The sequence below is a fragment of the Bradyrhizobium guangdongense genome, from assembly GCF_006483445.1.
Classification (GTDB): Bacteria; Pseudomonadota; Alphaproteobacteria; order Rhizobiales; family Xanthobacteraceae; genus Bradyrhizobium; species Bradyrhizobium guangdongense_A.
Genome location: NZ_PPPT01000102.1, coordinates 1 through 57102, shown reverse-complemented (window position 1 = coordinate 57102; position 57102 = coordinate 1). Strand labels below are relative to the sequence as shown.

Annotated in this window: 49 protein-coding genes and 1 pseudogene (1 of these 50 only partly in view); 20 read left to right on the top strand and 30 right to left on the bottom strand. The window is 64.8% G+C overall.

Annotated features, from left to right (window positions below):
* The 6 genes from C2U70_RS14980 to C2U70_RS14955 form a co-directional block, all read left to right on the top strand.
* On the top strand, positions 1-1509 hold the 3' portion of the coding sequence (locus C2U70_RS14980; RefSeq protein WP_140979066.1) for a GMC family oxidoreductase. Its footprint begins 111 nt before the window's first position; only the last 1509 of its 1620 coding nucleotides appear in the window; its start codon lies beyond the left edge, outside the window; it ends in the stop codon at positions 1507-1509.
* Positions 1510-1909: 400 nt separating this feature from the next.
* Positions 1910-2854, top strand: coding sequence for a metallophosphoesterase family protein (locus C2U70_RS14975; RefSeq protein WP_140979064.1), 945 nt, complete (start codon positions 1910-1912; stop codon positions 2852-2854).
* Positions 2855-2868: 14 nt separating this feature from the next.
* Positions 2869-3195, top strand: coding sequence for a cupredoxin domain-containing protein (locus tag C2U70_RS14970; RefSeq protein WP_140979062.1), 327 nt, complete (start codon positions 2869-2871; stop codon positions 3193-3195).
* Between the two features lie 100 nt (positions 3196-3295).
* On the top strand, positions 3296-3847 hold the full coding sequence (locus tag C2U70_RS14965) for a sigma-70 family RNA polymerase sigma factor (protein WP_140979060.1): 552 nt from the start codon (positions 3296-3298) through the stop codon (positions 3845-3847).
* Positions 3844-4605, top strand: coding sequence for an anti-sigma factor family protein (locus C2U70_RS14960; RefSeq protein ID WP_140979058.1), 762 nt, complete (start codon positions 3844-3846; stop codon positions 4603-4605). The genes C2U70_RS14965 and C2U70_RS14960 overlap by 4 nt, the downstream gene beginning before the upstream one ends.
* A 158-nt stretch (positions 4606-4763) precedes the next feature.
* The gene (locus C2U70_RS14955; protein WP_140979056.1) at positions 4764-5135 is read left to right on the top strand and encodes a VOC family protein; all 372 of its coding nucleotides are present in this window, start codon (positions 4764-4766) and stop codon (positions 5133-5135) included.
* 105 nt (positions 5136-5240) lie between these two features.
* On the opposite strand, the gene hpnO is transcribed toward C2U70_RS14955, so the two are convergent.
* Positions 5241-6632: an aminobacteriohopanetriol synthase HpnO gene (hpnO, locus tag C2U70_RS14950; protein WP_140979054.1), complete on the bottom strand. Its 1392-nt coding sequence runs from the start codon at positions 6630-6632 to the stop codon at positions 5241-5243.
* Positions 6633-6756: 124 nt separating this feature from the next.
* Here hpnO and C2U70_RS14945 point away from each other — a divergent pair, with 124 nt between their 5' ends.
* Positions 6757-7404, top strand: coding sequence for a DUF2147 domain-containing protein (locus C2U70_RS14945; protein ID WP_186294268.1), 648 nt, complete (start codon positions 6757-6759; stop codon positions 7402-7404).
* On the opposite strand, the gene C2U70_RS14940 is transcribed toward C2U70_RS14945, so the two are convergent.
* The gene (locus C2U70_RS14940; RefSeq protein ID WP_140979050.1) at positions 7354-9942 is read right to left on the bottom strand and encodes an MMPL family transporter; all 2589 of its coding nucleotides are present in this window, start codon (positions 9940-9942) and stop codon (positions 7354-7356) included. The genes C2U70_RS14945 and C2U70_RS14940 overlap by 51 nt on opposite strands.
* A 452-nt stretch (positions 9943-10394) precedes the next feature.
* Between C2U70_RS14940 and ispH the strand changes: the two genes are divergently transcribed.
* Positions 10395-11321, top strand: a complete 927-nt coding sequence (gene ispH, locus C2U70_RS14935) for a 4-hydroxy-3-methylbut-2-enyl diphosphate reductase (protein WP_140979076.1) — start codon at positions 10395-10397, stop codon at positions 11319-11321.
* Positions 11322-11357: 36 nt separating this feature from the next.
* A complete protein-coding gene (gene hpnH, locus C2U70_RS14930) occupies positions 11358-12518 on the top strand; it encodes an adenosyl-hopene transferase HpnH (RefSeq protein ID WP_140979048.1) in 1161 nt (386 codons plus the stop codon).
* Positions 12519-12686: 168 nt separating this feature from the next.
* Here the strand turns inward: hpnH and C2U70_RS14925 are convergent, their stop codons facing one another.
* The 6 genes from C2U70_RS14925 to C2U70_RS14900 form a co-directional block, all read right to left on the bottom strand.
* The gene (locus tag C2U70_RS14925; RefSeq protein ID WP_140979047.1) at positions 12687-13421 is read right to left on the bottom strand and encodes a phosphorylase; all 735 of its coding nucleotides are present in this window, start codon (positions 13419-13421) and stop codon (positions 12687-12689) included.
* The gene (gene shc / locus C2U70_RS14920) at positions 13418-15376 is read right to left on the bottom strand and encodes a squalene--hopene cyclase (protein WP_140979045.1); all 1959 of its coding nucleotides are present in this window, start codon (positions 15374-15376) and stop codon (positions 13418-13420) included. The genes C2U70_RS14925 and shc overlap by 4 nt, the downstream gene beginning before the upstream one ends.
* A gap of 71 nt (positions 15377-15447) precedes the next feature.
* Entirely contained in the window at positions 15448-16698 is a 1251-nt protein-coding gene (gene hpnE, locus C2U70_RS14915) for a hydroxysqualene dehydroxylase HpnE (RefSeq protein WP_140979043.1), read from the bottom strand.
* On the bottom strand, positions 16698-17537 hold the full coding sequence (hpnD, locus tag C2U70_RS14910; RefSeq protein WP_140979041.1) for a presqualene diphosphate synthase HpnD: 840 nt from the start codon (positions 17535-17537) through the stop codon (positions 16698-16700). The genes hpnE and hpnD overlap by 1 nt, the downstream gene beginning before the upstream one ends.
* A complete protein-coding gene (hpnC, locus tag C2U70_RS14905; protein ID WP_140979039.1) occupies positions 17527-18411 on the bottom strand; it encodes a squalene synthase HpnC in 885 nt (294 codons plus the stop codon). Before hpnC ends, hpnD begins: the two co-directional genes overlap by 11 nt.
* 216 nt (positions 18412-18627) lie before the next feature.
* Positions 18628-18858: a hypothetical protein gene (locus C2U70_RS14900; protein ID WP_140979037.1), complete on the bottom strand. Its 231-nt coding sequence runs from the start codon at positions 18856-18858 to the stop codon at positions 18628-18630.
* 447 nt (positions 18859-19305) lie between these two features.
* On the opposite strand from C2U70_RS14900, the gene C2U70_RS14895 reads away from it, so the two are divergent.
* The gene (locus C2U70_RS14895; RefSeq protein WP_140979035.1) at positions 19306-19797 is read left to right on the top strand and encodes a hypothetical protein; all 492 of its coding nucleotides are present in this window, start codon (positions 19306-19308) and stop codon (positions 19795-19797) included.
* A 292-nt stretch (positions 19798-20089) separates the two neighbouring features.
* Here the strand turns inward: C2U70_RS14895 and C2U70_RS14885 are convergent, their stop codons facing one another.
* The 6 genes from C2U70_RS14885 to C2U70_RS14860 form a co-directional block, all read right to left on the bottom strand.
* A complete protein-coding gene (locus tag C2U70_RS14885) occupies positions 20090-22456 on the bottom strand; it encodes an efflux RND transporter permease subunit (RefSeq protein WP_140979031.1) in 2367 nt (788 codons plus the stop codon).
* A 199-nt stretch (positions 22457-22655) separates the two neighbouring features.
* Entirely contained in the window at positions 22656-23459 is an 804-nt protein-coding gene (eutC, locus tag C2U70_RS14880) for an ethanolamine ammonia-lyase subunit EutC (protein WP_140979029.1), read from the bottom strand.
* A gap of 6 nt (positions 23460-23465) precedes the next feature.
* The gene (locus tag C2U70_RS14875) at positions 23466-25055 is read right to left on the bottom strand and encodes a B12-binding domain-containing radical SAM protein (protein ID WP_140979027.1); all 1590 of its coding nucleotides are present in this window, start codon (positions 25053-25055) and stop codon (positions 23466-23468) included.
* Positions 25056-25229: 174 nt separating this feature from the next.
* Positions 25230-26612, bottom strand: a complete 1383-nt coding sequence (locus tag C2U70_RS14870; RefSeq protein WP_140979025.1) for an ethanolamine ammonia-lyase subunit EutB — start codon at positions 26610-26612, stop codon at positions 25230-25232.
* A 66-nt stretch (positions 26613-26678) separates the two neighbouring features.
* Positions 26679-28373: a methyl-accepting chemotaxis protein gene (locus C2U70_RS14865; protein ID WP_140979023.1), complete on the bottom strand. Its 1695-nt coding sequence runs from the start codon at positions 28371-28373 to the stop codon at positions 26679-26681.
* Between the two features lie 49 nt (positions 28374-28422).
* The gene (locus C2U70_RS14860) at positions 28423-28884 is read right to left on the bottom strand and encodes a cache domain-containing protein (RefSeq protein ID WP_140979021.1); all 462 of its coding nucleotides are present in this window, start codon (positions 28882-28884) and stop codon (positions 28423-28425) included.
* 767 nt (positions 28885-29651) lie between these two features.
* On the opposite strand from C2U70_RS14860, the gene C2U70_RS14855 reads away from it, so the two are divergent.
* Positions 29652-30410 carry a sulfite exporter TauE/SafE family protein gene (locus tag C2U70_RS14855; protein WP_140979019.1) on the top strand — a complete coding sequence of 253 codons (759 nt, stop codon included), beginning with the start codon at positions 29652-29654 and terminating at the stop codon, positions 30408-30410.
* 98 nt (positions 30411-30508) lie between these two features.
* On the opposite strand, the gene C2U70_RS14850 is transcribed toward C2U70_RS14855, so the two are convergent.
* A complete protein-coding gene (locus C2U70_RS14850) occupies positions 30509-31087 on the bottom strand; it encodes a TetR/AcrR family transcriptional regulator (protein ID WP_246666757.1) in 579 nt (192 codons plus the stop codon).
* Between the two features lie 216 nt (positions 31088-31303).
* Here C2U70_RS14850 and C2U70_RS14845 point away from each other — a divergent pair, with 216 nt between their 5' ends.
* Together C2U70_RS14845 and C2U70_RS14840 are read left to right on the top strand one after the other, a co-directional pair.
* On the top strand, positions 31304-32530 hold the full coding sequence (locus C2U70_RS14845) for an HlyD family secretion protein (RefSeq protein WP_140979015.1): 1227 nt from the start codon (positions 31304-31306) through the stop codon (positions 32528-32530).
* Between the two features lie 16 nt (positions 32531-32546).
* On the top strand, positions 32547-34169 hold the full coding sequence (locus tag C2U70_RS14840) for an MDR family MFS transporter (protein WP_283810376.1): 1623 nt from the start codon (positions 32547-32549) through the stop codon (positions 34167-34169).
* A gap of 73 nt (positions 34170-34242) precedes the next feature.
* Here C2U70_RS14840 and C2U70_RS14835 read toward each other — a convergent pair whose 3' ends face one another.
* The 7 genes and pseudogenes from C2U70_RS14835 to C2U70_RS14805 all read right to left on the bottom strand — a co-directional run bounded on the left by C2U70_RS14835 (position 34243) and on the right by C2U70_RS14805 (position 40008).
* Positions 34243-34476, bottom strand: a complete 234-nt coding sequence (locus C2U70_RS14835) for a hypothetical protein (RefSeq protein WP_140979013.1) — start codon at positions 34474-34476, stop codon at positions 34243-34245.
* An 11-nt stretch (positions 34477-34487) separates the two neighbouring features.
* Positions 34488-35828: a Na+/H+ antiporter NhaA gene (gene nhaA, locus C2U70_RS14830; protein ID WP_140979011.1), complete on the bottom strand. Its 1341-nt coding sequence runs from the start codon at positions 35826-35828 to the stop codon at positions 34488-34490.
* A 201-nt stretch (positions 35829-36029) separates the two neighbouring features.
* The gene (locus C2U70_RS33010) at positions 36030-38153 is read right to left on the bottom strand and encodes a methyl-accepting chemotaxis protein (RefSeq protein WP_186294267.1); all 2124 of its coding nucleotides are present in this window, start codon (positions 38151-38153) and stop codon (positions 36030-36032) included.
* Between the two features lie 383 nt (positions 38154-38536).
* A pseudogene (locus tag C2U70_RS33685) lies at positions 38537-38671 on the bottom strand (acyl-CoA dehydrogenase family protein); the annotation flags it as partial.
* 9 nt (positions 38672-38680) lie between these two features.
* Positions 38681-39241: a cytochrome b/b6 domain-containing protein gene (locus C2U70_RS14815; protein ID WP_140979009.1), complete on the bottom strand. Its 561-nt coding sequence runs from the start codon at positions 39239-39241 to the stop codon at positions 38681-38683.
* A 12-nt stretch (positions 39242-39253) separates the two neighbouring features.
* Entirely contained in the window at positions 39254-39529 is a 276-nt protein-coding gene (locus C2U70_RS14810; RefSeq protein ID WP_140979007.1) for a PepSY domain-containing protein, read from the bottom strand.
* Between the two features lie 215 nt (positions 39530-39744).
* Positions 39745-40008, bottom strand: coding sequence for a hypothetical protein (locus C2U70_RS14805; RefSeq protein ID WP_140979005.1), 264 nt, complete (start codon positions 40006-40008; stop codon positions 39745-39747).
* A 181-nt stretch (positions 40009-40189) separates the two neighbouring features.
* On the opposite strand from C2U70_RS14805, the gene C2U70_RS14800 reads away from it, so the two are divergent.
* The 3 genes from C2U70_RS14800 to C2U70_RS14790 are packed head-to-tail and all read left to right on the top strand — an operon-like array spanning position 40190 to position 42494.
* On the top strand, positions 40190-40477 hold the full coding sequence (locus C2U70_RS14800) for a PepSY domain-containing protein (protein ID WP_246666756.1): 288 nt from the start codon (positions 40190-40192) through the stop codon (positions 40475-40477).
* On the top strand, positions 40477-41142 hold the full coding sequence (locus C2U70_RS14795) for a response regulator transcription factor (protein WP_140979001.1): 666 nt from the start codon (positions 40477-40479) through the stop codon (positions 41140-41142). Before C2U70_RS14800 ends, C2U70_RS14795 begins: the two co-directional genes overlap by 1 nt.
* The gene (locus C2U70_RS14790; RefSeq protein ID WP_140978999.1) at positions 41139-42494 is read left to right on the top strand and encodes an ATP-binding protein; all 1356 of its coding nucleotides are present in this window, start codon (positions 41139-41141) and stop codon (positions 42492-42494) included. Before C2U70_RS14795 ends, C2U70_RS14790 begins: the two co-directional genes overlap by 4 nt.
* Before the next feature lie 47 nt (positions 42495-42541).
* On the opposite strand, the gene C2U70_RS14785 is transcribed toward C2U70_RS14790, so the two are convergent.
* The 3 genes from C2U70_RS14785 to C2U70_RS14775 all read right to left on the bottom strand — a co-directional run bounded on the left by C2U70_RS14785 (position 42542) and on the right by C2U70_RS14775 (position 44390).
* The gene (locus C2U70_RS14785) at positions 42542-42763 is read right to left on the bottom strand and encodes a hypothetical protein (protein ID WP_140978997.1); all 222 of its coding nucleotides are present in this window, start codon (positions 42761-42763) and stop codon (positions 42542-42544) included.
* 51 nt (positions 42764-42814) lie between these two features.
* Positions 42815-43390 carry an HdeD family acid-resistance protein gene (locus C2U70_RS14780; protein ID WP_140978995.1) on the bottom strand — a complete coding sequence of 192 codons (576 nt, stop codon included), beginning with the start codon at positions 43388-43390 and terminating at the stop codon, positions 42815-42817.
* Positions 43391-43496: 106 nt separating this feature from the next.
* Positions 43497-44390 (bottom strand): alpha/beta fold hydrolase, encoded by an 894-nt coding sequence (locus C2U70_RS14775; RefSeq protein ID WP_140978993.1) that lies wholly within the window; start codon positions 44388-44390, stop codon positions 43497-43499.
* Between the two features lie 312 nt (positions 44391-44702).
* Between C2U70_RS14775 and C2U70_RS14770 the strand changes: the two genes are divergently transcribed.
* The 3 genes from C2U70_RS14770 (at position 44703) to C2U70_RS14760 (ending at position 46557) form a co-directional block, all read left to right on the top strand.
* On the top strand, positions 44703-45248 hold the full coding sequence (locus C2U70_RS14770) for a sigma-70 family RNA polymerase sigma factor (RefSeq protein WP_140979070.1): 546 nt from the start codon (positions 44703-44705) through the stop codon (positions 45246-45248).
* A complete protein-coding gene (locus tag C2U70_RS14765; RefSeq protein WP_140978991.1) occupies positions 45245-45889 on the top strand; it encodes a ChrR family anti-sigma-E factor in 645 nt (214 codons plus the stop codon). The genes C2U70_RS14770 and C2U70_RS14765 overlap by 4 nt, the downstream gene beginning before the upstream one ends.
* A gap of 77 nt (positions 45890-45966) precedes the next feature.
* The gene (locus C2U70_RS14760) at positions 45967-46557 is read left to right on the top strand and encodes an RNA polymerase sigma factor (protein ID WP_140978989.1); all 591 of its coding nucleotides are present in this window, start codon (positions 45967-45969) and stop codon (positions 46555-46557) included.
* Positions 46558-46560: 3 nt separating this feature from the next.
* Here the strand turns inward: C2U70_RS14760 and C2U70_RS14755 are convergent, their stop codons facing one another.
* Positions 46561-47388 (bottom strand): metal-dependent phosphohydrolase, encoded by an 828-nt coding sequence (locus tag C2U70_RS14755; RefSeq protein WP_140978987.1) that lies wholly within the window; start codon positions 47386-47388, stop codon positions 46561-46563.
* 498 nt (positions 47389-47886) lie between these two features.
* Between C2U70_RS14755 and C2U70_RS14750 the strand changes: the two genes are divergently transcribed.
* A complete protein-coding gene (locus C2U70_RS14750) occupies positions 47887-49302 on the top strand; it encodes a hypothetical protein (RefSeq protein ID WP_140978985.1) in 1416 nt (471 codons plus the stop codon).
* Positions 49303-49395: 93 nt separating this feature from the next.
* Here C2U70_RS14750 and C2U70_RS14745 read toward each other — a convergent pair whose 3' ends face one another.
* From C2U70_RS14745 to C2U70_RS14730, 4 genes are all read right to left on the bottom strand, one after another.
* Positions 49396-50274, bottom strand: coding sequence for a transglutaminase family protein (locus C2U70_RS14745; RefSeq protein ID WP_140978983.1), 879 nt, complete (start codon positions 50272-50274; stop codon positions 49396-49398).
* Entirely contained in the window at positions 50271-52787 is a 2517-nt protein-coding gene (locus C2U70_RS14740; protein ID WP_140978981.1) for a circularly permuted type 2 ATP-grasp protein, read from the bottom strand. Before C2U70_RS14740 ends, C2U70_RS14745 begins: the two co-directional genes overlap by 4 nt.
* A 27-nt stretch (positions 52788-52814) precedes the next feature.
* The gene (locus tag C2U70_RS14735; protein WP_140978979.1) at positions 52815-56084 is read right to left on the bottom strand and encodes a DUF2126 domain-containing protein; all 3270 of its coding nucleotides are present in this window, start codon (positions 56082-56084) and stop codon (positions 52815-52817) included.
* 177 nt (positions 56085-56261) lie between these two features.
* A partial coding sequence (locus C2U70_RS14730) for a methyl-accepting chemotaxis protein (protein WP_246666754.1) occupies positions 56262-57102 on the bottom strand: 841 nt, incomplete at its 5' end.

The window sequence follows — 57102 nt, the reverse complement described above, 5'->3', positions numbered from 1 at the left end:
CTGGAGGCCGGCGGCGACGACAACTGGATCTGGTTCCATATCCCCGTCGGCTACCTCTTCGCGATCGGCAATCCGCGCTCGGACTGGATGTTCAAGACCGAGGCCGAGCCCGGCTTGAACGGCCGTTCACTCGCCTATCCCCGCGGCAAGGTGATCGGCGGCTGTTCAGCGATCAATGCCATGATCTCGATGCGCGGCCAGGCCGCCGACTACGACCATTGGCGCCAGCTCGGCATGACCGGCTGGGGCTATGACGATGTGCTGCCGGTGTTCAAGCGGTTGGAGGATCATTTCCTCGGGGCCACCGAGCATCACGGCGTCGGCGGCGGCTGGCGCATCGAGGCGCCGCGGCTGTCCTGGACCGTGCTCGACGCCGTCGGCGATGCCGCCGAGGAGATGGGCATCAAGCGCATTCCCGATTTCAACACCGGCGACAATGAAGGCACGAGCTATTTTCACGTCAACCAGAAGCGCGGCCGGCGCTGGTCGTCGGCGCGCGGTTTTCTCAAGCCTGTGCTCAACCGGCAAAACCTGCGGCTCGAAAAGAACGTGCTGGTCGATCGCCTCATCATCGAGCAGGGCCGCGCCGTCGGCGTGCGCTTCAAGCAGGGCGGCGAAACCATCGAGGCCCGCACCAAGGGCGAGGTGATCCTGTCGGCGGGTGCGATCGGCTCGATCCAGGTGCTGCATCGCTCCGGCATCGGCCCCGCCGAATGGCTCACCCAGCTCGGCATCGACCTCGTGATGGACAAACCCGGCATCGGGCGAAACTTGCAGGACCATCTCCAGCAACGCGCGATCTACAAGGTCGAGGGCGTGCGCACGCTGAACGAGACCTATTACAATCTGTTCCGCCGCGGGTTGATGGGTCTCGACTACGCCTTCCGCCGCCGCGGTCCCCTCACCATGGCGCCGTCGCAGCTCGGCATCTTCACCCGCTCCGACACGACGCGGGCGCGCGCCAACATCCAGTTCCACGTGCAGCCGCTGTCGCTCGATAAGTTCGGCGATCCCCTGCATCGCTTCCCCGCGATCACGGTCAGCGCCTGCAATTTGCAGCCGACCTCGCGTGGCACGGTGCGCCTGCGCTCGACAACGCCTGACGAGAAGCCGATCATCGCACCGAACTATCTCTCCACCGATGATGACCGCCAAGTCGCCGCCGACGCGATCCGCACCACGCGCCGCCTGATGCAGCAGCAGGCACTGGCAAAATATCGCCCCAGCGAATATCTGCCCGGCCCCTCCGTCGGCGACGATGATGCCTCGCTCGCAAAAGCCGCCGGCGATATCGGCACCACCATCTTCCATCCCGTCGGCACCGCGAAGATGGGCGCCGTGAATGACCCCATGGCCGTCGTCGACGAGCGCCTGCGCTTCTACGGCCTCGGCGGCCTGCGCATCGTCGACGCCTCGATCATGCCGACCATCACGTCGGGCAATACCAATACGCCGACCGCGATGATCGCCGAGAAGGGCGCGACGATGATCTTGCAGGACGCGAAGTAGAAGGCGTAGCCCGGAAGGAGCGAAGCGCAATCCGGGGACGGAGCTGATCCCGCATTCCACACCGCACGTTGACTATCGCGCCTAACCGCAGCTCAACCGTCATCCTGAGGTGCGAGCCTTGCGATGCACTTTGCATCGCAAGGTGAAGCCTCGAAGGATGGGCCACGGGCGCCTGCGGCCCATCCTTCGAGGCGCGCAAGAGCGCTCACCTCAGGATGACGTTGAGCTTGTGGAAACAGAAGGTCGTGGACTGCACCTCGAAACGAGGAACCTGTCCCGGATTTCGCTTCGCTCCATCCGGGCTACGATTCTCACGAAATCGTCATCCCAGCCGGGAATAAGACCGCCCCTCCCCCGATCACCTCCTCCGAAGCCCAATCAGGGCCAGAGGAGAAGCGGTATGAGCGGACATGATCACGATCACGGCGAAGACGGCCTGAGCCGCCGCAAGGTGCTGGAATGCATGACCTGGGCCGGCACCGGCGTGCTCTGGACCATCACAGGCGGCGTGCCGCGCTCGCTCGGCATCATCGATTCCGCGCAGGCCGCGACCGCGCCCGGCATGACCTTCCTCCAGATCAGCGACAGCCATGTCGGTTTTGACAAGCCGGCCAATCCGAACGCGCTCGGCACGCTGGAAGAAGCGGTCAACAAGATCAACGCGATGCCGGAAAAGCCGTCCTTCATGATCCACACCGGCGACATCACCCATCTGTCGAAAGCCGCCGAGTTCGACAATGCCGAGCGCATCATCTCGCAGACCAAGCTCGACGTGCATTACGTGCCCGGCGAGCATGATTTCATCGACGAGGACGTGAAGCTCTATCGCGAACGCTATGGCCGCGGCACCAAGGGCCATGGCTGGTATTCGTTCGATGCCGGCGGCGTGCATTTCGTCGGCCTCGTCAACGTCGTCGACCTCAAGGGCGGCGGCCTCGGCAATCTCGGCGCCGAACAGCTCGCCTGGCTGGAAGACGATCTCCGCGGCAAGTCGAAGTCGACGCCGGTCGTGCTGTTCGCGCACATCCCGCTCTGGACCGTCTATCCGCAATGGGGCTGGGGCACCGAGGACGGCGCACGTGCGCTCGAATTCGTCAAAGGCTTTGGCTCGGTTACCGTGCTGAACGGCCACATCCACCAGGTGATGCAGAAGGTCGAGGGCAACGTGACCTTCCACACCGCGCGCTCGACCGCATTCCCGCAGCCGGCACCGGGATCGGCCCCCTCACCCGGCCCGATGAAGGTCGAGGACACAAGACTCCGCGCCATGCTCGGCGTCGCCAGCATCAATTTCAAGCAGGGCGACCAGCGGCTCGCGATCATCGACACGCCGCTGCAGGGCTGAACGGGAATTTGCACATGACAAAGATCAATCGCCGCGACTTCGGTCTCGTTGTGGCTGCGGCCATGCTGCTCCCGGTCACCACTTCCCGTGCCGACAACGACACGGAGGTGCATATCGACAATTTTGTCTTCGCCCCCGCCGAGCTCAAGGTGAAGGTCGGCACGACAGTGACCTGGACCAACCGGGACGACATCCCCCATACCATCGTCTCGGCAGGCAAGTTCCGCTCCAAGACGCTCGACACCGACGACAAGTTCTCGTTCACCTTCACGACGGCCGGCGACTACAAATATTTTTGTTCGCTGCACCCGCACATGACGGGGATGATCAAGGTTGAGTAGCGGCTCGAACCAAGGCATCACAACCCTGCCCGGCCGGTGGCTCGCCCCCGGCCGGGCACGCACGTCTTCAACGGTTGGCACCACGACAAAGCGAGCGGCGATGTCCCCGACGAGCGACGATCCGGACAAGGCACGTCGCTTCCGCGAGGCGGCGCTGCCGTATCTCGACGACGTCTATACGCTGGCGCGCTATCTGCTCCGCGACGCCTCCGATGCCGAGGACGCCGTGCAGGAATGCTATCTGCGCGCGCTCAGGCACTTTGACACGTTTCGCGGCGACGCGATCAAGCCGTGGCTGTTCGCGATCCTCCGCAATGTCTGCAACGCCGAATACGCGCGTCGCGCCAACAGGCCGTCGGCAATCGACGACGCGCCTGAGGCCGCCGAGCAAACTCCGTTATGGCGCGAGAGCGAGGCCGGCCCTGAAACGGAGATGCTGCGTCGCCGCGATGCGACGGCGATCCGAAAACTCATCGACGCGCTGGCCGAGCCATTCAAGGAAACCTTTGTGCTGCGGGAAATCAACAATCTGTCCTATCGCGAAATCGCCGATGCCGTCGGTGCACCCGTCGGCACCGTGATGTCCCGCCTCGCCCGGGCCCGCGCCATGCTGCGCGCGGCCTGGACGGCGGAAGAGGAGCAATCGAAATGACCTGCGACGAAGCAAAGATCCTGCTTCACGCGCTGATCGACGGCGAGCTCGATGCCGGCCACGCGCGCGAGGTCGAGGCCCATGTCGCGACCTGCGTGGCTTGCGCAGCCGATCTTGCCGCCTACCGCGACATGAAGCGCGTGTTGGCCGACACCAATCTGCGCTACACCGCGCCCTCGCAGCTGCGCGCGCGCATCGAGGCCTCGCTGCCGCGGGCCGAGCGTCCAAACCGCCGCGCCGTGCTGCGCGGTTTCGCCATGGGATCGGCGGTTTCGGCACTTGCCGCTACCGGCCTGCTTGCCGTCGTGCTGCGCCAGGACGACCAGCAGCGCATCCTGTCGGAAATGGTCTCGGCGCATCTGCGCTCGCTCCAGGCCGGCCACCTCACCGACGTGATCTCGACCGATCAGCACACCGTAAAACCGTGGTTCAACGGCAGGCTCGATGTCGCCCCGCCCGTCATTGACCTCACCGCGCAGGGCTTTACGCTGGTCGGCGGCCGGCTCGACTACATCGATGCCCGCGCGCTCGGCGCCGTGGTCTACCGGCGCCGGCAGCACGTGATCAATCTGTTCGTGGCGCAGACCGCCAACACCGCACTTCGTCCGCCGAAGACGGAAACGATGCAGGGTTTCAACTGCCGGCACTGGACCAATCGCGGCCTGAATTTCTGGGCCGTCAGCGATCTCGGCGCCGACGAGCTCGCAGAGTTCACGGACAAGTTCGAGACGGCGATGAAGGCGAATTTGGAGGGGTGACGGGCTCGTAGCCCGGATGGAGCGCAGCGCAATCCGGGGCCGATCTCGCCCGCTTTGAGAATCCCGGATTGCGCTGCGCTCCATCCGGGCTACAAAAGCTGACCGCTGCTCCGCGATATGTCATCCTCGGCTCGAACAAAATGCATGAGGAGCCGGACATGCTTGACCACGTGACGCTTGGCGTCAGCGACGTGGAGCGATCAAAAACCTTCTACGACCGGGCGCTGCGTCCGCTCGGCATCGCGCGGCTCTATGCCGAAGGCGCGACGTTTGCGGGCTATGGCGTCGGCAGAAAAGCGTTCTTCTGGATCGGGACGCGAGACAAGTCGCAGACCGGCGCTCACGTCGCCTTTGCCTGCCCGGACCGGGCGACGGTGGACGCGTTCCATGCGGCCGCACTGGCGGCTGGCGGAACGGATCACGGGCAGCCGGGTCTGCGCCCGCACTACCATGCCAACTATTACGGTGCGTTCGTGCTGGATCCCGATGGCCATAACATCGAGGCTGTGTGCCACCTGCCGAGCGGATGACAGTCTCGTAGCCCGGATGGAGCGCAGCGCAATCCGGGATTGGCATCGCCGGTTTCAAGAATCCCGGATTTCGCTTCGCTCATCCGGGCTACGGCATCGGCTCGCTTACGCCGACCGCCGCACCGCGTTGTCGACCAAGGTCTTGCCGAGCGACCAGATCGCACCGGGGACCTTGTGACTGCCGGCGATGACGTCGTCGAACGCCTTCTCGATCCAGTTGCAGTCTTCCTCGGTGATGGTGAGCGGCGGCAACAGCTTGATGGTATGGCTGCCGTGGCCCGCGACCTGGGTCAGGATCTTGTGGTCCTTGAACAGTGGCACCGTGATGAGCTGGCAGAACAGGCCTTTGTTGGCGGTCTCGAGCACGTTCCAAGACGCCTTGAGCCGCAACGACTTTGGCGGGCCGAACTCGACGCCGATCATCAGGCCCTTGCCGCGGACTTCCTTCATCAGCTCGTAGCCCGGCACCATGCGCGTCAGCGCAAGCCGCAGCTCGGCGCCGCGCTTGGCGGCGGACTCGATCAGCTTCTCGGATTCCATCACGTCGAGCGTCGCGATGCCGGCGGCCATCGCGAGATCGTTCTTGGAGAAGGTCGAGCCGTGCACGACGGCGCGATCCATCTGGTTGAAGATCTTGTCGAAGATCGCCTTGCGGGTCAGCAGCGCGCCGACCGGGACATGGCCGCCCGAGAGAGACTTCGACAGCAGCACCATGTCGGGTTCGACATTCCAGTGCTCGACCGCGAGGAAGCGGCCGGTGCGGCCCATGCCGGTCTGGATCTCGTCGGCGACGAACAGCGTGCCGTACTTCTTGCAGAGCGCGGCCGCGCCCGGCAGGAATTCGTCGGTGGGCATGTTGACGCCCTTGCCCTGGATCGGCTCGACGACGAACGCCGCAACCTCGCGCGAGGACAGCGCCTTCTCCAGCGCGGCAAGATCGTTGAACGGGATCGAGGTGCAGCCCGGCAGCAGCGGCTCGAAGCCGGTGCGGAAATTCGAATCGCCGGTCAGCGACAGCGCGCCATAGGTCAGGCCGTGATAGCCATGCGCGCAATAGACGATGCCGGGACGACCGGTGGCGCCGCGTGCAAACTTGATGGCGGCCTCAACCGTCTCCGCGCCGGAGTTCGCAAAGAACACCTTGTCGAGATACGGCACATATTTCAGCAGCCGCTCGGCGAGCACGCCGGCGAGCGTGGAGACGTCGAACTGGACGAGATTTGGCAGATCGGCATCGAGCACGCTCTTGAGCGCCTCGCGCATGACCGGATGATTGCGCCCGATCGCGAACACGCCGAAGCCGGAGAGCAGGTCGAGATAGCGCGCGCCGTCGCGGTCATAGAGGTACTGCCCCTGACCCTTCTGGAAGCCGACGTCATATCCGATGGTCTTGAGAACCCGAACGAACTGCTCGTTCAGGTAGCGGTTATGCAGGGAGCTACGCTGCGCCTGGCGGTCAGCAAAGAGCTGTGCCATGTCTGGATTTAGATCGTGCATCCGCTACATACTTCGATTGATGGCTGTTTCGTCAACAGAAAACGATGGTTGCGGCCTTTTGCCCTTTTTCGGACCATCTTCGCAAGCACAGCTTTAGCCCATGTTGCACTGCCGAGGAACTATCATGCGTTTATCCCTTTTCTCCGGAATAGTACTAGCTTGTGGTTACACCAGCCTGACACCGGTTCTCGCCGCCGATCCCACCGGCGACTGGCGGGTCGCCGACGGCGTCGCCAACATTCGCGTGGCGCAATGCTACGGCAGCATGTGGGGCGCGGTGTCCTGGGAAAAGACGCCCGGTGGCCGCGACGAGCACAATCCGGATGTCTCGAAACGGAGCAGGCCAAGCCTGGGCATGGCGATCCTGATCGACATGAAGAAGAAGGCCGGCGTCGATCAATGGGAAGGCCAAGTCTATAACGCCCAGGACGGACAGCTCTACTCCTCGACCATCACGCCCGTCGGCACCGATCAGATGGAGATCAAGGGCTGCGTGCTCGGCTTCCTCTGCGGCGGCGAGACCTGGACCCGGGTCGCCCCGCCGATCCCCTCGAGCCCCGCCAACAGCATGGCCAAGGGCGCGCCGAAGACAACCGGCGCTGCGCCCAAGACGGCTGCGCCCGCAACGCCACCCGCTGCCGGCGCTCCAAAGAGCACCGGCGCAGTCGCCGCGAAGCCGGGCCAGAAGAGCGCTGCCGCCGACACCGTCGGCGACATCTGCCTACTCCCGGAGATTGCGGGGTTTGCCCATGAGGGCCGGCTGAAACAGTAGCACCGCCGCAAGCGTGGTCACGAGCGACAGCGCAAGCAGCTTGCCCATGCTCGACGTGCCGGGATGGCTCGACAGCCACAGGCTGCCGAACGCGGTCGCCGTCGTCAGCGCACTGAAAAAGATCGCCCGTGTCAGGCTGGTTTGCAGCAGGTTCGTCCTGCCGGAACGCCAGGCCACGACATAGTAGATCTTGAAGGCGACGCCGACGCCGAGCAGCAGCGGGAACGCGACGATGTTGGCGAAGTTGAGCGGCAGCCCGATCAGCACGCAGATCTCGAGCGTGACCGCGCCTGCAACCAGAAGCGGCACCAGCGTCATCAGCACGTCGACGATCCGCCGCAGCGTGATCCACAGCAAGAGGCCGATCACCAGCAGCGCGTAGATGCCGGCATGGATGAACGCCTTCACCACGGTGTCGCCGGACTTCAGGATCGACACCGGCCCGCCGATCGCGGTCGGCTCGGCGGCAAGCACGGCAGCGGCAAATTTGCGCAAGGTGTCGTTGTCGTTGGGGTCGCCGCGCGGCAGTGCCTCGACGCGGATGATGCCGTCCTTGCTCTTCCAGCCCGCAACGAGGTCGGGCGGCAGCGTGTCCAGCGTCACCGGCCCGGCCTGCATCGCATTCCGCAACTGGTCGAACACGACCTTCATCGGCGCGACGAACACGGCCTGCGCCTTGACGCGGGTCGCCTCGTCGGACTCGGCGAGCTTTTGCAGCGCCTCGGCGAGCCGCCGCGAGGCCACCGCACCCGGCCCCTTCTCCTCGCCGGCAGTCCGGCGCAAATTTTCGACCGACGACTTCAGGGCCTCGACATTTTCCTGGTCGGTCGGCTCCGCATCGATCTGATCGGGATTGAGCGCGGGGTTGAGCACCTTGGCACCCTGCGCGATCAACTTCAACTTGGGCGCCTGGTCCGGCGGCACGAACGTGTTGAGCGACATCACCCGCAAGACTTCCGGCAGCTTCTCGAGTCTGGCCTCGACCTGCCTGGCCTGGTCCTCGGTGTTGACCATCACGTCGATCGCGTTGGCGCCGGTGTTGGGATCCTTGCGCAAATCGAGGAAGGTCGCGATCGACTCCGCATTCGGATTGCGCAGGTTCATCGGGTTGAAGTCGAACTTCAGGAAGTAGAGCAGCGGCAGGCCGGCGACGGCCAGCAGCAGCGTGCCGCCCACGACGAGCACGCGATGCTTCTCCAGGAAGTGGTCGAGCGGCGCCAGGAAGGCGTAGCCGACCGGCTCCTTTTCGCCGGGCGGGTTGAGCAGCTTCAACAGCGCCGGCAGCACGGTGATGCTCGAGAGGAACGCGACAAGCATGCCGACACCGGCGATCTGGCCGAGCTCGGAGATACCCTTGTAGTCGGTCGGCAGGAAGCAGAGGAAGCCGGCCGCGGTTGCCATCGCCGCCAGCGACAGCGGCACCGCCGAGCGCTTGGCCGCAAGCACCAGTGCGCCCGTGAGATCGTCGTGCTTGTAGCGTTCCGAGCGATAGCGAACGCTGTACTGGATGCCGAAATCGACGCCGAGACCGACGAACAGCACCGCGAACGCGATCGACAGCAGATTGAACGAACCGACCATGATGAGGCCGGCCGCAGTGGTGAGCGCAAGTCCGACGAACAGATTGACGAACACCGCGAAGATGATTTTCGAGGAATGCAGCGCCAGCCACAGGATCAGCAGCACGACGACGACGGTGCCGATACCGTTGACGACGGCGCCCTCCTGGACCGTGGCGTATTCCTCGTTGGCGATCGGAACCGGTCCGGTGAGGCGCACGCGCGCCTGGTACTTGCCGGCAAAATCGAGATCGGCCGCCGCTTTCCGGATCGCGTCGGTTGCGCCCTTTCCGGGCTCCAGCGCGTTGTAGTCGAGGATCGGCTTGAACTCGATGAAGGCGCGCTTGTCGGACGGCTCGAGCGGCTTGTCGCTGACGAGCTCGCGCCAGGAGAAGGTCGCGTTGCCCTTCTTCAGCACGGTCTCGACCGTCTCGGAAATCAGGTTGAAGGGACGCTCGGTGTTGTCGAGCTTGACCTGGCCGCGCTTGACGCCGGCAAGGCCCGTCTCCAGCGCGCCGGTGAGGCCGCGGATCGACGGATCGCCCGCCATGATCTCGATCAGGGGCGCTGCGGATTCGAACTGGCTGGTGATCTTGCCGACCTCTTCGGTCGGCAGGAACAGGAGGCCGTTCTTCTCGAAGAACTCGCCGCTGCCGAGCTGCTGCATCGACTCGAAATTGGTCCTGTCGTCCTTGAGCTTGGCAAACAGCGCATTGGCGGCCGAGTTGGTGAGCTCCGGGGTTGCCCCCTCGACGACAGCCAGAATCGTGGCGTCGCGATCGAACTCGCGGGCGAACTGCTGGTCGCGCTTCCGCCAGTCCAGATTCTGGGCGATCAGCGAATTGATGTCGGTGTTGATCGCGAAGTGATGCGCCGCATAGTAGCCCGCCGCAATCGAGAGCAGGAGCCCCGCGATCACAACAAGGGTGGCAAACCGGGTACAAGCCCTGACGATCGCGACGACGATACCTTGCAGCACAACTTTTCTTTCTAGTGTTAACAGCCTGCCGGAAACGCCCGCTCTTTATCGGAGTTCCCCAACGAAACCTATTGCTGTTTTGGGTGGTTCTAGCCGGGCGAAGGTTCGAAGAAATTGAGGGAGAACATGGCCAAACCACACGTCCGGCCGGTATAGCCAGCCACTTGAGGCCGTAAAGTGACGAACCGGTGAGACACTTGGCTTGGCCATTCTTGCTTACTATAATACCGTAAACTTCCTCGCGCGGGGAACCCGGACGCGCCTACCGCCTTTCCTCGGGACCGATTTTTTGACACAAAGCACGGTATCTCCGTGCGCTTGGCCAAGGGGACGACTGAGGCGGCCCAGCCTGCTGGAACCAATGGTGCGGATATTGCAACTCATTGGTCACGACCGGGGGGCCGCCGGGGACAATCGAACGAATTTGGTGCAACTTGCGTGATGGGCGTCCAATGGAAGTTTATCTAGCGCAGCCGCGCGGCTTTTGCGCCGGCGTGGTGCGTGCGATCGAGATCGTCGAAAGGGCCCTGCAGAAGTACGGCCCGCCGGTCTACGTGCGCCATGAGATCGTGCACAACAAGTACGTGGTCGAGAGCCTGAAGGCCAAGGGCGCGATCTTCGTCGAGGAGCTGTCGGAAGTTCCCCCGAAGGCGGTCACCGTGTTCAGCGCCCATGGCGTGGCCCGCAGCGTCGAGGAAGAGGCCGCCGCGCGCGACTTGCCCGTGCTCAACGCCACCTGCCCCCTGGTCACGAAGGTTCACAATCAGGGGAAGCGCTACATCACCAAGGGCCGGACCCTGATCCTGATCGGGCACGCCGGGCATCCTGAAGTCGAGGGGACGATGGGCCAGGTTCCAGGCCCCGTGCTGCTGGTCCAGAGCGTGGACGAGGTCAAAAAGCTGACGATCCCGGCAGATACGCCGGTGGCCTACATCACCCAGACGACGCTGTCGGTGGACGACACCAAGGACATCATAGCGGCCCTAAAGGCCCGCTTTACAGATATTCAAGGCCCGGACATCCGGGATATCTGCTATGCGACACAGAACCGCCAATCTGCGGTAAGGGATTTGAGCAAGCTGGTCGATCTGATCCTGGTGGTGGGCGCCGCCAATAGTTCGAACTCGAACCGGCTCCGCGAAATCGGCACTGAGGCTGGGGTCGCCAGCTATCTGATCGCCGATGGCAGCAAGCTCAATCCTGAGTGGTTGAAAGGCGTCAAGACCGTCGGCATCACGGCCGGCGCCTCGGCGCCCGAGGTCCTCGTGGATGACGTGATTGAGGCCCTGCGACGGATCGGACCGGTCACGGTCTCGGTGCTCCCGGGCCGCGAGGAGAACATCGAATTCCGGCTTCCGGCAGAACTCGCCGCAAGCTGACCTACCTGAATTTCTAAGCCCAGAAAGAAACGTGTAATGGCTATACCCTTCTTCAAGGAAATGCGTATCGGCGGCTATTTGCTCAAGCAGAAGATGCTGGGCCGCAAGCGCTATCCGCTCGTGTTGATGCTGGAGCCGCTGTTTCGCTGCAACCTCGCCTGCGTCGGCTGCGGCAAGATCGACTATCCGGACGCGATCCTCAACCGCCGCATGACGGCGCAGGAGTGCTGGGACGCCGCCGACGAGTGCGGCGCGCCGATGGTTGCGATTCCCGGCGGCGAACCGCTGATCCACAAGGAGATCGGCGAGATCGTGCGTGGCCTGGTCGAACGCAAGAAGTTCGTCTCGCTCTGCACCAATGCGCTGCTGCTCGAGAAGAAGCTCGATCTGTTCGAGCCCTCGCCGTACCTGTTCTTCTCGGTGCACCTCGACGGGTTGAAGGACCATCACGACAAGGCGGTGTCGCAGAAGGGCGTGTTCGACCGCGCCGTCTCCGCGATCAAGGCCGCCAAGGCGCGTGGTTTCACGGTCAACGTCAACGCCACGATCTTCGACGGCCATCCGGCGGAAGAAATCGCGAAATTCCTCGACCTCACCGTCGAGCTCGGCGTCGGCGTGTCGATGTCACCGGGCTACGCCTATGAGCGTGCGCCGGACCAGGAGCACTTCCTCAATCGCACCAAGACCAAAAAACTGTTCCGCGACGTCTTTGCGCTCGGCAAGGGCAAGAAGTGGAATTTCATGCATTCCGGCCTGTTCCTGGACTTCCTGGCCGGCAACCAGGAATACGAGTGCACGCCTTGGGGCATGCCCGCCCGCAACATCTTTGGCTGGCAGAAGCCCTGCTATCTGCTCGGTGAAGGCTACGCAAAGACCTTCAAGGAGCTGATGGAGACCACCGACTGGGATTCCTACGGCACCGGCCGTTACGAGAAGTGCGCCGACTGCATGGCCCATTGCGGCTACGAGCCGACGGCTGCCACTGCAGCGCTGACCAACCCGCTAAAGGCAGCGTGGGTGTCGCTGCGCGGCGTCAAGACCTCGGGCCCGATGGCGCCGGAGATCGACATGTCCAAGCAGCGTCCGGCGCAGTACATCTTCTCGGAGCAGGTCCAGAAGAAGCTGTCCGAAATCCGCAAGGACGAGGCGGAGGCTGCCCAGGAGAAGGCTGCCCGGAAGGCTTCGACGGCCGCCTGAGCTACCAATTCGGCCCGTAGCCCGGATGGAGCGAAAGCGAAATCCGGGGCTCGTGCCCGTGGTGACCATCCCAGATTGCGCTTCGCTCCATCCGGGCTACGCGCAAAACCAAAAAGGCCCGATCGCCAGACGATCGGGCCTTTTTGTTGTTCGGTACGCCTGAGCCTCTCAGGCTGTCTCGGGGATCAGGCCTTCGTCGCCGACGAGATAGTCGCGGCAGCCGCGCAAGGAGCGCAGCGCACGGTTGAAGTCGATGCCGGTCGAGACCAGCGCACGCAGCGTGGTCGGATTACGGGCAACGCCGCGCAGCACGGTTGCGACGTCGATCTTGCCGTTCGGCTTGATCGCGGCACGCGCCAAGGCCGGCAGCGCGCGATGGGCGGGATCGCTGATCACGCGGATCGCGGCGAAGGGAAGCCCCGCCTCGGCGGCGTAGGCTGCCGCGATGTGGCTTTCCATGTCGACGGCCGCAGCGCCGGTCTCGGAGTGCAGCGCTGCCTTGCAGGAGCGGCCCGTGACCACTTCCTCGGCGCCGGCGAGGCTGCCACGGACGACGCGGCGACGACCGGAGGTGACTTTTTCGATCAGATCGTCGCCGAGCGCGAGGCCGGCGGCCCAGCGGGCGTCACCGGCCAAGACTTCGGTCGCGACCACGACATCGCCCGAGCGCAGGCTCGGATCGAGCCCGCCGGCGACACCAAAGGAGATCACGCCCCGGATAGTCTCGGGGTCCATCACGGTGAGAAGCGAGCGCAACTGCGTCGGGCTGCTGGACGAGCAGATGACGGTCATTCCGGGGCCGGCCGCAATGCGGGCCTCCTGAACCAGACCGGTCACAATGAGTATCGGTCGCAGGTCGATCGCGTCGCCTGCGGCAAAATAGGCCCCCGTCCCCAAAGTCACATCCCGACCCCTACCACCCTGCTGTTGGTGTTCCGAAGGTTCCTATACCGCGCCAGCGCCCACAACGGAAAGAACTTCGGGTAACCATGATAGCGTAGATAAAACACGCGGGGGAAGCCTGTCGCGGTGTAGCGCTGCTCGTCCCACAGGCCTTTTTGGTTCTGTGTGGCAATCAGGTACTCCACCCCCCGGGCAACTGCGGGGTTATCCACCTCGCCGGCCGCCATCAAGGCAAGCAAGGCCCATGCCGTTTGCGAGGCGGTCGAGGGCGCAGCCTCCCATCCCTTGTAGTCCAGCCTGTAGCTGACGGCGTCCTCGCCCCAGCCGCCATCCTTGTTCTGGATCGAGACCAGCCAGCCGGCCGCCTTCCGAATCATGGGATCCTGGTGGGAGACCCCGGCCATGTTCAGCGAACACAGCACCGACCAGGTGCCGTAGATGAAATTCATGCCCCAGCGGCCGTACCAGGAGCCCTCGGGGTGCTGGGTCTTGCGCAGGTACTCGATCCCGTCCGCTACGGACTTGCTGTTCGCCTGGGTCTGACCGAGCTGGGCCAGCATCGAGACGCAGCGCGCGGTGACGTCCTCGGTCGGCGGGTCGAGCAGCGCGCCGTGGTCCGAGAACGGGATGTTGTTCAAATAATATTCGAGGTTGTTCACGTCGAAGGCAGCCCAGCCGCCGTCGTCGCTCTGCATGCCCTCGATCCACTCGCGGCCGCGATTGATTGCGGTGTCGTAGCCCGTCGCGCCGTGCTCCCGGCGCATCCGGTCCATCGACATGACCACCACGGCGGTGTCGTCGAGATCGGGATAATGGGCGTTGTTGTACTGGAAGGCCCAGCCGCCCGGACGGGTCTCGGGCCGCTTCACGGCCCAGTCGCCCTTCACGTCCAGCACCTGCTTCGGGATCAACCAGTCGAGGCCCTGCTTGGTGGCTGCGACGGCTTGCGGGCCGCCGGCCTCGAGCAGCGCGTGCGCGGTGAGCGTCGTGTCCCAGACCGGCGAGACGCAGGGCTGGCAATAGGCCTCGTCGTCCTTGATCACGAGCAGCTTGTCGATGCCCCGGCGCGTGATCGCGCGCGGCGGGAAATCCTCGTCCTTGCCGAGCGCGTCGTACATCATGACGATGTTGGCCATCGGCGGATAGATCGCGCCCATGCCGTCCTCGCCGTTCAACCGCTCCTCGGTGAAGGCGAGCGCCGCGTCGATCGCGCGCTTGCGCAGGCTTTTTGGAAACATCGGCTCGATGACGCGCAAGATCTTGTCGAGGCCGCGGAACAGCACGAACCAACCCATGCTCTGGTGCGGCGCTTTCGCGGTCATACCGATGGAGCGCGGATCCTGTAGGAACAATTCGTCGACGCCGACGCCCTTTGGATTGCGCGCGAGCGGCTTCAGCGCCGCGAGCACCATCAGCGGCACGATGGTGGTGCGCGCCCAGTACGAGATCTTGTTGAGATGGAACGGCGACCAGAACGGCAGCAGCATGATCTCGATCGGCAGCACCGGCACCGCCTGCCAGGTCACGACGCCGTACATCGCAAGCAGGAAGCGCGTGAAGACGTTGCTGTTGATCGCACCGCCACGGGAGCGGATCGCTTCGCGTGCCCGCGCCATATGCGGCGCGTCGATGGAGTCGCCGATCATCTTGAGCGCGAAATAGGCCTTCACGCTCGCGCTCATGTCGAAGGCGCCGTCATGCACCAGCGGCCAGCCGCCATGGGCGCCCTGGATACGGCGCAGATAGTTGCCGATCTTGGCTTCGAGCACGGCATCGACCGGCTCGGCGAGATAGTGCCGCAGCAGGACGTATTCGGCAGGAATCGTGCAGTCGGCCTCGAGCTCGAACACCCAATGGCCGTCAGGTTGCTGGAAGCCGAGCAAACCCTGCGTGGCCGACGCAATGCTCGTTTCCAAGACTTCGCGGTCGGTCGCGTTCTTGTTGACGGAATGCATCTCGCTCGTTCTCTCTGATCTCTTCCTGAATTGAAAACCGGCGCTCTGTGCCGGAACGATCGGCCCGCTCTCTAGCGCAGGCCCAAAACCAGATCGGCGGCGCGATCGCCGGACCGGACCGATCCCTCAATGGTTGCAGGCAATCCCGTATCAGTCCAGTCGCCGGCAAGGAACAGGTTTTTGTGCGCCGTGACCGGCCCCGGACGCATGCCATTCTGTGCAGGCGTTGCGGCAAAAGTGGCGCGGCGCTCGCGCACGATCTGCCAGGCCGGCAAATCGCCCGACACCCCGCCCGCCTCGCAGACCTCGCGCCAGATGGCCTGCGCGAGCTCCTCGCGCGGCATGTCGACGAGACGGTCGCCATTGCTGATGGTGACGGACAGGCGATTGGGGAAGGCGAACAGCCATTCCACGAGCCCGCCGACCACGCCCAGGATCGGGGCCGCGCCCGGCGGCGGTGTGATGCGGAAATGCGCGTTGACGATGGCGCGGAACTCGGTCGGCGTTTTTACACCCGGCAGCAGCGATGATGCCGCACGCGGCGGCACCGCCATCACGACGGCGTCGTCCGGCCCGAGCTGGACAACGTCCTCGCCGCCGAAATTGAGCGAACTAACCTTGCCGTCCGCGGTCGTGAACGAACGCAATTCGTGGCCGAGCTGAACCGAGTGGCCCCGCTCCTGCAAATATTTCACTGCGGGCTCGATCAGCACCGCGCTCAAACCGTCGCGCGCGATCAGGGGACGGCAGGCTTGGCCACCCGCAAGCAGTGTCTCGCGCACGATGGCCCCGGCCAGGCCCGCAGAGCCCTCAGGCGGATCGACGTTGAGGGCTGCGAGCAGAAGCGGCTGCACCAGACGCTGATAGAGCGTGCCCTCGCACGGGATCGATTTGCCGACGAGCGTCTCGGTCGACGCCCAAACCAGCGGCGCCAGCTTGAGATAATCCATCAACCCGGTGTCGGGAACGCGACGGCTCTCGTCGAGCACCCAGGTCGGCAGCCGGCCCTCGCCGAGATCGAGCTGCCAGCGCTGGCCGGTGGCAAGGTCCATGAACGGAAACTGCGCGCGCTGCGGTCCGACCAGCCCGGCCTCGGTGCCGATCGAGCGCGCATAGGCGATCGCATGGCGATTGCCCGACAGCAGCAGATGATTGCCGTTGTCGATGGTGAGATTGGTCGCGCCGTCGAAATAGGAGCGGCAGCGGCCGCCGGCCTGCTGGGTTGCCTCGTGCACGGCAACCGTCCAGCCGCCATTGGCGAGCCGTACAGCGGCAGAGAGGCCGGAAATTCCGGCGCCGATGATGTGAACTGTCTTTTGCATCAGAGGAAAGCGTAACGGAGGAGGATGGCGATACGTGTGACCTTCGACACACGCACCGGCTCGCGCGGCGCCGCAAAACCGCGTGCGATCAGGAGGTCCAGGATCGCGTGGTAGTACTTCGACATGATCCGCGGCGCGCGCACCGCGCGGCGCCTGTTGCGGTTCATGATCTCGTCCGACTTCTCGAAATACGCTTTGGCGCGCTGTGCGAGCGGCAGACAGACTTTTGGCAGCGCGCGCTCGGCGATCACGCGGTTCGGATCGTTCGAGGTGATGCCGGCGTGCAGCAGTGCCTCGCGCGGCAGATAAAGCCGGCCGAGCGTCGCATCCTCGTCGATGTCGCGCAGGATATTGGTCAATTGCAGCGCGCGTCCCAAATGATGCGCGAGCTGAATGCCGTCATCTTCCGGCAGGCCGAACACACGCACCGACAGGCGCCCCACGGCGCTTGCGACACGATCGCAGTAGAGATCGAGCGTCGCCATATCCGGCGCGCGGATATCCTGCGGCACGTCCATTTCCATGCCGTCGACGATGGCGAGGAAATCCTCGCGCTTCAGCCCAAAGGTCTTCACCGAGGCGACGTAGTCCTTGAGCCGCGCCGGCGGACGGCCCTGATAGAGCGCATCGATGTCGTTGCGCCATTCCTGGAGTGCGGCGAGACGTTCGGCGCGCGGACCGTCGGAATCGGCGATGTCGTCGACCTGGCGGCAAAAGCTGTAGATCTGGAACATCGCCTCGCGCTGGTCGTGCGGCAGGATGCGCATCGCGGCGTAGAACGAGCTGCCGGACGCAGTCGAGCCATAATTGGCGCCGGGCGTAGTCGCCTCAAGCGTCATGTGCGGCCCCCGCATTGGAGGCGGGCCGGCGCCCGATCGCGCGGCGGCCGATTTCGCCGAGGATCCCGGCGAGGCTGAAGGTGAGCAACTCGAACTTGTTGAGATGCACACGCTCGCGCAGGGGATCGCGCACCTTCAACAGGCGCACGATGCGGTCGGCATAGGCCTGGATCACGGCGATGTCGATGCCAAGGCGGACATCCCTCACCTCCGCGCAAAGCGACTTGCTCTCGTTGAGCAGCAACTCGTTGCGCGCGGCGAGCGCCTGGAGACAGGCGAGCATCTCCGGCGGCGAGTGATCGAGCCCGAGCTGCTCGACGGACGCGCCGCTCGCAGCCAGCGCATCGCGCGGCAGGTAGACGCGGTTAAGCGCGTGGAAATCCTTGCCGCAGTCCTGCAGGTGGTTGTTGATCTGCAGGCCGGCGCAGAGCGCGTCGGAGGCCACCCAGGTCGAGGTGCTCTCGCCATGGACGTCGAGCATGAAACGGCCGACCGGCATCGCCGAGTAGCGGCAATAATGGATGACCTCGTCCCAATTCTCGTAGCGTAGCTTGGTCACGTCCATCCGGAATGCGACGAGCACGTCGAGCGCATGGCGCGGCGGCATGCCGCGCTCGGCCAGCGCACGGCGCAGGATCACGGCTTCGGCCTGGGTTTCGCCATTGCCGAGCAGCTCCTGCTCGAACAGGTCGAGATAAGCGAGCTTCTCGTCCGCCTTCAGCGTGGCGTGATCGGCGATGTCGTCAGCCGTGCGGACGAAGTTGTAGAACGCCAGAATGAGGGCGCGATGACGCGGATGAATGATCCAGGACGCGACGGGAAAATTCTCGTCGCGGTCACCTTTTCCGGATCGCAATTCGTTCGCAGAGGTCATCGAGGACTGGTTAACAATCGTCTGGCTGGACAAGGTTTTTCGGGCTTTGCGCGGGTTAACGCTGGGCGCGGAACCGTCGCGGCCCCCATATAGGGGAATACGGCCGTAAAACCAATCCTGTCTCTCGATATCCCGCCCTGCGGGCCAAATACCCTGCAGGGCTTGGGCCCCGCAGGATAGCGTTGAGGTCGCTCCAGGCGCCTATTGGGCCGGAGCTTACTGACCGTGGGTCTTCAGAACCTGGTCGCAAGCGGCCGAGATCTTCGAGCGATTCTCCTTCAGGCAGGCCAGAATGGTGAAATCGCCCTGATCGATGACGGGCCGGCAGAATTTCTGCACGTCGCGGGTGCAGGCCTTTTGCTCGTCAGCGGTGCCGCGCTGCTGGGCGACGGCCACCGTGGAGAGCGATGCCGACACCAGGGCGAGAGCGAGGAGAAATTTACGCATAGTGTTCCTTCATTCTGACGGCAGAATCGCTCCAATCCCGGACACCATTGGGCGAACGACCGGAATAGATTGTTCTGATGGCTTTGCCGCGGAAACGCAGCAGCGAAGAGAGCAGAAACACTGGCAAATGCGGCCAAATTGGCGCGGCGACAGCAAATCAGGCTTTCTCGCCCATTCTCCTTGGCAGATGTAAGATTTTGATACTACGGGATTATTTCGACCCCCCTCGTTTTAGGTGCAACCTGTTGCAGACATGCATCGCTCGCGCCTGCTCGCCGGGCGAACGCGCGCGACGAAAGCGCGCACAAAGCTGGCGAAGAATTGATTTTTGCGGATGCCTCTGTTGACAGGCTTTGAACCTGACCCCGTATGGGGAACACTAAACTTTCGATGCGGCGAGACGTTCTTGTTTGAGAGAGCGTCACTACTGAAAACGGGATATTCGACATGACATTCTTTGGACGACAGGCAATCACGGCGGCCGGCATTGGCGCAGCGCTGCTCCTCTCGGTCTCGGCGAGCCAGGCTCAGTCGTCCGGACCGTTTGCCGGCTTTGACGGCGCCTGGACCGGCACCGGCACGGTGTCGCTGTCCGATGGCTCCACCGAGCGCATCCGCTGCAAGGCGGACTACAAGGTCGCCGCCAGCGGCCTCGGCCTGAAGCAGGCGCTGCACTGTGCCAGCGACAGCTACAAATTCGACCTCACCAGCGACGTGACGAGCCAGGGCGACCGGATCTCCGGCAACTGGAGCGAGTCCAGCCGCAACATCTTCGGCAACCTCCAGGGTACCGCCGGCGGCGGCCAGATCGACGTGTTCGTCGAGGCCAACGGTTTTGCCGCCAATTTGTCGCTGCGCACCAACGGCACCAAGCAGACGGTGCAGATCAGCTCCAAGGGCGAAATTCGCGGCGTGAACATCACGATGACGAAGGGCTGACGTCTTTCACACGGTGCTGGGAATACGGCCCCCGGTTCTCGCGAGCCGGGGGCCTTTTACTGACATGGCTACGGACATGGACCCAATTCGCAGACATCTTCTCAAGGCCGCCGGACTCTTCGTGGCCACTCGCGCCTTCGCCAATGATCAGCAAGGAGCCAACATGCAGCCTCCGCGCACGATCGCAAGCTCGCGCTCTCGCGGGAGCAGGACTACGGCGAGAGCGATTTCAAGTTCAATCCGTATGGGATCGTAAAAGTCGAGGCGTGAGCGCGCCGCTCACGCCCGCGGCTCAGATCGCGGACTTGCCGGGCCCGTGAACCTTTTCGTGCAGATTGATCAGCCACATCGCCGTCGGCCGCAGGATAAAGAGGTCGGCGACCAGCGCCGCCACCATCGAGAAGGCCCCTAGCCAGCCGAACAGCCGCAGCGACGGCAGGTCGGAGAACACGGTGACGACGAGGCCGCAGGCCAGCACCACCGTGGTCAGGATCAGCGCAGGTCCGACCAGCACAGTCGCGCGCTCCACCGCAAGCGCCGAGGAGACGCCGGGTTTGCCTTCCAGCCGCAAGCGGTTGAGGAAGTGGATGGTCGCGCTCAGCCCGAGACCGAACGAGACGGTGAGCGCCACGACACTGGCAAATTGCAGGCCCTCCCCGAGCACCCACAATACGGTGCCCGCGAGCACCACCGGGAAGATGCCGGGCAGGATGCAGGCCAGCATCACGACCCAGGAGCGGAAGGCGAGACCGATGAACATCGCGACCAGTGCGAATTCGATGGTGAGCCCGTGGTTGAGTTTTTCGATCATGTTCGCCGAGTTGCGTGCGGCAATGGCGGCAAGACCGGTCACCGCGACCTCGTAGCCGGGATGCTTCTTGCGGACGACGTCGAGCTCGGCGTCGAGCTTGTCGACGATCGGCAGCAACTGGCTGGAGTCCTTGTCCGGAACGCGGCCGGCGACCACGACGGCATCCTGCTCGGCGTCGATGAAGCGCCGCACCAGATGCTCAGGGATCACGTTCACATACTCTTTGAGCGTCGCGACGTCAGAGCTGCCCGCCTTTTCCGAGAGCCAGCGGCGCAGCGTTTCGATCGACCAGACGTTGCCGACGCCGGCCGCCTTCTCGACGGTCGCATGGACGTCGGCGATGGTTTGCAGGGTCTCGGGCGAATAGAGATCTGCACCCTTGGGGAATGTGATCAGGACGTTGACCGGATTGGCGCCGGTCAGCTTGGCGTCGAGCCGGTTGCTGGCCGCGACCGCCTGCCGCTTGTCCGGCACCTGGTCGGCGAGCCGATAGCGCGGCTCGAGGCTGGCGTAGATCACGCCGAGACCCGCGACGAACAGCAGCGCGATCAGGCTGAACAGGCCGGGACGGCCTACCATGCGCACCGCGATCCAATAGCAGAAATTGCGCAGCGCCTGGACGCCGGCGTCCGCGCTCTGGAACTTGACCGCAAAGACCTTTTCATTGCGCACGAACAGGACGCCGAACACCGGCACCAGCGACAGCACCGCGATCAGCGCGATGATGGTCGCGGCCAAGCCCGCCTCGCCGAACTTGCGGATCAGGTCGGAGTCGGAGAATTGCAGCGCGATGAAGGAAATGCCGGCGGTCCCGTGCGTCAGCACGCAGGCGGGGCCGACCACCAGCACCGCGTTCTTGAACGCGGTGTACTTGTCCTGCCCCGCGATCAGCCGGTCGCGCGCTGCGAAGGTGAGCTGCATCGAGTCCGAGAAGCTGATGACCATGATGAGCGGGGTCATCACGTTCAGGAACATGTTGAGATTGAAATTGGCCCAGCCGAGCGCACCCAGCGCCAGCAGGATCGCGATCATCGGCGGGAACGCCGCCACCACCATGAAGGAGATCTTCCGGAAGAAGATGATGGCGATGATGCAGCCGGCAAGGATGCCGAGAATGTTGTAGGTCAGGCCGTCGCGCTCGACCGCGTTACGGATTTCGAGCTGCATGACCGGCACGCCGGAGAGCTGCACGTTCAATCCGGTGTCGCTGAGATCCTCCTTCATCAGCTTGCGGATCTCGCCGACGGTGACGCCGAGCTTGCTGGAGGCGACCACCGCCGGGTCGAGCGACAGCACGATCAGCGCCAGCGTGCCGTCCTCGGAGAGCAGCTTGCCGCGGATGATCTCGTTGCTTTTGACGATGTCGATGAACTTGTCGTAGTCCGCCCCTTGCGGCAGCTCCGCCGGGAATAGCGCCGCCGGCAACTTGCCCGGCGCCGGCGCCTGGCGGGCGGAGAACAGCGAGACCAGACCGCGCGTGCCCTCGACGAGCTGCATGTCGGTGACGAAGTCGCGCAGCTTCTCGAGGTTGTTGCGAGCCAGCAGGGTCTTGCCTTCGACAACGACGAGGACGTCGAACTCCTCCGCCGGGAATTTCTTCGTCACCTCTTCGTACTGACGGAATTCCTTGGTGTTGGAACGGAAGAGCTGCGACAGCGAATCGTCGATCTTGATCCGCTCGATGCCGAACACGGCGCCGACCATCAGCGCGATCAGCACCAGACAAGCGATCACAGGCGCCTGGACGGCAATCAGCCCGAGGCGCTCCAGTCCGAAGGCGATGGAGGACGCTGGTCCCTGCTCGACCTTCTCGACATGAACCTCACTCTCGCTGTGCTTTTCGAGCATGCCTTGTCCAGTTCCTAAATCGGCTCAATTGGTGAGCTTGATGCACCCCGCGACCGGGCTTGAAAACGCCATACAGATGGGGGGCTTGCCCTTTGAAAATACGCGGGAAATCGCCGCACGGGGTTTAGCAGGTCCGCCCCCGCACAAGCAAGCGCGCGGGAGGGGGCCAAACTGACAAAGATGTGTCGAAATCGGCCCTTCAGCCCGGCGTCGCGCCATTCGAATCAAACTGCGCCAATTCGGCGCGGGGCGCGCGGTCGGCGCTTTCGTCCTTGAGCGCCACGCCCGTGACCTGGCGCGCCAGTCCCTCGCGGATCAGCCAGGCGATCTTGAAGGCGGCCTCGTCATAGCCGAGCCCGGCCCGGTGGATGTTCGAGACGCAATTGCGCTCGGCATCGGTGCGGCCCGGCTTCGGGGCAAAGGTCAGATAGGCGCCGAGACTGTCCGGCGCCGACAGGCCAGGCCGTTCGCCGATCAGCATCACGACCATATCGGCGCCGAGGATGGCGCCGATCTCGTCACCCAGCGCCACGCGCGCGCCTGATGCGACAACGACATTGCCGACGGCGACAGCATCGCCCTCTCCGAGATGTTGCAGCAGACTCTTGAGGAGCGCGGTCGCATGGGCATGCACCGATGTCGGCGACAGCCCGTCGCCGATCACGATCGCAAGTCCGCCCGGCCTTGTTGCGAGGGCTGCGAGGCGATCGACCGAGGCCGCATCGAGTTGCCGCCCGCGGTCCGGACGCCGCAGATAGTCGCGGCGATCCACGGCCTGGCTTTGCACCGGAATTGCGTTGAGGCCCGCGGCCGCGAGTTCGGCCATCAACGTCTCCACGTCGAACGCGGCATGCACGGCGTCGCGGGCGCGCGCATGCGCCAGGGTGAAATCGAGCAGCGGCTTTGTGGGAAGGCTGGCGCCGCTGCGCCCGAGCGCCACCCGTGCCGGCGTCAGCGTCCGCAGGTCGAGGGTCGAGCCGTTACGTTCGACCGGACTAGACATGTCGCATCATTCGGCGGGAACGGCGGCCTCGCGCAGCTTGATCGAGTAATTCGATGCATTCTGCTGGCCGCTCGAGGCCGCGCGCGCGAACGAAATCAGATGGTGCGCGATCATGGTGCAGCCGATCAGGCCCTCCATGTCGCCGCGCCTGATACGGCCGAGCGCGAACTTCCAGAACTCGCGCCTGTAGTCGCCGAGCACGCCGACCTTCCAGAAGATGTTGCGCAGCATGATCAGGCCGCGCTTGATGTTGGGCCAGGTCTTCATCTCGTCGGGCACCGGCATCTTCAGGCGATTCACGTAAACGTGGTCGCATTGATACTGGTATCGTTCGAGAACCTTGGCCGGCGCGTAGGCGATCTCCATGCAGCGCTTCCAGGACGCCACGACCTCGTCATAGGGCAACAGGAAGTCGACGTTGGAATCGCGGCTGTCGTCGTCCTCGATCAGCCGCCCCTCGCGCTTGAGCCGGTCCCACAAGGGTGTCTTCGGCAAGGCCTGGAGCAGGTTGATCGTCAGGAGCGGAATGCGGGATTCCTCGACGAAGTCGATCAGCGCGTCCGCGGTGTTCGGCCCGTCGGTGTCGAGCCCCATGATGATGCCGGACACGACCTCCATGCCGTAGGAGTTGATGGTGCGCACGCCTTCCAGGATCGGGACCATCATGTTGTGGTCCTTCTGCATGGCGTGCAGCGCGTCGGGATCCGGCGTCTCGATGCCGCAGAAGATCGTGATGAAAAAGGCCTCGCGCATCTTCTCGAGGATTTCGGGCCGCTTGGCGATGTTGAGCGTCGCCTCGCAGGCGAGCCGCACCACGTAACCCGTCTTCTTCTGCCACTCGATCAGATGCGGCAACAGATCCATCGCCGCCTTGCGGTTGCCGATGAAATTGTCGTCGACGAAATAGACCGTGTCGGTGAAGCCGCAAGCGCGCAGGCGATCGAGCTCCGCGATGATCTGCTCCGGCGACTTGAGGCGCGGGTTGCGTCCGTAGAGGCCGGGGATGTCGCAGAACTCGCACTGGTAGGGACAGCCGCTGGAATACTGGATGCTGCCGAGGAAGTACTTCTTCACCTCGGCGAGCTCGTAGGCGGGAATCGGAAACTCCGTCATCGGGACGCGATCTTTCGCCGTCAGCACGACCTGCTGCTCGGGGCGCGAGGTGTCGCGCGCAAGACGCGCGATCAGCTCGTCGGTGGCATCTCCGAGCTCGCCGACATGGAGGTAGTCGAACGACGGATAATAGTCGGGGCAGGCGCTGACCGACGGACCGCCGAGGGCGACCGGAAGATCGAAGTCATGCGCGCGATTGCAGATGTCGTTCATCTGCTGGCGCTGGATGTGCATGCCGCTGACGAAGACGGCGTCCGCCCACTCGAACTCTTCCCTGGTGGCGCGGCGCAGGTTCTCGTCGACGAATTTGACCTGCCAATCCTCGGGCAGATAGGCCGCGATCAAGAGCAGCCCCTGCGGCGGCATGAACGCCTTGACGCCGGCGGTCAGCGGATAGGCGTGCTCGAACGTGCCGAAGGACGACGTGTAGCGTGGGAACACTAACAGGATATGCCGGATCGTTCCGTTGCTTTTTGCGCGCATCCAACTACCCCCAACGACCTTCTACAAACCGTGCAGAACAGACATAGAGACACATAACGTAACGCTGGTCCTCAAATTCCTCAATATTGTGGCACCGTCCTAATTCCTGAGACGTGCCAATAGTTTCGCCGGTTCACGCCAGCCTGCCCACTTTATGCGAATTCCGGGCCGAAGCTAGGCAATCAGCCGTGAAGCAAAATCGGGCAGCAGCCCCGCATCGCCGGCAATCCGGAAATCGGCGCCTGCAATGCCGGTCGAGGCCAGCCAATCGTCGAATTCCGGCGCACGGTGCAGGCCGAAGACGTCGCGGACATAGAGCGCGTCGTGGAAGGAGGTCGACTGGTAGTTAAGCATGACGTCGTCGGCGCCCGGCACCCCCATGATGAAGGTGACGCCGGCGGCCGCCAGCAGCGTCAGCAGATTGTCCATGTCGTCCTGGTCCGCTTCGGCATGGTTGGTGTAGCAAATGTCCACCCCGAGCGGCAGGCCGAGCAGCTTGCCGCAAAAATGGTCTTCCAGCCCTGCCCTGATGATTTCCTTGCCGTCATAGAGATATTCCGGGCCGATGAAGCCGACCACGCTGTTGACGAGCAGCGGATCGAAGGCGCGGGCGACCGCATAGGCGCGCGCCTCGCAGGTCTGCTGGTCGACACCGTGATGGGCGTTGGCCGACAGGGCCGAGCCCTGCCCGGTCTCGAAATACATGACGTTCTGCCCGACCGTGCCGCGCCTGAGCGACAGGCCGGCCTCGTGGGCCTCCTTCAGCAGCGCGAGGTCGATGCCGAAGCTGCGGTTGGCGGCCTCGGTGCCGGCAACCGACTGGAAGACGAGGTCCACCGGCACGCCCTGCCCGATCAGCGACAGCGTCGTCGTGACGTGGGTCAGCACGCAGCCCTGGGTCGGGATCTTCAGCCGCGCGATGATCTCGTCCAGCAGCCGCAGCAATTGCGCGATCACGGCCGGATCGTCGCTGGCCGGATTGATGCCGATGCAGGCATCGCCCGAGCCCAGCAAGATGCCGTCGAGGATCGACGCCGTGATGCCCTTGGCATCGTCGAAGGGATGGTTTGGCTGCAGGCGCGTGCTCATCCGCCCCTTCAAGCCGATGGTGTTGCGGAAGGAGGTGACCACCTCGCATTTGCGCGCCGCCAGGATCAGGTCCTGGTTGCGCATCAGCTTCGAGACGGCGGCCGCCATCTCTGGCGTGATGCCGCGCGCCAGCCGCTTGAGGCCTGCCGTGGTCGCGGCATCCGACAGCAGCCAGTCGCGAAAGCCGCCGACGGTCATGGAGGCAACCGGAGCGAAGGCGCTGACGTCATGCGTATCGATGATCAGGCGGGTGACTTCGTCCGCTTCATAGGGAATGACGGCGTCCGACAGGAATGTCGCGAGCGGAACGTCCGCGAGCGCCATGCGGGCCGCGATCATCTGCTCGGCGCTGCCAGCGGCGATCCCGGCCAGCCGGTCGCCCGAGCGCGGCGGCGTCGCCTTGGCGAGCAGGTCGCGCAAATCCGGGAAGGTGTAGCTCGTGGCATCGATGGTGTGGCGGTAGACCATTGCAATCCCCCGACCGCATCGCCAGCGATGTGACGGTCGGGCGGAAGACTAACATCGGAACCGGCGTTATGCAGCCCGAACCGTGGCCAGGAACCGGGCCATCTCCTCCTTGAGGCGCTTGTTCTCGCTCAGGAGCAATTCAGCGGAGGTTAGCACCTTCGAAGACGCCGAGCCGGTATCTTCGGCGCTGCGGTTGACGTCGGCGATGTTCGATGCAACCTGCATCGAACCGTGCGCCGCTTGCTGCACGTTGCGGGAAATCTCCTGCGTCGCGGCCCCCTGCTCCTCCACGGCAGCGGCAATCGCAGTGGCGATCTCGGAGACCCGACCGATCGTGCCGCTGATTTCCTTGATTGCCAGCACCGAGTCCTTGGTTGCTGATTGCATGTCTGCGATCTGGGCGCTGATCTCGCCGGTCGCCTTGGCCGTTTGCGACGCGAGCGCCTTGACCTCTTGGGCCACCACTGCAAAACCCCGGCCGGCGTCCCCCGCGCGGGCAGCTTCGATGGTGGCGTTGAGCGCCAGCAGATTGGTCTGTTCGGCGATGCTCGTGATCAATTGGGTCACGTCGCCGATGCGATTTGCCGCGTTCGACAATTCCATCATGCGCGCATCGGTCTGCTTGGTCTGTTCGACCGCCTCGTCGGCGATACGGTTCGAATCGACTACCCTGCAGCCGATCTCGTGGATCGAGCTTGCCATCTCCTCGGTCGCGGACGCTACCGACTGAACGTTGGCCGATGTCTCGCCCGAAGCGGCCGTCACGACGGTGCTGAGCTGCCGGGTTTCCGAGCTCGACCTGGTCAGGGCGGCGGCCGCGCTTTCCAGCTCACCCGACGCCGAGGCGACGTTCTCGATGATGCCGCCGACGGCGGCCTCGAAGGTGTCCGCCAGATTGTGCAGTTCGGCACGCCGTGCGGTCGCCGCCTCCAAATTCTTCTTCTCGCGCTCGGCGGTCTCGCTCTCAGCCTTGGCGATGGCCCGAACCTTGAATTCCTCGACCGCGTGCGCCATCTGGCCGACCTCGTCCTTGCGTTCCAGGCCAGGCAGCCGAACATCGAAATTGCCGAGCGCAAGTTCGCGCATCGCTTTCGACATTGCGATCACCGGGCGGGAAATGCTTCGGCCGACGACGAATGAAACGGCGATTCCGGCGAGTCCGATGATCGCGAGTGCAACCGCAAGCAGCCACTGCTGTTGCTCGAGCACGATGCCGGCACGCGCGATCTCGCGATCCTTCGTTTCGGTGCTCCGCAGGATCAGCGCATCTGCGAGCTTCTCGACCTCGGCGAAATTCCGCTCCGCTCCCTTGATGAACATCATGGCCGAACCGGCGTCGCCGTCCGCCATGTCAATCGCATTGGTGGCCTGCTTGACGTAGCCCGCAACCACGGCATTGAGCTTGTCGACGTCCTGCGCACCGCCCGCATCTGCCTGAACGGCTTTCAGGGCGTCCGGGATGGCGGCAACCGCGGCGGATGCCTCCTTTGCCATGGCCGCAATCTTCTTCTCGTCGGTCTCATTGGCCGCGATGGCCGCGAGGCGATACAGCTTGGCGTGGGCAACCCAAGCCCGCGCCGTCAGCTCGTTGGCGAGTTCTGATTGCCGTATCGGTCCAGAGAACAGGGCATCGACGGCGGCATGGTTCGATCTGAGGGCCTGAAGCGCAAATCCGCCGAGACCGATCATGACGACGATGAGAAAAGCCGGCGCGACCTGAACCTTCCAGGACAATCCCGCGTTCTTGAACCCGCCCAGCATGTCAGCCCTTTAGCTTTGTCGGCGGCCCAAAACTCTGGACCGCAAGATGTCAGGATTTGTAGATCCCGGCACAAACCGCGGTGTTGTCCAGCTTCTCGCAGTACATCTCCTTCGGCTCGACCTTCTTGCTCACGGGATTGACGAACTTGTAGTCCTGCCAGAAAGACGCATGCTTGGACGCGAGCTCCACCCGTTCCTTGACGAACGGCTTGCCGTCAACGTCCTGGGCGTCGATCATGTTCTTGCCGACGAACTTCATGTTCGAGCCGTGCGCGAGTACCACGCCGTCGAGCTGATAGACGACCACATAGAGGTCGCGATCGTGGAACGATCCGCTCTTGCTGGAGATCTCCGGATAGGCCTTGTCGATCCCCTGATCCTTGATGAAGCCCACGGCCTTCTTGACCATGGCAACGGCGTCATCCTTGGATGCGTTGTCGCCTGCCATGGCGGTTCCCACAAACGCGGTCGCGAGGACGGGCAGCAGCAGTTTCATCGACGTTCTGCGCATGAGGTGGCTCCTGATCGGAAATCGGACCTGGGGCGGAATGCCCAATTGCGCAACAATTGACCCGGGGAGCCAAATATTCCGTTAAGCGGTAGCCGGCGGGCCGGGGAACCCGCGTAACGGTTGCGGCCCTTCGGATACCTGCCGGAACCGGGTTCCACCGGCGGGTTCCGGGGCCGTCCGGGAAAAACGCCGAAAACAACCCCATGCACAGTAGCCGGGGAGCCGGCACGGCATTGCGGATTTTTCGAAATATGGCTTGACCCGTCGGGCAAATCAGTGGCATTATGCCATCGTCGCAGCGTGTGGGATCAACCGCTGCGAAACCCCTCAGAAAAGCGCCGATTCTCGTCCGCATTTGCGATTGCGGAGCAAGATCGCGCATTTTTCGGCGCGCCCGTTCCACCTCGCGGTCACGCCATTGACGAGACCGGCCTACATCAGCGCCAGCAAGATCAGGCCGAAAACCAGCACGACAAAACCCGTCGCGACCGCGGCCGCGAAGGACCGCTCCACGTTATCCATTGATGCCACCCCTGATCGGCGGGCCACGTTCCCCCATGGCCTCGCCCGAGCACACCTAAGGTTGAGGAGCGTTGTGGCCTAATTGGTTCGCGCCGATGGCCAGATTGGGACGACACCGGGGTCGTTGGCCCGACAAAATTGCACCGAGTTCAATGTTTCGATTGCTCCGCTATTAAACTCCGAACATTGTACCTCTTATCGAACAATTGCACCGATTGCACTGAGATAGGTTCTGGAGCAGTCCCATGGAGCTGACAGTCAGCACGGTCCTCATCGCCTTCGCCGGCGTATTCCTGATCTGCTTCATGAAGGGCGCCTTCGGCGGCGGGTTTTCAATCGTCGGCATTCCCCTGCTGTCCCTCGTGATGGACCCGGTGACCGCCGGCGGGCTGCTCGCACCCTTGTTCATCGCGATGGACCTGTTCGCACTTCGCTATTGGAAGCCGTCGACCTGGTCGAAGCCGGATCTTGCGCTGCTGTTGCCCGGACTCCTGATCGGCATCGGATGCGGCTATCTGCTATTCCGCGTGCTCGACCACCGCGCCGTGGCGATCGTCATGGCGGTCGTCACCCTGGTCTTCGTCGGCATGTGGTTTGCCGCAGGTTCGGGGGTGACCATTCGCGAGCGTTCGTCGCCAAAGGCAGTCGCGGCTGGCCTCGCCTCCGGCGTCACGACCATGGTCGCGCATTCAGGCGGGCCACCGCTTGCGATGTACCTGTTGCCGCTTGGCCTCAGCAAGGAAGTCTATGCGGGAACGACGAGCCTGTTCTTCACGGTCGGCAATGCGACCAAGGCGGTGCCGTGGCTGCTGCTCGTGCGACCCGCGGGCAATGTCTGGATCGTAATGGCGGCTTGCCTGCTCGCCATTCCCGGCGGCGTCTGGCTGGGCTGGCGGCTTCACGGAAAGCTGGACCAGAAACAGATCTTCCGGGCCTGCTACGCACTGCTGGTCGTCACCGCAGTGAAGCTGTTGTGGGACGGCGTGTCCGGATATCTCGCGTAAGCCGGCAGGCTACGCGAGGTATCTCCGGAGCCAGCTATGAAGACGTTCGTTCAGGACGGGCACGTCCAATTCCTCGGCCCTCTCGGCTTGCCAAATCGTCAGCGGCCCGACGAGACGCCCTTCACGAACAATGCGGCACACATGCGTGCACGCCGCTTCAGTTCCTTCCGGCTCGGCACGGCTGCACGGCCGAACAGCGCGGCGCGTTGCGGCTGAAACGCGAGCATGCCGAGCAACATGCCGGCAGCGACGTCGACATCGCCGATCGCGATGAGACCACGCGCCGCCTGCGCCTTCAGCCAACTCGCAAGCGTGCTTTCGGTGCGCCTGATCGCCTTCTGGTAAAAGGTCTGTGCCAGCTCGGGAAAATTCTTGCTTTCGCCGAGGATCGTGCGCTGGAGCGCGATGACATCCTCGTCGAGGATCAACTCGCCGCAGGCGATCAGCGCCTCTCGCAACGCGGTTTCGACGTCATCGCCGTCGCACCCCTTGAGTCGGACCTGGGATGCGAAGCGATCGAGCCGGTTGGTGATCGTCGCCTCGAACAGCGCCGCCTTGTTCGGGATCAGCCGGTAAAGCGTCTTCGTGGATACGCCGGCACCGCGCGCCACACTTTCAATGCTGGTCGCCGCATAGCCCGCCGACGCAAATTCGTGTCGGGCGGCGTCGAGGATCACGGTGCGAGTCTCCTCATCTGACCGGGCTTGCGGCCGGCCACGGCCGCGCGGCGCCTCTGATCCGGAACTTCCGGACTTTGTTCTGGGCGTTGCTCTCGCCTTCGTGATCGCCATGGGTCAGTCATGCCTTTCCATGATGGCTGTCATTCCATTGACAGTCCGACTATGGGGCCTATTTTGGAAAATATCAAGTTTCCTAATTCATGGAGGCCCGCCATGGGCGCCCAACTCGCTACCGCTCAAGTCACCGCTCTCCAATCCGGTCGCGACCTGCCGGCTGAAACAGGCGATTCCGGGGTTCCCGCACCGATTCCTGTCACCGAGGTTGAGCCAGCGCCTGCGCCGCAGGCACGAAAGGGCGGGCTCAAGCGCGCCGTCATTGCCGGCGCCGCCCTTGCCCTGCTCGCCGCCGCCTCCTGGTATGGCTGGGACTACTGGACCGTCGGACGCTTCACCGTTTCGACCGACGACGCCTATGTGAAGGCCGACAACACTACGATTGCTCCAAAAATCTCAGGCTATCTGAGCCAGGTCCTTGCGGGCGACAATCAACACGTCAAGGCGGGCCAGTTGCTGGCGCGGATCGACGACCGCGATTTCAAGGTCGCGCTCGATCAGGCCAAGGCCGACGTCGCCGCGTCTGCCGCAGCGGTCGCCAGCAAGCACGCGCAGCTCGACGTGCAGCAGTCCGTGATCGATGCCGCGCAGGCAACGCTCAATGTCGACCTGGCGGCGCGCGTGTTCACCGCCCAGGAAAACAAGCGCTATACCGACCTCGCGACCACGGGCTATGGCAGCCTGCAGAATGCACAGAACGCGGAGGCGCGCGACAAGGCTGCGCTCGCGTCCATCGAACGCGACAAGGCGAACCTCGCCTCTGCCCAAGGGCAGGTTGAGCTCCTGAAGGCGGAGCTGGCGCAAGCCGTGGCGGCGGACGCGCGTGCCAAGGCGCTGCAACGGCAGGCCGAACTCAATCTCTCCTACACCACGATCAGCGCGCCGATCGATGGCATCGTCGGCAACCGCACCTTGCGCGTTGGCCAGTTCGTTCAGGCCGGCACGCAATTGATGTCGCTGGTGCCGTCTGATGGCGCCTATGTCATCGCCAATTTCAAGGAAACCCAGCTCGGCCAGGTCCGCGCCGGCCAGCCGGTCGACATCGAGGTCGACATGTTCCCGGGCAAGGCCGTGCAGGGTCATGTCGACAGCCTCGCTCCGGCGAGCGGTCAGGAATTCGCGCTGCTGCCGCCTGATAACGCCACCGGCAACTTCACCAAGATCGTGCAGCGCATACCCGTGAAGATCCTGCTCGACAGCGAAGCGGCCGGATTGCGGCCTGGCATGTCGGTCATTCCGCGAATTCAGACCAAGCCGGGCGTGAAGGAAGCTTCGCAGCCCACATCTCCCGCGCCCGCTCTGGCGCAGCTCGCATCGCAAAGGTGATTCCCAAGGTGATGTCATGTCAGACCTCGTCCTCGCCAACCCGACACCGGCAGCGCGCAAGGCGCCAACGCCGGTCCCGCTAACCACCCAACCCGCACGCGCCAGCGCGACCGTGTGGGTCGCCATCCTCGCCGCCATGGTCGGCGCGTTCATGGCGATCCTGAACATTCAGATCACCAATGCCTCGCTGCTCAATATCGAGGGCGGCATCGGCACCGGCGTCGACAACGGCTCCTGGATCTCGACCTCCTATCTGATCGGCGAGATCGTGGTGATTCCGCTCACCGATTATCTCAGCCGGGTGTTTTCCTTCCGCAACATCATGCTGAGCTTTGCGAGCCTGTTCGCCGCCTTCTCGGTCGCCTGCGCCTTCGCCACCGATCTTCCGACCATGATCGCGTTCCGCGCCTTCCAGGGATTTTTCGGCGGCGTGTTGATCCCCATGGCGTTCACGCTGGTCTTCACGAAGCTGCCGAAGGCCCAGCAACCGATCGGGCTTGCCATGTTTTCGCTAGCGGTCACCTTTGCACCCGCCATCGGGCCCACCATCGGCGGCTACCTCACCGAGAATTACGGCTGGCAGACCATTTTCTTCGTCAACGTCGTGCCCACGGCGGTGATGGTGACGTTGCTCTATCTGACGCTCGAGCGGCAGCCGCTGAACCTCGGCCTGCTTCGCGAGGGCGACTGGTTCGGCATCGCCACCATGGCGATCGGATTGTCCGCGCTGCAGGCGGTGCTCGAAGAAGGCAACAAGAACGACTGGTTCGGCTCGCCCTTCATCGTGAAGCTCGCGGTCGTGGCCGCAGTCAGTCTCGCCGTGTTCGTCGCCAACGAGTTGCTGATCGAGAAGCCGCTGCTGCGCCTGCGGCTATTGACCCAACGGAGCTTCGGGCTCGGCACCCTCGCGGGCGTCTTCATCGGCTTTGCCCTGTTCGGCTCGATCTATTTGCTGCCGGCCTATCTCGGCCAGGTGCAGCGCTACAATGCCGAGCAGATCGGCACCGTGCTGGCCTGGACCGGTCTGCCGCAGCTCCTGCTGATTCCGTTGGTGCCGAAGCTGATGCAGCGCTTCGACATCCGCCTGATCGCCTTTGCCGGCACGGCGATCTTTGCAGCGAGCTCGTTCCTCAACACGGCGATGTCGCCGGACTATTCCGGCGACCAGTTCCTGATCCCCAATATCGTCCGCGCCGTCGGCCAGGCCCTGTTGCTGACGCCGCTGAGCGCGATCTCGCTCGGCAGCGTGGCGCCGCAGGATGCACCCGCGGCCTCCGGCATTTCCAACATGATGCGCAACCTCGGGGGCGCGATCGGCACCGCGCTGCTCTCCACGATCGTGACCAAGCGCGAGCAGTTCCATTCCAACATCATCGGTCAGAGCGTCGATCTCGGCCGTGAGGAGGTGCGCGAGCGGATCGCTGCGATGACGGACTACTTCATGGCGCACGGCATGACCGATGCGGCCGGCGCACGGCATCAGGCCATCATTGCGCTCGGCAAGACGATCAGGCAGCAGGCGCTGGTGATGGGCTTCAGCGACACCTTTGCCGTGGTCGGCATCGTGCTCCTGCTCGCCGGGATCGCACTGCTGCTGACCGGCAAGCCGAAGGCCGCACCGACGGGCGGCGGACACTGAGGTTGCCGCACGCCCATTCGACCGGCTCGTCGGCGATCGTCAGCAGCTCGTCCGGCGATCGCCGACCGGACGATCAGATTTCCCCGCTTTGGGTTGAAACAAGCCTGATAGAGGCCGGACCTTCTATGTTGGCGCGAGCGTAGTCCCGCGCCGACGCAATAAGGGTTTCGACGGCGGACCGGTTGTACGAAGGATGCTTCGGATTCAGATGCAGGCCGGTCTCGACGATCATCACTTGGCAAACGCCGGAGGGCAGTACCTCCACGGCGAACGAGACGAAGGAGACGTGCGAAGCTTTAAACGGCATTGGATTTCACCCTACTGACGTCGAACGTAGACGGCGCCCCACCCGAGTCCGAGCGTGGCGGCGATGAGCGAACCGCAGAGCACGCCCAGCTTCGCGGCGCGCAGCAATCCCTCTTCGGAGAAAGCGAGCATCGAGATGAAGATCGACATGGTGAAGCCGATGCCGGCCAGCAGACCGACCAGCCAGACGCCACCCCACGAAACTCCGGGAGCAAGGCGACACCAGCCCAGCCGTACCGCGACCCAGGTCGCGCCAACGACGCCAATCGGTTTACCGGCGACCAGGGCAAGCGCGGTGCCGACCATCACCAGATGGCCCCCGGCAGGAGGGCCAGCGCCCGTCAGCTCGACGCCGGCATTCGCCAGCGCGAAGAGCGGCATGACGCCGTAAGCGACCCACGGATGCATCGCCATCTGCACCCGTGACACAGGCGGCAGTATCTCTCGGTGAGCTACGCGCAGGTCTCGCAGCGGCTGCTCCAGCCGGTGCGTATCCCTTGCCTCGAGCGCATCGCTGCTTCGCAATTGTTTGAGAACGCGCGACACGACCTCCAGCGGCGGCTCCCGCATCGGCAGCGCAATCGCCGGAGTCATCAGCCCGAGGACAACACCGGCAAGAGTCGGATGGATCCCGGCCACCAGGAATCCGACCCAGACCAGAAAGCCGGGCAGCAAATAAGGGAGCGCAGAGCCGATCCCGATGCGCTGAAATCCCAAAGTCGCGAGAACGCCAACTGCCGCGATGGCGAACCCGCCAGGCTGAAGACCGGAGGTGTAGAAGACCGCAATGATGAGGACCGCAATGATGTCGTCGATGATCGCCAGCGCCAGCAGGAAGACCCGCACATTGACCGGGACCTTTCGTCCGAGCAGTGCAAGCACCCCGACGGCAAAGGCAATGTCAGTTGCTGTCGGCACGGCCCAGCCCTGCCCCCTGGCCGGATCGCCGTTGAGGCTCAGATAGATCAGCGCGGGGACGAGGACACCACCAGCCGCCGCAACGAGCGGCAGGATGGCCTGATCGAGCCTGCTCAGTGCACCCTCGTGAACCTCGCGCCGAATTTCCATGCCGACGACGAGGAAGAAGACCGTCATCAGCGCGTCGTTGACCCAGAAATGCAATGACCTGGAAAAGATGTGGTCCCCGACGCCGATCATGAGCGGAAGGTTCCAGAACGCGTGATAGCTGTGCGCGAATGGAGAATTGGCCCAGATCAATGCGGCCGCGGCAGCAACGAGAAGAGCGCCGCCGCTAACGGCCTCGACATGCAGAAACCGCTGAAGGGTGCTGAGGGCCTGTTCCGCCAGCCGCTGGGCCTTTGGCAGATCATCAAGGGGAGGACTGTCGTTCATGGGCGCACGCTTTCCGCGTGGCGGCCCGACCATCGCTTGACCTGTCGCGGCAAAATGCAGCGAGCACCCGAACGCCGTTATACAGCGCGATGGCGACAGTTCAACCTTGGAAGAATGTTCCCGCAGCGGACGGCGCCGGGCCTCACGCGCGGACTGGTATGTTCATGGCGAAGGACTTGCCGTGGAGGACGGGTGAAAGCATCAGGCCGCACGAACGGAATCGAGGAATTTGGCGACCTCGACCTTGAGCCGGCTGCTGTCGCCGGACAGCATCTGCGCCGCTGACAGTACCTGCGAGGAGGCGGAGCCGGTCTCGCCGGCACCGCGTTCGACATCGGCGATGTTCGACGAAACCTGCTGGGTACCTTGCGCGGCCTGCTGCACGTTGCGGGAGATTTCCTGTGTCGCCGCGCCCTGCTCTTCCACCGCGGCTGCAATGGTGGAGGAGATTTCCGACAGCCGTTCGATGGTCCCGGAAATCGCCCTGATCGCGCCGACCGACTCGCCGGTCGCGGCCTGGATGCCCGAGATCTGCTGGCTGATCTCGCCGGTTGCCTTGGCCGTCTGCTCGGCCAACGCCTTCACTTCCGAGGCGACCACCGCAAACCCGCGGCCGGCCTCGCCGGCGCGCGCCGCCTCGATCGTGGCGTTGAGCGCGAGCAAATTGGTCTGGCCCGCAATCGTGTTGATGAGCTCGACGACGTCGCCGATGCGGCCGGCAGCGGCGGACAATTCGCTGACGCGCGCATTGGTGCTGCGCGCCTGATCGACGGCGGCGCTCGCCATGTTCGCGGACTCCTGAACCTGCCTGCTGATCTCGCTCACCGAGGAGGTGAGCTGTTCGGTCGCCGAAGCCACCGACTGAACGTTGGCCGTCGCCTGTTCGGATGCAGCGGCCACCGCGGTTGCCAGTTGCTGCGATCGGTCGGCGGTCGCGGTGAGCGTTTTGGCAGAGGCCTCGAGCTCGGTCGAGGCCGACGACACGGTCTCGACGATTTCCCCGATCCTGGCTTCGAATTCGTCGGCAAGCCGGTTCATCGCGGCGGCCTTCTCGGCCTGCGCCGATTTTTCCTGCGCCTCGCGCTCGGCCTGCATCGCGCGAACCGTTTCGGCGTTCTGCTTGAAGACGAGCAGTGCGCGCGCCATCGCGCCCATTTCGTCGCGCCGCTGCGTGCAGGGCACCTCGACCGAGGCGTTGCCTCCGGCGATTTCGCTCATCGCCGCGGTCATCTGGCCGACGGAGCTGACGATGCGGTTGAAGACGATCCACAGCGTGCCGGCTGCCATCATGATCGACAGGGCCATGAGGGCGGCGTTGAGGAGCAGCGTATGGAGACTGGTGCGCTGGGCGAGATCGGTGAGCTTTGCAGCCTCGTCGCTGGCGGTTGCGCTGAGCGCGATCACATCGTCGATCGCCTTGGTCGACTGGCTAAACCAGTCAGCCGACGAGATCGGATAGCTTCCGCCGGATGCGCCTGCGCCATAGACCGCCTTGCGGGTTTCCTCGAAGCGGCCGAAGACGCTCTCGCGCAGGCGGTCCCTGCCCGCGACGATCGCCGCCGGCGCCGACGACTTTGCGGCATAGGCCTGGACATAGTCCCAGGCGCCCTCGAGGCGGCCGCGGAAGGCGGCGAGATTGCCGATTTCCTGCGAGGTCATCGGTCGTCCCGCGGCGACCAGCCCTGCCACGGCCGCGCGCTCGCGGCCGAGAAACTCGCTCATGATCCAGAGAAAATGCTTGAGGTTTTGCAAGCTCGACAGGCGCGACTGGATGTCGTCCTCCTCCATCGCCGCGGCCACGCGAAGCGCCTGGCTCCCGGTGATGAGCGCGGTGATGGTGGGAGCCCATTGCGAGACGACGGTCTTGTCGCGCGCGCTGAAGGGCTTTGCGAGTTCGGCATCCACACGAGTCCGCAGGGCGGCGAGTTGCTCATGCGCGCTCTTCGCGCCGGCCACCATCTGGTCCTTGTTGGCGAAGTGTCGCGCAGCCAGCCGGACCAGCGCCTGCTCGAACGGCTGGTCGCCACGCTTGCGGAAGTCTGCGATCGTCGTCTTCTGAGCGTCCGCGACCGGATCCGCCGCATTGAGCGCCAGATTGGTCGCGCCGCGCTCGCGGGCCCATTGCCCGGCACTATCGAGCAGGAGGTCTGCGATCTCGTTGACGGACGCGGCCTCGGAGGCCGTGGCCCGCTCCTGACTGGCATTGCGCAAGACATAGCCGGAGAGGCCGATGCCGAAGAGGGCGAGCAGCGACACCGCCGCTACGAGCAGATTGCGGATGCTCCATACCGTCGCGCTTTGCGCGGACGCATTGATACCAGGCATTTCCTTACCCCTCTCTGGGATCGGAGCTGCCGCGTTCAAATCCGGGCCAAAACTCCGAGATTCCAAGCAACCTCGTGGATCTCACTTCAGCGGGGAGCGGATCGAACACTTCGCGCGGAAAGGAGCAGCAACGGATTCACATGGCCTCGTTGGGCCACGCGCCATAATTCGGCGCTTGGCAAAATAGTACCCGTGAAGGTCCCACGTTAAACTTAACGACGGCTGCGTAGAACTACGGGGATTTGCCTGCAAATAGCTGAAATAAAACAACTTTTACGCGCAACGCGGCACAGGCTGCACGCGGGGATCACGGGCCGGCTACTTAAAGTTTCGCGCGCCGAATTTGCTATCGTATCCAGCTCTTGCGCACGAGGGCACCGCGCCTACCCCGCCATCACGCCGCCACGCTTGATCAGCTCCTTGCCGACGGCGGCGACGTGCACCTGGTCGGGGCCGTCGCCGATGCGGATGAAGCGGGCATAGACATCGGCGCGGGCGAGCAAGGTAGGGCAAGCCACCCACCATGCTCAAGCCCCGCGTTTGCTGCCAGTTATCATGGCCTTCACCAGATTCTCGCGGTGCTCGAAGCTCGCCACCAGCACGCCAAGCACGTGGACAACGACAAGACCGATGGTGAGGTTCGCGAGCGCTTCATGCACGTCTTCAAGCATCTCCGAGCCCCAATAGGCATCGGTCGTCATCATATGGCCGGTGGTGCAGGTGCCGATCAACAGTACGATCAGCGCCACGATCATGGCGCCACCAGCCGGATTGTGACCGAGATAGCGCGGCGCCCTGAGCAGCACCACGTCACGCAGATAGGCGAGCACCGCGCGTGGCGACCGCAAGAACGCGCTGAAGCGCGCATGGGGTGGACCCACGAAGCCCCACACGATCCGCAGCGCCAGCAATCCGGCAATTGCGTAGCCCGCGGCGATGTGCACCTTCACGATGTCATCGCCGGTCATATATGCGAGCAGGAACAGCCCCGCCAGCGACCAGTGGAATACCCGCACGAATGGGTCCCAGACCTTGACCGATGCCGGCGGCACGCCGCCGGCATCGGTCGTGAAATTCAGCCTCTCCATCTCGCCGACCCCTCAGCGCTGACCGACGATCTTGCCGTTCGTCGGGTCGACGAACAGCTCGACCTGCTGATCGTTCTTGTCGCGCGTGTAGAACTCGCCGCAGGCGTTTTTCAGCTTCGCATTCCTCACGGTGTAACCTTGGGCTTCGATCTTGGCTTGCAGATCGTCGATCGAGAGCCACTGGCTCTGCTGCGTGGCGGTGCAGGGACGACCGAGGCTGCCGGCGTGAGCGGTCGCGGCGGTGGCAAGCAAGGCGGTGGCAATGGTGACGGTGGCGATCGTTCGCATGGGGTTCTCCTGTGTGCAGCGTCCGGCCGCATCATGCGGCGAGGCGATGCGCTAACGTTGGCAGGAAGGTGCTGACGGCCGCCTGTCGGGCGATGTCAGCGAGTTGTCAGGCAACGGTGACATGAGCGAATGCAACCGAGGCATTGCGCCCGAAAATGCAAAAGGAGCCGGCGGCATGGCCGCCAGCTCCTCCCGCTGCAAGCGAGGCTTGCGTGTCAGTCGTGATCGACGTGCTTCCGGTGCTTGTGCTCGCGAGCCTCCTTGCCGTGTCCGTAGACATCGTCGTCGCTGCGATCACGCATGCGGTGCTCGGCCCGCTCGCGCTTCTCGTGTGCAATCGCGTTGCCGCGGTTGTCGGTGTCCGTGGAGGTCAGCTCGCTGCCGTTGCTCCCTGCCCGCTCGGCGTCGCTGCTGGCCTGGGCCGCGGCCATGAAGCCGATCAGGGCCGCGATGACACCGAGGATGATGGTCTTGCGCATGGTCGTTGTCCTTTCAGAATTCCGTTTGTATTTGGGTGACCGGACGTCCGGCCGGGAATGACCATGGCAGAACCTCGCTGACGACTTCCCGTTGATCCATGTCAGCTACTTGTCAGGTCGATTAGGGCATGGTCCGCCCATGCGACTGCGCGAACGTTCCGGATTTCTTGCGATCTTGCTGATGGCAGGCACGCTGCTTGCGGCGGCGCCCGTCGCAATGGCCGGCGAGTCCGACAAAGGTGCGCCCGAAGCGGTCCGCCGCGCGGTCGCGGCCGGCGAGATCAAGTCGCTCGCCGAGATTATGGCCGCCGCGCGCGACAAGCTGCCCGGCGAGGTTGCCGGCGTCAAAATCGAGCAAGAGCGCGGTCGCTGGCTTTACGAATTCCGGGTCGTCGACGGCACGGGCCGCCTGTATGAAGTCTACGTCGACGCGCGCAGCGGCAAGATCGAGAAGATCAAGGAGAAGTAATGCGTCTGCTGCTTGTCGAAGACGACCGGCGCATCGCAGCCGACGTCGAAGGTGCGCTGAAGGCGGCCGGCTACGTGGTCGAAGCCGTCCGCGACGGCGAGGAAGCCTGGTTCCGCGGCGATACCGAGGACTACGGCGCCGTCATCCTCGATCTCGGACTGCCGGGCATGGATGGTCTGGCGGTGCTGAGGCGCTGGCGCGCCAACGGCCGCACCATGCCCATTCTGATCCTGACCGCGCGCGGCAGTTGGGCCGAGCGCGTGGACGGCATCGATGCCGGCGCCGACGACTATCTGCCCAAGCCGTTCCGCATGGAGGAGTTGCTGGCGCGACTTCGCTCGATCGTGCGCCGCTCCGCCGGTCACGCCTCTTCGCTGGTGGTCGCGGGCGACATCGAGCTCGACGAGCGCCAGATGAAGGTCAGCGTGCGCGGCGTCCCGGTGGCCTTGTCTCCGCTGGAATACCGCCTGGTCGCCTACCTCTTGCGCCACCGCGGCCGTGTGGTGTCGCAGCATGAGCTGGACGAGAACGTCTACGGTCACGGCGAGGACCACGACTCGAACGCGCTGGAGGTGCTCGTCGGCCGCGTCCGTAAAAAACTCGGTCCCGACCTGATCGCGACCCGGCGCGGCTTCGGCTATCTGGTGCCGGAGACGCCATCGTGAGCTGGGGTTCGCTGCGGCTGCGACTGGCGGCCGGCGGTGTCGTCACCATCCTGATTGCACTGACCATCGCCGGCGCCGGATTGATGCTGCTGTTCGAGCGCCACGTGACCCGCGCGCTCGGCGACGACCTCGACATTTATCTCAAGCAACTGGTCGCCGGTATCGACGTCGATGCTCAAGACAAGCTGGTTGTGAATCGGCCGCCGGCCGATCCGCGTTTCGCCGACCCGCTGTCGGGGCTATACTGGCAGGTGTCCGACGACCGCGGTCAGTTGCTGCACTCCCGCTCGCTGTGGGATGCCGCGCTGGAGCTGCCGCAGGACGAGCCATCGCCCGGCGAACTGCATCGTCACGTCATCTCCGGGCCGGCGAACGCCCGCCTGCTGGTCGGCGAACGCCGCGTGCTGCTCACCATCGGCGGTCGGCGTGCGCCGGTGCGGGTCGCGGTGGCCGCCGATCTCGCACGCGTATCGGTTGCCGTGTCGCAATTCGCCAGGGATTTGGTGGCAGCACTCGGCCTGCTGGGCCTGGTGCTGGCGATCGCCACCTCGATCCAGGTCCGGCTGGGGCTGCGTCCGCTCGACGCATTGCGCCGCGGGGTGGCGGATGTCCGTTCCGGGCAACGTAAGCACCTTCCGGCGGATGTTCCAACCGAGGTGAAGCCGCTGGTCGAGGAGGTCAACGGCCTGATCGACGCCCAGGAACGCGAGATCGAACGTTCGCGGAGCCGCGCCGCCGACCTGGCGCACGGGCTCAAGACGCCGCTCGCCGCACTTGCCTCCGATGCCGCGCGTCTGCGCGAACGCGGCGAGGAAGACATCGCCCACGGCATCGAAGCCGTGGGTGATGCCATGAGCCGTCATGTCGACCGTGAACTGGCGCGCGCCCGGGTGCGCGGCACGGCACGCCAGCACAGCGGCGTTTCCACGCCGCTCAAGCCGCTCGTCGATTCGCTGATCGCCACGCTCTCCCGCACGGCAGCGGCGCAACGGCTCGAATTCGAAACCCGCATCGCCGGTGAGCCCAACCTGCCGCTCGACCGCACCGATCTCGCCGAAGTCCTGGGCAATCTCTTGGAAAATGCCGTCCGTCACGCCAGCAACCGCGTCCGCATCAGCGCCGCCGCGGGTCCTGCGGTTACGGTCGAAGATGACGGACCGGGCATTGCACCGAACGAACGCGCGAAGGTGCTCGAACGCGGCGCGCGGCTCGATGAGCGCGGCGAAGGCGCCGGCATCGGCCTATCCATCGTGCAGGACGTCCTCAGCGCTTATCGCTGGCGGCTCGTGCTCGCAAACTCCGAGCTTGGCGGGCTGAAAGCCATCGTCGCGCCAGAGCCCGCACTCGATTGAAGATCCGCTTCAAATGCGCCTTCGCGCACCCTGGCGGCACGCCGGCGTCAGCCGACGCGCCGCGCACCCTCATACGAGCGTCGCAGCAGCGCAAACAGGCTGCCGCCGGTCGCCGCACCAAGGAGATAGACGACGATGGTCTGGACCGCGAGCGGCAGGCTGACATTGATCCTGAAGAACGTCATCGTCACCGTCTCGAGATTCTGAAAGGCGAAGACGATGATCGCGACGGCCAGCAGCACGATGATCGCGAGATAAACCCAACGCATGACGATCTCCAACGGTGCCCACTTCGCTCGGAAAACGCTTTTGCCTGGCGCCTATGACTTGCGCTTCAGCCCGAGGCCCAGCCCGATCCAGCCGGCACCAGCAAAGATCAGGTCGATGCCGAGGAACACACCGAGGATATAGACGCTGTTGACCGGCCAGCGCGCCAGGATCATCAGGCCAAGCAGCAGCGTAATCACGGCCGACAGCGCGACCCAGATCCAGGGGCTCTCGCGCTTCATGCTGAAGGCGAGAAACAGCCTGACGACGCCGGATGCGATCAGCGACGCGCCCAGGAACAGGGTCAGCAACACGGCGGCAAACAGCGGGTTCTCGAAGGTGAGGAAGCCGGCGATGATGTAGAGCGCGCCCAGCAGCGCCCAGATCAAAAATTTGCCCCAGCTCTTCATTTGGAAGGCACCGATGACCTCGGTGACCCCGGCCACGATCATCATGGCGCCGACCACGATGACGCTCGCCACCGTCGCCATCACGACGCTGCCGAGCGCGACGAAGCCGGCGATGACGTAGACCACACCGAGCGCGACGATCCAGCCCCATTTGGCGCGCAGCGGCGCGATGGCGGAACCCAGGCTGTGATTTTGAGACGTATCCGAAGCAGTTGTCATGACGGTACTCCCGACTGCAACTCGACATTGGCACACGCCAGAATAGCATGGCTTGGCCGGCGGCGACAGCGGTCAGCTTTTGCTCATCTTTCCCGATCGGTTGCGCCTATGCGGCTGCGGCCTTCCGCAGGTCCAGCACGGCCTGCGCCCATTCGGCGGGCCGCTCCTGGGGCAGATTGTGACCGGCGTCGCGAAACACCCGCCGCTCGAAAAAGCCTTCGAACTTGCGCGCATGGTGCGCGGTGCCGGGGTTGACGCCGTCGGCGTCGCCATCGATCGCGATCGTGGGCACGCGGATCGGCGGCTGTGCGGCGAGCTGCTGTTCGATTCCCGCATAGGCCGGGTCGCCCGCGACCAGCGCATAGCGATGGCGATAGGAGTGGATCACGACATCGACGAAATCGGGATTGTCGAACGATGCGGCGCTCTTCGCAAAGGTCGCGTCGTCAAATTTCCATGTCGGCGACCACATCGTCCAGAGCTGGCGGGCAAACCCCGCTCGGTTGCGCTCCAGCGCGCGGCGGCCGCGCTCGTTGTGGAAGAGATATTGATACCAGAGCGCGGCCTCCTCCGGCGGGGAGGCCGGCTCCATGGCGCGCGCGATATTCTGGATGTTGTAGGAATTGCCGGAGACGAGCCCGACCACGCGCTCCGGATAGAGCGCGGAGACGACGCAGGCCGCGCGCCCGCCCCAGTCATAGCCGCCGACCACCGCGCGCTCGATCCCGAGGGCATCCATGAAGGCCAGCAGATCGGCACCAAGCGCCGCCTGCTCGCCCGAGCGCAACGCCGAGGGCGAGCGAAACCGCGTCGGCCCGTAGCCGCGCAGCCACGGCACCAGCACCCGCGCACCGGCCTGCGCGATGACAGGCGCGGTCTCGGCATAGGCGTGGACGTCGTAGGGAAAGCCGTGGCCGAGGATGCAGGGCCAGCCGTCGGGCGCGCCGTAGTCGAGATAGGCGATATCGAGGATTTCGGTCGCGACGGTTTTCGGCTGCATGCGGCACCTCTGGCGAGGCCGGAGGATAAATTGTCGCGCCCTCGCGATCCATCCCCTGCTCTCCGCTGTAAGGATCAAACAGGCGCGAGGCAGCCGTGCTGCTTGTCCTGCGGGAACCGTCCGCCTAGAACGAAATGACTTCGGCGCGGGTGATCCAGCAGGCAGCGACCATCGTTTCCCGACGGACATATGAACCGAGGCTTCATGAACGCCGGACTTCGAGCTGTGAGCAGGCCAGACTGGAGCGGACGCTCCAGCCGGGCACTCCGGCGGAGCCGGCCGCAGCGGCTTGGTGAAAGGCCCAAAACGACGGTGGACTGGGCTGATCTGATCGGACGCGTCGCAGCGCATGGCGATCGTGACGCGTTCAAATTTCTGTTTGAGCATTTTGCTCCGCGCGTGAAGGGTTTTCTGGTCAAGACCGGGATGCAGCCCGACGCGGCGGAGGAGATTGCGCAAAGCACGCTGGTGGCGGTCTGGCGCAAGGCGGGGCAATTCGACCCGTCTTCCGCCGGCGCCGCCGCATGGATTTTCACCATCGCGCGCAATTTGCGCATCGACGCGGCCAGGCGTGCGGCGCGGCAATCCCGGGCAGACCAGCCGACCGAGCCCGATGATGGCCTCGATGCCGTGGAGTCGCCGGAGACCACCATGGCGCGCCGCGACGACGTCACGCGGGTCACCGCGGCGCTGTCGCGCCTCTCCGAGGAGCAATCCACGGTCATCCGGCTGTCGTTCATAGAGGAGCGGCCGCATGCCGAGATCGCGTCCGCGCTCGGCATTCCCTTGGGCACAGTGAAGTCGCGCATCCGCCTGGCAATGAGTAAACTGAGAGACCTCCTGGACGAACCCCGATGACCATCAACCACCATCCGCCAGAGGACCTTTTGGCCGACTTTGCGACCGGCTCTCTCGACGAGGCCGATCACCTCGTCGTCGCCGTCCATGCCGCGCAATGCCCGCGCTGCAGCCGCTTCATCCAGGCCATGGAGCATCTCGCGGGCGCGGCGCTCGAGGAGGCCCGGCCGATCGCGCTGAGCGGCACGTTCAAGGCCATCATGGCCAGGATCGACGAGGGCCCGGCCGAGCCATCGGCCGCCGCCCCTGTGCCAGCCGGGCTCCCGGATGAGGATTTGCCGGACATCCTGCGCCGCTGCCATTTCGGCAAGCGCCGCCGGGTGGCGCCGGGGGTCAAGCTGCAGCCGATCATCCTGCCGGGCGCGGGCCAGTCGCGCGCGTTCCTGCTGTGGTCCGCACCCGGCACCAAGATGCTGCAACATTCCCACACCGGCACGGAGCTGACCTGCGTGCTCAAGGGCAGCTTTGCACATGAGGGCGGCCATTATGGCCCCGGCGATTTCGATTTTGGCGACGGCGAGGTCGACCACCAGCCGCTCGTCGGCGGCGGGGAGCCCTGCCTCGCCCTGGTCGCGATGTCCGGGGATCTGAAGCTGCATGGCTGGCTCGGCCGGCTGATCACGCCCTTCGTGCGGCTCTGAACGTCCCGGCAAGATTGCTGGAGTGATCCAAGCGGACACAGATGTCGTTTCCCGTTTCGAAAGTGAGGGAGGACGACATGAGCTGCAGCAGAGGCTTGCCAAGGGATCCGGCGGTCATGCGCCTGAGCGAGTTGATCTGCCGGAGCGGCCGCGGCGACGAGCGAGCCTTTGAGGACCTTTACGCGGCAACCCATGCCAAGCTGCGCAAGACCGCGCGCACCGTGTCGCCAAAGCTCGTTGACGTCGAAGACCTGCTGCAGGACGCCTATCTGAAGATCTGGAAGCATGCCGGAAGCTTCGATCCGGCTCGCGCCTCGCCGATCACCTGGATGTGCACGATCCTGCGCAACACCGCGATCGACGCGTTGCGACTGAAGCAGGTCGCCACGATCGAGCTCGACGAGGGCCTGTCCGTGCCCGATCCCGCCGACCAGCCCGCCGACGAATTCGACTATGCCTTCGCCCAGCCGATCGCGGCCGGCGTCATCGAAAGACTTCCCGACGATCGCCGCCAATTGCTGTCGCTCGCCTATCTCGAAGGCGAAAGCCGCATCCAATTGTCGCAGCGTTTCGGCGTGCCGGTCGGTACCGTGAAGACGTGGCTGCGCCGCACGCTGGAAACGGTCGGCAGGGAGTGCCGGGCGAGCATCCCGGCTTACAATTCGTAACCGCTATTTCTGCGGACCCGACAGCGAGATGTCGCGCTCGGCGCGGAATACGTTACTATAGAGGTTGGCGATCCATTGCCGGCCGATCTCGGTCTTGTTGAGATAGCTGATCTCGGTCTGGATGTGCGGCGCGACGCTGTCCCAATAGAATTGCGGATAGCGATGCACGATGTCGGCCGGCGAGTCGTAGCCGAGCTGGCGGTTGATGCCGACTTCCTCGAATTCGTAATAGAGCGCGTTGGTCTTGCGCAGATAGTTGGGATCGCCGAGCTGGCCGATGAAATCGGCCGCGCGCAACACCTTGGCGTCCTCGTCATAGTCCTGGCCCTCGCGCGCCGGAAAGCGGGTGCCTTCGATGGCGCGTGCCACCCGCTCGCGGTCGAGCCCGGGGATCTGCTCCAGCCGCTGCATCACATAGAGTTTTGAACGGTCGACGTGGTACATCATCAGGCTGGCATCGGAGGCGCCGCGCGGCAGCGCGATCTTGGTGCCGGCCTCGTCCACCACAAATCCGTCCTCGTCGTCTTCCTCGAACAGGCCGCGCACATAGCCGATGTCGTGCGTGAGGCAGGCGATCAGGATGTGGACGTAGTCGTCCGCCGTAAGATGAGTGTGCAGACCGCGGCCGCGCATGATCGCCTGCCCCGCCAGGGTCACCAGCATCGTATGCTCGATATTGTGATAGAGCGCGTCGCTGTTGCCGATGCATTCCAGCGCCATGCGGGTGGCGATCTCGAGCGTCTTGGCATGAGACTCGTCGAACCGGCGACGCATGAACGAGCCAAGAAACTCCTCCAGGGCGTCCGCCGCCAGTCCCGGTAACGTCATCATCGATGCAGCCCCGTCGTCCGTGGTGTCCCGCGCCAACTCCTGCCGTCTCGTTTCTTGTTCGCCCGGAAACAGCATAGCGCATCCTGGGGCGGGTGACCAAACCTCCGAGCGCGTGACCGGGAAGATACGGAAGTATCTTGCAACTCCGGCTGGCCGCGAGAAGCATAGCCGCTACAAGCCGTCACGCAACCGTTGGACGGCGCCGTTGACATGACATTGATGTCAGCAATGGATCGACCGCATTGGTCATCCCCGCAAATCGCCGCACGTGCCGTTGCGGGATTGTCCCTGTCGCGTCTCTGGTCGACGCACACGTCCACGCCATCCCGGTTAGCGCCCTGCCCCTCGCCCGTGCGGTGCGGCAAGCCGGATAAGCGGCCTGCATCACCCCCGCGACGGTCCCGCCGCTAACCATGCAGACTGCGTCCTTGCGCGAGAAACTTGATCTTGGACGGGTTCCCAAATAGCAACAGACGTCGCCGAAGTGAGGAATTCACGATGTGGCTGTTCTTCGTGCTGGTTTGGTTAGGCCTTTTGGCGGTGATCGGGGTCTTCGCGCAGCAGGCCTTCGGTTACGATTTTGCGCATCTTTCGGCGTCCTTTTCCGCACTCCCCCTGGCGCAGCGCTATGCGGTCGGCGCCCTCCTCGTCATGGCCCTGCTCCTGATCGGGGCCAGCGTCTTCCAGGCCTTCAGGCTCTCGCGCCAGGACAAGAGCCTGAAGACGCTGCGCGATCGCCTCAAGAACACCCGCGAGGACGTCGTGGTGGCGCACGCGCTGCAGAACCACCTCGATGCCACCGTCCAGCACCTGATCGAGAGCGATCCAAGGGAAGCCGTCTCCGCGCTGGAGCAGAAGCTCGGCGAGATCGAGCAGCGGGCCATCCTGCAGCAGAGCCGCAACCAGTCCACCGACATGCACGACCAGCTCGCGGAAATCCGGCGCCGCCAGCAGAGCCTGCGCGAGATGGTCGGCAAGGTCGCCGCCGAGCGGCGCGCGATCGAGCCCGTCTTCACCGAGATCAAGGATCGCCAGCACCAGATCGAACGTGCCCTCACCGATATCGAGACCGACGACCGGAAGGCCAATCTGGCCGACCGCCTGAAGGACCTCGACCGCGATGCCTCGGGATTGCTGGCACGGGTCAACACCGTGCAGGACTCCTTTGCGACGCTGAGCCGCTTCAAGGAAGAGCTCGTCAAGTCGCAGGCCGAGCTCGTGCCGCTGCGGGCGCCAGAGGCCGGCATCAACACCCTGATCGGCGAGCTTCGGCTGAACCGCGATGCGCTGGCAAAAATCCTCGACGAGCTGGAATCGACCGGCGACGATGCGCTGAGCTCACGGGTCGAGGCGCTGTCCAAGGCCAAGCTCGAGATCGAGCAGCGGGTCGCGCAGGTCGAGGACAGCCATAACATCCTCAACGCGGTCCGGATGGATTTTGACGAGTTGCGGGAGCGCCAGGCGCATCTGGACCGCGCGCTCGCGGCCATCGAGACCGATGCCGACGGCAAGAGCCTTGCCGACCGGCAGAACGCGCTGAACGATTTCGTCATCCAGTCCCGCCTGCGGCTGCGGACGCTGCAGGACACGCTCGCGACGCTCAACGGCTTCAAGGAGGAGCTGTCGAAATCGCAATCCGACCTCGTGCCGCTGCAAGCCCCGGTGTTCGGCATCGAAGCCCTGATCGCGGAGGTTCACCGCATCCGCGATCTCCTCGCCAAGACCGTCACCGAGATCGAGCAGCACGGCGACGCCGCGCTGAGCACCCGCGTCGAGGCGCTATCCGTGAGCAAGCGCGAGATCGAGGGCAAGCTTGCGCAGATCTTCGAAAATTTCGGCACGCTCGATGCGCTGCGGAAGGACATCGGCGGTATTTTTACGACGATCCGAAATACGCTGAACAGGATCGGGTGAGCCCCGTCGCCCCGGACAAGCGCGCCCTAAGCGCGCGCCGATCCGGGACGACACCGAGAATGAGGCTACGGCCTGCCTCCATCTCCTCGCCCCCTACTCCACCAGCACCACATCCACGGCGACACCGAGCTTCTGCTTCGGCGAGCCCACGATGATGCCGTCGACCGGCGAGACGTCGGAGAAGTCGCGGCCGATTGCGAGCTCGATGTGGTCGTTGGCGATCAGCAGATCGTTGGTCGGATCGAACCCGATCCAGCCGAGATCGGCGCCGCACCACAGCGACACCCAGGCGTGGGTGGCGTCGGCGCCCTGCAGGCGCGGCTGGCCGGCCGGCGGGATGGTGCGCAAATAGCCGCTGACATAGGCCGCCGGCAGGCCGAGCCCGCGCAGGCCTGCGATCATCACATGGGCAAAGTCCTGGCAGACGCCGTGACGGTTGTCGAAGACCTCCTTCAGCGGCGTCGAGATCACGGTCGCCTTGGCGTCGTAGCGGAATTCGGTGCGGATGCGGTGCATCAGGTCCACGGCAGCGGCAAGGATGCCGCCACCGGGCGCAAAGCTCGCGGCCGCATAGGCGGTCACGGGCCGCAGCACCGGCACCAGCGGGCTCGCGAAGACGTAGCCGACCGGCGAAGCCGGGCCGAGGCTCGTCGCCTCGAGGGCGATATCGCGGATGCTCTCCCAGGGCGGGCTAGAGGCATCGCGCGCCGGCGGCTTCCGCGACACCGAGACGCGCGACTTGGAATCGATCCTCAAGTTGCGGTGCGCGACCTCGATCACGACGCTCTCGGTCAGGATGCCGAAGAAATCGCGCCGCGCGGTGCGGTCAGACGGGCGCGGCCGGATCTCGACGCTGTGCGAGATCAGCTCCTGCCCGTCGCCGCTCTTCGGCTCCAGCCGCAGCGTGCAGCGGGCGAAGCTGACCGGAGATTCATAGGAGTAAGTCGTGACATGGCGGATGTCGTAGATCACGCCAGCCCCGTCAGCTTTTCCGGCCGGCTGGCATTGGGGCCGTGCGGGAAGTAGTGTGATCCGATCGCGTCCGCGAGGCTGAGCAGATCCTGCTCCAGCGCAAACAGCGACTTGACCTCGAGCTTCTCGGCCTCTGCCGTGGCAAGCATCGCCTGCACCGCGACCGCGAGGCGCTCCGGCCGCTCGATCAGCCCATATTCCTTCAGACTCGGAAGCGCTGCGATGTGCTCGTTCAGGGTTGCGACCTGGAAGGCGACCGAGCGCGGATTGTAGGTATCGAGCACCGCGAGGTCGCGCACCGGCGCCAGCACCGGCGCCAGCAGATAGCGCGAGCGATAGGTGATCTGGCAATCGACCAGCGTCAGCAAGATATCGAGATCCTCGTCGCCGGCCTCGTCATAGGCGAACTGCCGCGCGAAACGCGTGGTGTTGATGGCGCGCTCGACGCGGCGTCCGATGTCGAGGAAGCGCCAGCCGGCGGCGCGGTTCATGTTCTCCTGCGCAAGGCCGGCAAAGCTCGCGAGCTCCTGCAAGGTCAGTTCGGCCGCGCTGAGAATGGAGTCGTCGTCCTCGACCTCATAGGCGAGCCGCTCGGCCATCTCGGTGATGACCTGCCAGGCGTCGGGCGAGAGCCGCTCGCGCAGGCTCGTCGCCGTGCGCTGCGCCGCGCGCACCAGCGACAGCGCCGAGCCGAAACGCTCCGCGCTTTGCAACGCCTCGGCCGTGATGCGCGCGGGCGTCGCGCGCGAGGCCTGCGAAATCGCGCCCCATGCCACCAGCAGGCGCTGAATGCGCTCGGACGACTGCACCGTCGCCGAGGTGCCCTTGTTGGGCCCGCTCGGCGAGCCCAGGGCCCGCACCAGCCGCAGCGTCGCTTCGGCACGCTCGAGATAGCGGCCGAGCCAGAACAGATTGTCGGCGGCGCGGCTCGGCAGCACGCCGGCGACGCGGCGGATGCGCACCTTGTCGGTTGCCGGCAGCAGCGTCGCGGTCGAGACCTGCTTGTTGGAGACGACCCAGACGTCGGCAGCGCGCGCACCGTCGCCCATCGACACGGCGCGGGCGTCGGGCTGCTCGGCGATCCGGCAGAAGCCGCCTGGCATGATGGCCCAGCCATCGGGCGTTGCGGCCGCGAACACGCGCAGCACGAAGGGACGCGGCGTGAGCTGCCCCCGCTCCCACACCGGCATGGTCGAGAGACGCACGACCTCCTGGCCGACATAGTCGAGCCCGCGATCGCCGATCGCGTCGATCAGGCGCTGGCGCTGCGACGCATCGAGCTCGCTCGCGAGCACCGGGCCGTTTGAGGGAAAGCCCGGCACGAAACGGTCATAGGCGCCTTCGATGGCGACTTCGTCGAGCCGCGACAGCACCTCGTCGCGCGCCGACTTCTGCCCGCACCACCAGGTCGCAATATGCGGCATCTTGAGGTCTTCGCCGAGCAGCCGGCGGCTCAGCGCCGGCAGGAAGCCGAGCAGCGCGCGCGCTTCCAGCACGCCGGAGCCCGGCATGTTGGCGACCACGACGCCGTCCTTGCGCAGCACGTCGATCAGGCCGGGCACGCCAAGGCGCGAGGACGCGTCGAGCTCCAGCGGATCGAGGAAATTGGAATCGACGCGGCGCAGCAGCACGTCGAGCCGCTTCAGGCCGGCGACAGTGCGGATGTGAATGCGGTTGTCGCTGACCGCGAGATCGTCGCCCTCGACCAGGAGAAAGCCGAGATAGCGCGCGAGCGTGGCATGCTCGAAATAGGTCTCGCTGAACGTGCCGGGCGTAAGCACGCCGATCCGCGGCTCGTCGCGATCGGCACTGCCGCGAAGACTGTCACGAAAAGCCTCGAAGAACGGTGCGACGCGCGGAACGTTCATCGACTTGTAGAGATCGGAAAAGGCGCGCGACAGCACCAGGCGATTTTCCAGCGCATAGCCCGCACCCGAGGGCGCCTGCGTGCGATCGCCGAGCACCCACCAGCGCCCGTCGGGGCCGCGGCCGACATCGGCGGCGTAGATCGACAAATAGCGTCCGCCCGGCGGCGGCACGCCGCAAACCGGACGCAGATATTCGGGGCTGCCGGCGATCGCGGCGGCCGGCAGCGCGCCTTCGGCGACGAGCCGCCCCTCGCCGTAGATATCGCGCAGCACGAGCTCGAGCAGCTCGGCGCGCTGCTTGATGCCGGCCGAGAGCTGCTGCCAGTCGGCTTCGTCGATCAGGAGCGGCAGATGGCTGAGCGACCACGGCCGGTCGGCGCTGTCGCCGGGGGCCCGGTAGGTGACGCCGGCCTCACGCAGATGGCGGTCCGCCATGGCGAACCGGCGCTCGATCTCATCGGGGGCGAGCGCCCCGAACGCGTCGAAGAAGCGATTCCAGACCGCACGGGGCGCGCCGTCGGGTCCCAAGAACTCGTCGGGAATGCCGGGCAGCCGGCTATAGTCGCGGACCCATTGCGCCAAGCGGCGCTGGCCGAGGCGTGCCCTGCCCGTCTGACCAGACCCCTCGGTTGCGCCTGCGCCCATCCGTCTCTCCCTGCCCCATCACTATACTCAATGCAGGAGCGGCGTTCGCAAGTCGAGGGTCAGCGGAAACTCAATTGTGCGTTCCTCGGGCGGCGGCTGGACCAGGCCGGGCGTATGGCCGTGATCCTGGAAGCGCGCCAGCCGCCGCGCCTCGGCCTCGTAGGTGTTGACCGGCTTGGTGTCGTAGCTGCGGCCGCCGGGATGGGCGACGTGATAGACGCAGCCGCCGAGCGCGCGGCCGTTCCAGGTGTCAATGAGGTCGAAGGTCAGCGGCGCGTGGACCGGGATGGTCGGGTGCAGGCCGGAAGCCGGCTGCCAGGCCTTGAAGCGGACGCCCGCCACGGCCTCGGCGGACCGGCCGGTCGAGGTCATCGGCAGGCGGCGACCGTTGCAGGTCACGACATGCCGCCCCTCGACGAAGCCTTCGGCCTTCACCTGGAGCCGTTCGACGGACGAATCGACATAGCGCACCGTGCCGCCGGCCGAGCCCTCCTCGCCCAGCACGTGCCAGGGCTCCAGCGCCTGGCGCAGCTCCAGCGTCACGCCGCCATGGTTGACGCGGCCGAAGGCAGGGAAGCGGAATTCGAGCTGGGCCAGATACCATTCCGGTTCGAACGGATAGCCGGAGCTCTTGAGATCGGAGAGCACGTCCAGAAAGTCTTCCCAGATGAAATGCGGCAGCATGTAGCGGTCATGCAGCGCCGTGCCCCAGCGCACGAACTTGCCCTGTTGCGGCTCGCGCCAGAGTTTTGCGATCAGCGCGCGAATCAGGAGCTGCTGGGCCAGCGACATGCGCGGATCCGGTGGCATTTCGAGCGCGCGGAATTCGACCAGGCCGAGCCGTCCCGTGGGCCCGTCAGGCGAATAGAGCTTGTCGATGCAGATCTCGGCGCGGTGAGTGTTGCCGGTGATGTCGACCAGCAGATGCCGGAACAGCCGGTCGACCAGCCACAGCGGCGTCTGGTAGCCAGGCGGCGGCACATGCGAGAGCGCGATCTCGAGCTCGTAGATGCTGTCGTGCCGGGCCTCGTCGATGCGCGGCGCCTGGCTGGTCGGCCCGATGAAGAGGCCGGAGAAGAAATAGGACAGCGACGGATGCCGCTGCCAGTACAGCACGAGGCTCTTCAACAGATCGGGCCGGCGCAGGAACGGCGAGTCGGCCGGGCTCGAACCTCCGACCACGACATGGTTGCCGCCGCCGGTGCCGGTGTGGCGGCCGTCGACCAGGAAGCGGTTGGCGCCGAGGCGCACCTTGCCCGCATCCTCGTAGAGGCCGGTGGTGATGTCGACCGCATCGCGCCAGCTCCTCGCCGGCTGGATGTTGATCTCGATCACGCCGGGATCGGGCGTCACCTTGATGACTTCGATGCGCGGGTCGAATGGCGGCGGATAACCCTCGACATGGACCTGAAGCTGCATCTCCTCGGCGGTGGCTTCGAGGGCGGCGACCAATTCGAGATAATCCTCGATGCGCTCGACCGGCGGCATGAAGGCGCAGAGCACGCCGTCGCGGACTTCGACCGACATCGCGGTGCGAACCGGGACGGATGTATTGAGCTGTTCGGGCGCGACCCGCGGCGGCGATTCCGGGCGCGCCGCAAGCGTGAACACCGGCAGCTTGCCGCGCGGCTCCATCGGGTCCCGCTCGACGATGTAGGGATATTGGTTGGGCGGGACGTAGCCGAGCGAGCCGATCGGCAAGCGCAGGCCGAGCGGTGAATCGCCGGGTGTCAGGAACAGATGATTGCGCCGGAGTTGCCAGCGCTCGCTGCGCCAGCGCGGCGGCGCGTTCCAGCGCTGCACCGGCAACACGAAGCCACGTGGATTGTTGAGACCCTGCTCGAACACGCGCGCAATGCGCGAACGGGCCTCCGGATCGGACAATTTGGGATCGGACGGCGTGACATTGACGGGAAGCTCGGCTTCCTTCTGAAGCCAGAGCGCGGTGTCTTCATAAGCCGGCATGATGTAGCCGGGATCGAGCCCGAGCCGCACCGCCGCGCCCTCCACGAACGCCTGGGCGTCCTTGACCTCGGCGCGACGCGGATTTTCGATCTTGGCGATGAGGTCGGCATTCTTCCAGATCGGCACGCCGTCCTTGCGCCAGTAGAGCCCGAAGGCCCAGCGCGGCAGGCTCTCGCCGGGGTACCATTTGCCCTGGCCGTAATGCAGGAGACCGCCGGGCCCGAACCGCGTGCGCAGGCGGCGGATCAGATCGTCGGCGAGTGCGCGCTTGGTCGGACCGACGGCCTCGGTGTTCCATTCCGCCGCTTCCAGATCATCGACGGAGACGAAGGTCGGCTCGCCACCCATGGTGAGACGCACATCCTGGGTTGCGAGATCGCCGTCGACCTGCTCGCCGAGATCGTTGAGCCGGATCCAGGATTCGTCGGAGAACGGCTTCGTGATCCGGGGCGCCTCGCGGATGCGCCGGACACTCATGTCGAAGGCGAACTCGACCTCGGCAAAGCCGGCACCGCCGGAGATCGGCGCCGCGGAGCGATAGTGCGGCGTGGCGGCAACCGGGATGTGCCCTTCGCCCGCGAGCATGCCCGATGTCGCGTCGAAACCGATCCAGCCGGCGCCCGGCAGGTACACTTCGGCCCAGGCGTGCAGATCGGTGAAATCATTCTCGACTTCAGGCGGCCCCTCGATCGGGTCGATGTCGGGACGGACCTGGATCAGATAGCCGGAGACGAAACGGGCGGCGAGCCCGAGGTGACGGAAGGTCTGGATCAACAGCCAGGCGGAGTCGCGGCACGAGCCGGCTGAGGAGGCGAGCGTCTCCTCCGGCGTCTGCACGCCCGGCTCCATGCGGATGACGTAGTTGATCCGCTTTTGCAGCTCCCTGTTGAGATCGACCAGGAAGTTGACGGTGTTCGGGGCTTCGTGCGGGATCGTGTCGAGATATTTTGCGAACAGGCGATCCGGCTTGATAGTCTCGAGATAGGGCGCGAGCTCCGTCTTGAGGTCCTTCGGATACTCGAATGGAAAGCTGTCGGCATAGGGCTCGACGAAGAAGTCGAACGGATTGACCACGGTCATCTGCGCCGTGAAATCGACCTCGATCTTCAGCTCGGTGGTCTTCTCAGGAAAGACGTAGCGCGCCAGCCAATTGCCCTGCGGATCCTGCTGCCAGTTCACGAAATGGTTCGAGGGCGTGACCTTGAGCGAATAGCTCAGGATCGGCGTGCGCGTGTGTGGCGCCGGCCGCAGGCGGATGGTCTGCGGCCCCAGATCGATCGGACGGTCGTATTTGTAGTGCGTGACGTGGTGTAATGCGACGTAGATCGACACGGATGCGGTGCTCCAGCAGCTTTTTTGAGCAGAACACCGCTAGTGGTCGCGATCAAGCACTAACAACGGGCATGGTGTGCCTAGGAAGTCGTCGTCCCGGACAAGCGGAGCCCCTGGCAACGCGTAGCGTTGTCCAGAGCGAAGTGCAGATCCGGGACGACAGGGTCGGGGGCGGCCTCAGGCCGCGGACGTCAGCCGCTGCAGGAACTGGGTGACCTCACGCCGCAGCGTCTCGACCTCGCCATGGACGCGCTCGGAGGCGCTGTTGACGCGTGAGGCGACGCGCCCGGTGTCATCAGCCGCGTCGCTGATGCTGCTGACGTTGGAGGAGACCTGCGAGGTGCCGGCCGAAGCCTGCTGCACGTTGCGCGCGATCTCGCGGGTCGCCGAGCCCTGCTGCTCGATGGCGGCGGAGATCGAGGCGGTGATGCCGTTGATCTCGGTGATGGTCTGCGCGATCGCCTCGACCGCGGTGACCGAATTGGTCGTCGATTGCTGCATCTCACCGACCTTGGCGCTGATCTCTTCGGTCGCCTTCGCGGTCTGGTTGGCAAGGCTCTTGACCTCGGAGGCCACCACGGCAAAGCCGCGACCGGCTTCGCCCGCGCGGGCCGCCTCGATGGTGGCGTTGAGCGCCAAAAGATTGGTCTGCTCGGCGATCTCGCTGATCAGCTTGACGACGTCGCCGATCCGCATCGCCGCGTCGGCAAGGGTGCGGATCTCGCTGCCGGCGCGGTTGGCTTCGTTGACCGCGCGGCCGGTGCTCTGGGTCGAGCTTGCAACCTGACGGCTGATCTCGGCGATCGAGGATGACAGCTCCTCGGCGGCGCTTGCAACGGTCGCGACATTGCTCGAGGCCTGGTCGGAGGCGGTGCGCACGCCGGACGTCTGACGGCTGGTCTTCTCGGCCGCAGCCGCCATCTGGCCCGCGTCGGATTCGAGGTCGGTCGCAGCGTTGACGAGACCGCCGGCGATCGCGTCGAGATGGGTGCCGAACTCTTTTGCGAGATCGGCGATC

Excerpts from the sequence above, each read along its gene's own strand:
- C2U70_RS14975 (WP_140979064.1), top strand. The coding sequence starts at position 1,910 with ATGAGCGGACATGATCACGATCACGGCGAAGACGGCCTGAGCCGCCGC.
- C2U70_RS14970 (WP_140979062.1), top strand. The coding sequence starts at position 2,869 with ATGACAAAGATCAATCGCCGCGACTTCGGTCTCGTTGTGGCTGCGGCC.
- C2U70_RS14965 (WP_140979060.1), top strand. The coding sequence starts at position 3,296 with ATGTCCCCGACGAGCGACGATCCGGACAAGGCACGTCGCTTCCGCGAG.
- C2U70_RS14960 (WP_140979058.1), top strand. The coding sequence starts at position 3,844 with ATGACCTGCGACGAAGCAAAGATCCTGCTTCACGCGCTGATCGACGGC.
- C2U70_RS14955 (WP_140979056.1), top strand. The coding sequence starts at position 4,764 with ATGCTTGACCACGTGACGCTTGGCGTCAGCGACGTGGAGCGATCAAAA.
- hpnO (WP_140979054.1), bottom strand. The coding sequence starts at position 6,632 with ATGCACGATCTAAATCCAGACATGGCACAGCTCTTTGCTGACCGCCAG.
- C2U70_RS14945 (WP_186294268.1), top strand. The coding sequence starts at position 6,757 with ATGCGTTTATCCCTTTTCTCCGGAATAGTACTAGCTTGTGGTTACACC.
- ispH (WP_140979076.1), top strand. The coding sequence starts at position 10,395 with ATGGAAGTTTATCTAGCGCAGCCGCGCGGCTTTTGCGCCGGCGTGGTG.
- hpnH (WP_140979048.1), top strand. The coding sequence starts at position 11,358 with ATGGCTATACCCTTCTTCAAGGAAATGCGTATCGGCGGCTATTTGCTC.
- shc (WP_140979045.1), bottom strand. The coding sequence starts at position 15,376 with ATGCATTCCGTCAACAAGAACGCGACCGACCGCGAAGTCTTGGAAACG.
- hpnE (WP_140979043.1), bottom strand. The coding sequence starts at position 16,698 with ATGCAAAAGACAGTTCACATCATCGGCGCCGGAATTTCCGGCCTCTCT.
- hpnD (WP_140979041.1), bottom strand. The coding sequence starts at position 17,537 with ATGACGCTTGAGGCGACTACGCCCGGCGCCAATTATGGCTCGACTGCG.
- hpnC (WP_140979039.1), bottom strand. The coding sequence starts at position 18,411 with ATGACCTCTGCGAACGAATTGCGATCCGGAAAAGGTGACCGCGACGAG.
- C2U70_RS14900 (WP_140979037.1), bottom strand. The coding sequence starts at position 18,858 with ATGCGTAAATTTCTCCTCGCTCTCGCCCTGGTGTCGGCATCGCTCTCC.
- C2U70_RS14895 (WP_140979035.1), top strand. The coding sequence starts at position 19,306 with ATGACATTCTTTGGACGACAGGCAATCACGGCGGCCGGCATTGGCGCA.
- C2U70_RS14885 (WP_140979031.1), bottom strand. The coding sequence starts at position 22,456 with ATGCTCGAAAAGCACAGCGAGAGTGAGGTTCATGTCGAGAAGGTCGAG.
- eutC (WP_140979029.1), bottom strand. The coding sequence starts at position 23,459 with ATGTCTAGTCCGGTCGAACGTAACGGCTCGACCCTCGACCTGCGGACG.
- C2U70_RS14875 (WP_140979027.1), bottom strand. The coding sequence starts at position 25,055 with ATGCGCGCAAAAAGCAACGGAACGATCCGGCATATCCTGTTAGTGTTC.
- C2U70_RS14870 (WP_140979025.1), bottom strand. The coding sequence starts at position 26,612 with ATGGTCTACCGCCACACCATCGATGCCACGAGCTACACCTTCCCGGAT.
- C2U70_RS14865 (WP_140979023.1), bottom strand. The coding sequence starts at position 28,373 with ATGCTGGGCGGGTTCAAGAACGCGGGATTGTCCTGGAAGGTTCAGGTC.
- C2U70_RS14860 (WP_140979021.1), bottom strand. The coding sequence starts at position 28,884 with ATGCGCAGAACGTCGATGAAACTGCTGCTGCCCGTCCTCGCGACCGCG.
- C2U70_RS14855 (WP_140979019.1), top strand. The coding sequence starts at position 29,652 with ATGGAGCTGACAGTCAGCACGGTCCTCATCGCCTTCGCCGGCGTATTC.
- C2U70_RS14845 (WP_140979015.1), top strand. The coding sequence starts at position 31,304 with ATGGGCGCCCAACTCGCTACCGCTCAAGTCACCGCTCTCCAATCCGGT.
- C2U70_RS14840 (WP_283810376.1), top strand. The coding sequence starts at position 32,547 with ATGTCAGACCTCGTCCTCGCCAACCCGACACCGGCAGCGCGCAAGGCG.
- C2U70_RS14835 (WP_140979013.1), bottom strand. The coding sequence starts at position 34,476 with ATGCCGTTTAAAGCTTCGCACGTCTCCTTCGTCTCGTTCGCCGTGGAG.
- nhaA (WP_140979011.1), bottom strand. The coding sequence starts at position 35,828 with ATGAACGACAGTCCTCCCCTTGATGATCTGCCAAAGGCCCAGCGGCTG.
- C2U70_RS33010 (WP_186294267.1), bottom strand. The coding sequence starts at position 38,153 with ATGCCTGGTATCAATGCGTCCGCGCAAAGCGCGACGGTATGGAGCATC.
- C2U70_RS14815 (WP_140979009.1), bottom strand. The coding sequence starts at position 39,241 with ATGGAGAGGCTGAATTTCACGACCGATGCCGGCGGCGTGCCGCCGGCA.
- C2U70_RS14810 (WP_140979007.1), bottom strand. The coding sequence starts at position 39,529 with ATGCGAACGATCGCCACCGTCACCATTGCCACCGCCTTGCTTGCCACC.
- C2U70_RS14805 (WP_140979005.1), bottom strand. The coding sequence starts at position 40,008 with ATGCGCAAGACCATCATCCTCGGTGTCATCGCGGCCCTGATCGGCTTC.
- C2U70_RS14800 (WP_246666756.1), top strand. The coding sequence starts at position 40,190 with ATGGCAGGCACGCTGCTTGCGGCGGCGCCCGTCGCAATGGCCGGCGAG.
- C2U70_RS14795 (WP_140979001.1), top strand. The coding sequence starts at position 40,477 with ATGCGTCTGCTGCTTGTCGAAGACGACCGGCGCATCGCAGCCGACGTC.
- C2U70_RS14785 (WP_140978997.1), bottom strand. The coding sequence starts at position 42,763 with ATGCGTTGGGTTTATCTCGCGATCATCGTGCTGCTGGCCGTCGCGATC.
- C2U70_RS14780 (WP_140978995.1), bottom strand. The coding sequence starts at position 43,390 with ATGACAACTGCTTCGGATACGTCTCAAAATCACAGCCTGGGTTCCGCC.
- C2U70_RS14775 (WP_140978993.1), bottom strand. The coding sequence starts at position 44,390 with ATGCAGCCGAAAACCGTCGCGACCGAAATCCTCGATATCGCCTATCTC.
- C2U70_RS14765 (WP_140978991.1), top strand. The coding sequence starts at position 45,245 with ATGACCATCAACCACCATCCGCCAGAGGACCTTTTGGCCGACTTTGCG.
- C2U70_RS14760 (WP_140978989.1), top strand. The coding sequence starts at position 45,967 with ATGAGCTGCAGCAGAGGCTTGCCAAGGGATCCGGCGGTCATGCGCCTG.
- C2U70_RS14755 (WP_140978987.1), bottom strand. The coding sequence starts at position 47,388 with ATGATGACGTTACCGGGACTGGCGGCGGACGCCCTGGAGGAGTTTCTT.
- C2U70_RS14750 (WP_140978985.1), top strand. The coding sequence starts at position 47,887 with ATGTGGCTGTTCTTCGTGCTGGTTTGGTTAGGCCTTTTGGCGGTGATC.
- C2U70_RS14740 (WP_140978981.1), bottom strand. The coding sequence starts at position 52,787 with ATGGGCGCAGGCGCAACCGAGGGGTCTGGTCAGACGGGCAGGGCACGC.